Genomic DNA, 56831 nt, shown 5'->3' with positions numbered 1-56831 from the left:
GAACGATGACAGTCCAAGCGTCTGAATTTCGTCTTGCAACTGTGCATAGACCGAATCCTTCAGCGACGCCATGATTTCGCGACCGCACAAAATTCGCAGCGGTTCTTGCGCAGCTTGAATCAGAAGGGCTTTGGCGATACTGACGGATTTTGCCGCGCCACGCCCACCCCGAAGGCTGATGTATCGGACATCGCGACGAAAAAGAACTTTGGCAAACGGTGGAAATGTGACGGTCTTGGATTCCTGATTAGTGGTGTCGTGCGAAATCGGCATGAAGCTGTTCTCGTTGTATCTGTATCCAAGCCGTTGCTAGTTCTACAGCTTGGTCTTCACCGTATTTGGAAACGGACCAAGACCGTTGCCGAACGACACCCTTGCATTCGATGCGCGCGTGTACGTTGCGATTTTTTCGTGACTCAGAGGTACAGACTCCCTTCACAGGGACCGTCTTGTTTGAGTTCAGTCGGCGGTTGTGTTGATTCTCGGAAAGGGTTGCAATGCGGAGGTTTGACCGGCGATTGTTTAAGCGGTCGGTATCGATGTGATCGACCACGCGGCCATCGGGAACGTCAGTCATAAGGAACCGGTGCATATTGATCCGGCCAAACTTGCCGTTCTCTCGAAAGCCGCGAGTTGCATAGCCGGTTGATGAAACGGTCCATACGTGTTTCGACACCCGTTCGAAATCGGCCGTATCTATAAAGCAGTGGTAAATCGATCCGTCAACCTTCGTTATACTAAGTGTCGTGGTGCCGTCTTGTTGATGCTCGTATGTGTTCTGTACTTTCATGGTGCTTTTTTAGTTTTAGGGATTTTGATGGTGAGGCTTTCCGGTCTTGGTGCCGGATTAGCTGCCAAATGTTGGAATCAACTTCGGCGTCTCTGAAATATTTAGCGTGCTCGAATCGGGACCATCTGAACCGATGGTCTTCATCACCGGCTGTTCCGCGAAGCTGATGTGGATTCGTGGAAGTGCCGCACCTGTGATCGGGTCTTCTTCACCGGCAAGTCCAACGGCACGGTTCAAGACTGAATTGGCGGCTGTGATGCGGTCGCTGGTGCGTGCGTCTGGGTTCTCTGCGATGCCAACAAGAACTGCAAGCATGTTCATCGTCTGCGACATCGCTGCTTGCTTCAGTTCGGCACGTACTTCCGTTTCCTTGAGTACGCCAGCAGCCTTCTTTAGCTTGGTCGCAATCTCAGCTTGCGCTTGCTCTGCGGAACGCTGAATGTTGCCAAGCGACTTCGATTGAACGTTTCGCAATCGCAGGTCGAAGCGATCACCGTTAACGAATTCAAGTTTCATGTCGTTGTTCACGACATCAAGCAGCAAGCGGTGCATCGCAACGCGTTGACCATCGATGGTCGCACTGACGTAATTGTTGCCCTTCCCGTTAGCGACAGACCAAGATGAATCGACTACCTTGTTCAGTGAACCTTCGTCCAGCTTGATCGAACCGCCAGCACCGCCGTTCAGGACCATTTCAATGTATCCGTCACATCGAATTAGCTTGTTCTTTGCTGCCGGAAGGTCTGGACCGTTATCGATGTACTTCCCGGCCATCATTGCACCTGATCGAAGACGACCCGTTCACCGTTCGACAGCATAAGTTCACGTTGACCACCGGGAAGAACGGTCACGCCCGCAAAAATCGTCGGGTGTACGTGTTCTTCAACATCGGGGTGGAAGGCTGCAATGACGTACAGATTCCGCTCTTTGTAGATGGCGTGGCTTCGGTCTTCGATGTCACGATGAAGTGTGTTCAGATCGACCGGTTCGGGCGTAGCCGGTGCCGATGCCTTGCTGACCTTTTGGGGTCGAGCCTTTGTCGTTGCTTCTTTTTGTGTCTCACTCGCCATCGTTGTCCACCTTCGGAAATGCTGCTGCGATTCGTGCCGACTGAACGCGGGAAGTGAAGTGATGCTTCACCGATTCCAGTGCAGTCACATACGCCCATTGACGTTCACGTTCTTCCGCCGTTTGTGCGGCAATCCACGCATCAATTGCGCGTTGACGAAATTCAGCGAACAGGGGATTCAGGACTTCAAGTTGTTCTTCTGCAATGCGACCGTCTTCGAACGTTGCGCGATCCTTGGAAGTGGTCATTGCAGTTCAACGCTTTTGATGTTGACGCTGGTCAAGCGTGCGTAGACGCGCGATGCGCTGTCGTCCGTACTCAACTGAAGCGATGCGAGAAGCGGAATTCCATTCGGAAGGCTTTCCACGGAGAACAGCTTGTCGTCACGGAAGATTCGCGGTGCCGACAGGGAAGAACAACTGATGACCCATGCGCCTTCGTGCAGCGGATTGAAGCCGAACGCTTCGTTCGTTTCATCACCGTCCTTCACCGGGAAGATCGTCTGTGGGTCGAATACGTCAACATCGTTCGTTTCTGCGAACTCGATGATGGCGCGTCCGAAGTCGGTGTCTTGCCAGTGCTTGAAGCCTTGCTTCGGTACGGCAAGACTATTCGTGTACCTGCTTCGGCCATTGCGGAAGCGTGCGTTGATGATGTCACCGGCAGAGATGACAGCCGGAACACGAACGTAGTTTGTTGTGGTGGTGATTCGCATGTTCTTTTACTTGTGAGGGTTATTCAAACGGATAGTTGTTCATCGAAGCGATCAGGTCGTCCATCGATCCGGGCTGATACTCGGACGGGTCGAACAGTGATTCGTTGATGAATCGGATGCCAGCAATGGTGCTGTCTGCTTGATGGTCCAAGCGTTGAAGATCGGTCAAGTTCGCGCCGTCGAAAATCGTCGCGAGAAATTCACTGTATGCATCGAAGTCGTTCATGGTGTTTCCTTGTAAGTTGAAGTTTCTGTTGCTGTCTGAATATTTAGTATTCTTAGAAATTTGAGATTTCAGTCCACATAGCCAAGCCTTCGCTTCTCGTCTCGTTGCGCTTGAAGTTCTAGCTTTCTCACGACCCATCGGTCCTGATGTTTGATACGGGATTCGACGGCTTCCGCTTCCGTGCGCTGGTTGATGATGGATTCATGCGCCGCCTTCTGTTCATCGGCTGGAAGGTCGGAAACGACTCGTAACAGGGCCGCAGCAGCCTGTTCGAATGTCTCGAAACTGGATAAACAGAGCGTCACGGCAAGGCCGTCATGGTCACTGTTGGTCGTCACACAGACGTTGAACGGTTCACATGGTCCAACGTAGTTGGCGAACGCTTTCAAGACGGTTCTGCCGTCTTCGTCGGTGGTCTTTTTGATCTTGTGTGTGAGATTGGCAATCTCGATTCTTGGATTTTTCATTGATTTCTTTGACTTCGTGTTTACGCTGACCGTATACTTCTATTTATGGAGTCCTGATCAAAGTAGCCAGCGGTTCCAAAGCCTGAACGACCGTTCAGAGTGAATCAATCAAAATCGGGGGTAGAGATGGGAACAGCTTCTTTCTTGGTTATGTTCGCGGTGATGTGCGGCTTTGTCGCCTTGGTCCTTCAGAAAGCGAAGGGGAACAACGAACAGGTGTTTAAGCAAGCAGTGGAACGGACGGCCTTCATGGAAGCGGATCGTGACCGGCTGGTGATCGAGACGAATGCGAACCTGTTGGACCTACAGGAACAGTACAACCGTCATCTGGCAGCACTTCACCAAGAGAACCTTGCGTTGAAGGAAGTCATCAAGAAGCACGGTCTGACGGTCTGATACAGTCACAAGCGGCTCGTGGCCGGAAGGGGTTCATATGTTGAGATCGGAAGAATGGCAACGGCGTACCGTTACCGAAGGTGTTGTCCAGTGTCCAGCTTGTGATTCAGCCAATGTGACGATGGGTGCCTGTGCGATTGGTGCCCGGATGGTGTTCCAAGAGTTCGAATGCTGCGCCTGTCAGTACCAGTTCCAAGCGATGTTCGGATTGATCGGGTTTGCGCCCGGTCTGAACAACGAGCACGCGGGATGACGTGATCGATATTGAAGGGCGGTGCCGGGACACAGGCTGAACTGTCTGCGTCCCGTTTTCGTTCTTGGGTATTCAACTCGCCTGTAGTGCGGGCGATGTTGCGTAAAGAGACGGAAATGAAGGAGTGAATGGACAGCAAGGAAAAGATGTGGTTGAGGATAGACAAAAGTCTGAAGGTATGATATAATACTAAAATGGTGTGCCAGATGCTGTGGTCACTGTTTCTACTGTCTAATTACTAGTTGTTTTACTAGTCAAGAACAAAGCAGTTCTTGTGCGAAGCACATCCGCGCAGCGGACATTTAGTGACCGATTTTTCACTATTGGTCTTCATTGACAACTAGTTTGTCGCTTCGCGATGCGCTTTTGCGCGCAAATAGCTGTCTTGTTTTTACTTGTTAAACGACTTCCAAGGTCACTATTTAATAACAGCGGGGCTTCGTGAAGCACCTGACGGTCCAGCTTTACACTCACATTCGATGTATGATTAGCGTTTTTGTGCGCTAAGAGCGATATTTTAATGAACGACATCGCAAGGTTTCCCGGTGGGTCGCGGAAGCGAGTAAATGCCGCAGGCAACAACGTTCGCAACGACGCTGCGACCGGCGACGATCTTGGCGTCATTGAGGAATGGCGAGCAGGGCATCGTCATGTGCTGAACACTTTCCAAGCGGCGCTGCGGAAGCGCACAAGAGGCACGAATATCACGGTCGCGCAGCGTCATAAGCGAAAAAATACGATCTTCGGCAAGCTAAAGCGTCTGCAAGGGATGCAGTTAGGCCGGATGGACGATGTTGCGGGTTGCCGGGTGATTTTCCGGAGTCTCGATGAACTCCATGAGTTTCGCAGGGGCTTTCATGAGGCGAGATTCAATCACAAGCTGCGTAATGATCCAGACAAATATAACTACATTCATCATCCAAAGGCGACCGGTTATCGAGGCATACATGATGTTTATGAATACAACGTCGATTCACTGAAATACGGTCATCTTAGCGGTCTTTACATCGAGATTCAGTATCGAACGCTGGTGCAACATGCGTGGGCGACAGCGGTAGAGGTAATTGGGTTCGTGACGGAAAGTCAACCAAAATTTCAGCAGGGCGATAAGAGGTATGAACACGCTATGTGTCTTGCGAGCGAAATTTTAGCGCGCGCCCATGAAGGGCTAAAAGGACCGTTTCCAGAAAAGACTGATCGAGAAGTCGTAGAAGAATTCTTGACTCTTGATAAGGAAATTAGTCTACTTCAAATGCTTCGCGGTCTGCATCAGGCACATGGTGAGATTTCTGGTGATAAGAATTCGATTCTAATCTTTTCAGAATCGGGGTCGCTGGAAGTCAAGACTTTCCGGGATGCGACAGAAGCGTTGCGTGCCTTGTTTGACTTGGAAAAGCAAATGCCTGACCGTGACATTGTTCTTGTGCGCGCCGATTCAAGCGATGAAGTTAGGTTGGCATTTAAGAACTATTTCTCCGACACGCGAGATTTTATTAGACTAATCGAAGACGGTTGTCAAAGAATTAGTGTGCCGGAATATGAAGGGCCGCCACTTGTTATCGGACCGGTGGAGTCTACAGGTGGAGGCTTTTGAAAAAAAGGCCACATTCGCATGGAATGTGGCTTTTTTGTTTCGACTAATGAGACTAGTCCAGCTTTGCCAGTAGGTGGTCCATCGACAGGTGCGAATATCTCCGCAACATCGAAAGCGTCTTGTGTCCAGTAATTGATGCTACTTCCATAGTGTTCAATCCTTTCTCGAACAGTCGTGATGTCGCTTCATGCCGAAGATCATGAAATCGAAGATCACGCATTCCCGCTTTATCTCGCGCACGCATGAAGGCGTGCCGAATCACGGTTGCGTCAACCCAAGAGAACGGTCCTTCGGTACAGTGTTGGGTCCATGCGTAGAGACGGACGTTTCGCATAGCTTGTAGCGCAGCGCACGCACGATGGGTTAATGGAACAGCGCGTCCTTCGCCGTTCTTTGTTTCCGGTAGTCTGGCAACTCGTTTGTTGAAGTCAATGCGTTCCCACGTTAATCCAAGCATTTCACTTTGACGCATACCGGTTTCGATTGCGACGATTACTGCGTGCAACAGGTATGGTGCGCGTGCGGCTTGGCACTCGATTAGCAAGCGGCTTTCTTCGCCGGGATTCAAGCGTCGTTCACGCGATTTATTCTCCTTCGGCAGTCGTACTTTGCGCAGCGGATTTTCTGCAAGATAAACGCCCCAATCGCGGCACGCGTGGTCAACGACCAGCGCCATGATTTGCATTTCCTTTCGGGCTGTCGAACCGGAAACAGATTTAACGCGATGATCACGGTAAGCGGTGACGGCAGTTCGGGTCAGGTTTGCCAATGAGTATTGGCAGATTGGATGCTTCAAAAGCTGCTTGATACGGTAACTCTCCGTCGCAGCGCCCTTGTGAAGTGGAGTTACTTCTCTGAGATAACGGCGCAAAGCATCGCCAAGGATCAGTTCCCTAGCGTCACGCTGGTCGATGGTGTGTCCCTTGTCGTATTCAGCTTCAATCTTGCGCGCCCACGCTTCAGCGTCCGCCTTGGTAGCGAATGATTGTGTTTGTGAAGGGAATCCCTTCCGACGAATCTTGGCTTGCCAGCGTTTCGATTCAGCGTTCGTTGGTCGGTGCGTGATGGTCGGCATGTGTCAGTGTCCCGGTAGTGTCCCCGCGTTGTCCCCGAAGGGAAAAATGAGACATTGACTGGACTGCTCGCTAATACCCGCGCCGTGCTCAACGGTGTGCTCTGGGTCATGTACAGCGGCGCGTCGTGGTCCACGCTGCCGCGCAAATATCCGTCGTATCAGACGTGCCATCGGCGTTTCAAGGCGTGGCACGAATCGGGCGTCCTGCTGCGCGTCATGACGCAGTTGTTCGGGCCGGCCGGCGAATCGCTCTATGCGTTGATGACATCGCGCATGCGTGTGCCGGGGGAATTCAAGCCGGAAGAGCCGAACCTGCCCGCCGAAGCACAAGCGGAAGATGCGCAACATCGTCACGCCGCATGATTGCTCGAAGCGTGCTCGCGAGATGAGCAAAGCCGGTCGAAGATCGACGTCTTCGACCGGCTTTGTCTTTATATAAAGCTATTGCTGGCGCACCCAGGTTTGCGAGCGCCCCAGCAGCGAAACGCCGATATACCCGCGCACGACGAGCTTCTTGCCACCGTCTTCTAGTTTCATCTTGCACTTGTAGAGCTTGCCGCTGTCCGGGTCGAGAATCTGGCCGCCTTCCCACTCGTCGCCGTCCTGACGCATGCCGGTGATGATCGTCATGCCCTTGATCAACTGATCCTTGCGTTCGTCCGTGCAGGCCGTGCAGCGCCGTGCCGGATGATCGAATTCGCCGATGCCACGCACGACCTTGCCCGACAACTGCCCGTTGCCGTCGTCGGCGATCTGGATGATCGCTTTCGCTTTGCCGGTCTGATCGTCGATGGTCTGCCAGGTGCCGACGGGCGTCGCCTGCGCGAAAACGCTCGCGGCGAAAGTGGCGCACAGCGCGCCGAGCGTCACGCGTGCACCGCGCGAGCCGATGAAACGGGTCATGTCGTCTCCTTGTCGTGAACGGCCGAGCATACGAGAAAGCGACCGTTCCCGTCTGAGAAGAATCGTTCTAGACGCGCGCGGACCGAAAACTCAGACGGCGCGTTTAAGACCCGCTTCGAGCGTGGCGAACGTGCGCTCGTCGGTGCGATCGAAATGGAGCGGCGTGACCGACACGCTGCCTGCCGCCACCACCGCCGTTTCGCTATCGGGCGAATTCGGGCGCGGGCCACGCTGAAAGCGCAGCCAGTGATAGTCGATGCCGCGCGGATCGACGAGCGGCAACACGTCGATGCCTTCCACGAGCCCGATGCCTTGCCGCGTCACGGTGAGCGGACCCGCGGCAGACGCGTCGCAATCGGGGAAGTTGACGTTCAGGCACGTCGGCGCCTCGTGGGAAATCGAGAGCAATTGGCGGATCACGCCCGGCGCCAGCGCGCGCGCCGTGTCCCAGCGCACGTTCTCGCGGTCCGTGAAAGCCTGACTGAGCGCGATCGACGGCAAGCCGAGCAAGAGGCCCGTCATCGCCGCGCCGACGGTGCCGGAGAACATCGTTTCGACGCCGAGATTCGCCCCGCGGTTGATGCCGGACAGGACAAGTGTGGGCGGCGCGTCTTTCATGATGTGGCGCACGCCCATCACGACGCAGTCGCCTGGCGTGCCCTGTACGCCGAAGCGCCGTTCGCCCTGACGCGAGATGCGCAGCGGCGAATGCAGGCTGATGGAATGCGAAGTGCCGCTCTGATCGTGCTCGGGCGCGATGACCCAAACTTCGTGCGCGAGTTCGGCGGCGACCGCTTCGAGCACGGCGAGGCCGGGCGCGTCGATGCCGTCGTCGTTGGTGATGAGCACACGCTGCACGATGGGTGAGAGGGCGGACATCGCGAATCACTCCTTGGTCGGTGATGAAAAAGTATCGACCGATTATTACAGAGTTCGCGTTCCCGGGCGTCCGCGGCCCGTATCGAAATGAAGCCTTACTTGACGCCGAGCCCGCGCAGCACGGCGTTGCCGTCTTCGGTCAGGCGCACTTTCGGGGTGCCGGCGTCCGGCGACACGATCTCGACATAGCCGTATTCCTGCAGCGAGGCGACATCGGGCGTGGCGGCCATCACATCGATCGGCGCGTGCATCAGCAGGAGCAGCGTGGCGATTTCGTGATGGCTCAGAAGCTTTTTGATGGCTCGCACGGGTGCGGAAGCCGGACGGCGGAGGTTCATGAACGATGTCCTCAGGTTTGCATGACGATGTGCGGCGCTTTCGGCTTGACGCTTCGCGCGGACCTTGATGTCGATGGAGTGCGGGCAGGTTATCGGCCGACTCTTAGGCGAAACTTAAAACGCGCGCCGCGCGGTGCGACGAGTTGTTACACGGGATGTCACGAAGTCAGCGCGCGCTTCAAATCAGAAGGAAATCAGAAGCGATAGTCGGGATTTTTCGGGTCGAACGTCAGGTCGTCGAAGGGTTTCGTCTCGATGCGCTCGAACACGACGCTTTCGAAAATCTCGCCGTCGTTGTCGTACGACTCCAGCGTACGGAAAACCGGCCGTTCGAGGTCGAGTCCGAGCACTTCCTTTTTCGCATAGAAGGTGGGTTGGCCTTCGACCGTTTCATACGTAAGCGCGATCACGCGCAGTCCGTCGACGTTCTTCACTTCGATGTTCGTCGGTTTCGTGATGCCCGCTTCGGCGAACTTGCGCCCTTCGTCGATGAAGCGTTGCGTGATCGCGTCGATGCCGAGCTCGCGGATCGAATGATTCGACTGCGCGCGGGCGAGCGCGCCGTTCACCGATGCCCACATCGGCACGACGCCCAGAAAGCCGCCGAGATGACCGTAAAGCTGATCGGGACGCTTCGAATCGTCGTAGATGACTTCCTGGCCCGCGTGCCCGCCATCCGGCAGCCATTTCGCATAGATGCGCAGCGGCTCGCGCGTGACGCGCACGAGCATGTGATCCGCGCGCTTCGGCCATTTGCCTTTGATGCGCTCGCGGCGGCGCATCGTGAACTCGCACGAATCGAAATCGCGTAAGCCGTCTTGCAGATAGCGCGGCAGCGTGCGCGCGTCGAGCGAGCGGAAGAGGGCGACGAGTTGCGCATCGTCGAGACTGGCGAGCGCGCCGCTTCCCGCCGATCGCGACAGCCATTGCACCTGCTGCTCGACGCCGAGATCGCCGATGCGCGCAACGTCATCGGATGGATCGGCGCGTGCCGCGAAAGACGCGAGCGCGAGACACAACAGGCTCGCACAAGCGAACCGGAAGCCGGAAGCCGAGCGCGGCATGGGTATCTCCGTGAGGGCTAGCCCTGCGATGTGGATCCGGCGTCGCGCAGTTCGCGCCTGAGCACCTTGCCGATCGGCGTGAGCGGCAGCGCGTCGCGGAACTCGACATAAGCAGGCACCTTGTAGCCGGTCAGGTGTAAACGCGCGAACTTCAGCAGTTCTTCCACCGTGAGCGTGTCGTCGCGACGCACGACGAATGCCTTCACGCGCTCGCCCGTCACCGGATCGGGCACGCCGACGGCCGCGACCGCGCGCACTTTCGGATGCGCCGCGAGCACGTCCTCGATTTCGTTCGGATACACGTTGAAGCCCGACACGATCATCATGTCCTTCTTGCGGTCGATGAGCCGGATGATGCCGCGCGCATCCATCACGCCGATGTCCCCGGTCGCGAGCCAGCCGTTCGCGTCGATGGCTTTCGCCGTGTCTTCCGGACGGTTCCAGTAGCCCTTCATCACTTGCGGACCCTGGACGCAAAGCTCGCCCGGTTCGCCGACGTTCGCCCACGCGCCATCTTCGCGGCGCAGGCGCACGAGCGTGGACGGCACCGGCACGCCGATGGTTCCATCGAAAGCGCTGTCGCCGTGCGTATCGAGCGGCGTCGCGGCGACGAGCGGCGAACACTCGGTCAGGCCGTAACCTTCGACGAGCGTTTTGCCCGTCAGCGCCCTGAAGCGCTCGGCGATCACCCGCTGGGTCGCCATGCCGCCCGCCATCGCGAGCTTGAGCGACGAGAAGTCGCGCTGACGGAAGGCTTCGTTGTCCATCAGCGCGCTGTAAAGCGTGTTGAGCGCGGTGATCGCCGTGAAGTTCTCGTGACGCAGCGCGCGCACGAGGCTGCCGATATCGCGCGGATTGACGATCAGCACGTTGCGCGCGCCGATCGCAAGAAACGCGAGCGCATTCACCGTGAGCGAATAGATGTGATACAGCGGCAACGGCGTGACGACGGTCTCTTCGCCCTCGACGAGCCGCGCGCCCGCCCATGCAAGCGCCTGCATCAGATTGGCGATCACGTTGCGATGCGTGAGCATCGCGCCCTTGGCGATGCCTGTGGTGCCGCCGGTGTACTGAATGAACGCGATATCGCCGTGACCGACGCGCACCGGCTCGAACTTGCGCCGCGCGCCGAGCGCGAGCGCTTGCGGCAGGCGCACGGCATCGGGCAGCGCGTAGGCGGGCACCTGCTTTTTCACATAGCGCAGGATCAGATCGATCGCGCGGCCTTTCACGTTGAGACCGCCGCCGAGCAGATCGCCGAGCCCGGTCACGACGATGTTCCTTACGCGCGATCCCGGCCGCGCGTCCTGCACGGTCTTGGCGAAGTTCTCGAATACGACGATCGTCTGCGCGCCGCTGTCCTTCAACTGAAGGCCGAGCTCGCGCACCGTATAGAGCGGATTCACGTTGACGACGATCGCGCCCGCGAGCAGCGTGCCGAAGAGCGTCACCGGATAGACGAGCGTGTTCGGCATCATCAGCGCGACGCGATCGCCGGGCTTCACGCCGATGCCCTGCAGATACGCCGCGAACGTATGCGCCTTCTCGCCGAGCGTCGCGAACTTCAGTTCCGAGCCGAGGCTCACGAACGCGACATGATCGGCAAAACGCGCGACGCATTCGTCGAAGAAATGCGCGAGCGAGCGATAGCGCGAAGGATCGATCTCATGCGCGACATCCGGCGGATACGACGCATACCAGATGCCGTCTGTCGCGTGCGGCTCGGAAGTCCCGCGCGGCGCTGCCTGTCCCGGGCTCATGTGGTGTCTCCGTCGGCTTGTATTTTTTTGGCCGATATTTCCGGCTACCGCTCCAGTATCGCGACGACGCCTTGTCCGCCCGCCGCGCAGATCGAGATCAGTCCGCGCAACGGCTTGCCGTCGCTGCGCGCGGGCGCGTTCGCGAGCATCTTCGCCAGCGTGCCGATAATGCGCCCGCCCGTCGCCGCGAACGGATGCCCCGTCGCGAGCGAGCTGCCGTTCAGGTTCAGACGCGCGCGGTCGATCGAACCGGGCGGCGCGTCGAGTCCGAGCGCGGTGCGGCAGTATTCGTCGTCTTCCCACGCGGCGAGCGTGCACAGCACCTGCGCCGCGAATGCTTCGTGGATCTCGTAGAAATCGAAGTCCTGCAATGCGATTCCGGCGCGCGCGAGCATCGGCGGGACCGCGTAGACGGGCGCCATCAGGAGGCCTTCGCGCTTGTCGAAGAAATCGACGGCGGCGGTCGCGGAAAACGTCAAGAACGCCTGCACCGGCAAGCCACGCTCGGCGGCCCATTGCTCGGACGCGAGCAGCACCGCCGATGCGCCGTCGGTGAGCGGCGTCGAGTTGCCCGCGGTGAGCGTGCCCGCGTCGCGATCGAAGACGGGCTTGAGCGCCGACAACTGATCGAGCGATACGTCGGGCCGCAGCGTGTTGTCGCGCGCGAGGCCTTTGTACGGCGTCATCAGATCGTTGAAAAAGCCGCGCCCGTACGCCGCCGCGAGCTTGCGATGACTCTCCTGCGCGAGCGCATCCTGCGCCTCGCGCGAAATCTTCCAGCGCTTGGCCATCAGTTCGCAGTGCTCGCCCATCGAAAGGCCCGTGCGCGGTTCCGCATTGCGCGGCAGGAGCGGCCTGAAGAACATGCCGGGCCGCAGTTTAGCGAGCGCGCCCACGCGCTGTCCCGCCGAGCGCGAGCGATTCGCTTCGAGCAGGATTCTGCGCATGCGCTCGTTCACCGCGATGGGCGCGTCCGACGCCGTATCGACGCCGCCCGCGATGCCCACGTCGATCTGTCCGAGCGCGATCTTGTTCGCGACCAGAATCGCCGTTTCAAGGCCGGTGCCGCAGGCTTGCTGCACGTCGTAGGCGGGCGTTTCCTTCGCGAGCGTCGTCGACAATGCGGCTTCGCGCGTCAGATTGAAATCGCGCGAATGCTTGACGACCGCGCCCGCCGCCACTTCGCCGAGGCGCATGCCGTGCAGGTCGAAGCGATCGACGAGTCCTTGCAGCGTGAAGCTCAGCATGTCCTGATTCGACGCGCTCGCGTACGCCGTGTTCGAGCGCGCGAACGGAATGCGATTGCTGCCGATTACCGCGACACGACGCCCTTCGCTCATGGCAGCTCCCATTCGAAATGGCCACGCAGATGCGGCCGGTCGCCGGCGAGATCGCGCACTTCGAAATCGCGCGCGACGGGCGAGCGCGCGGCGGTCCAAAGCGTCGCATCGCCGGGAATGTATAGCGGCGTCTTGAAATCGCCGTGGGCGTAACCGGAAGCCAGCGCCTTGACCGGATGCAACGCGGCGAGCGTGCGCGCGAGCGTCCACATGCCATGCGCGATGGCGCGTGGAAAACCGAACGCTTTCGCGCTCAGCATGTGCAGATGGATCGGATTGAAGTCGCCCGACGCCTTCGCGTAGTCGCGTCCGAGTTGCGGCGGAAGCTGCCAGCGCGCTTCGCGCGCGAGCAGCGGCACGCGTACGTCGGCGGCATCGGCGATCTCGATCGACGGCGCCGCGCGCTCGCTGCGCGCGCCGCGCTTCAGATACACGCTGTCGCCGTCCCACACCGCCTCGCCGCGCCGATAGATGCGCGTATGCAGCGTGAACGCCTGGCCCTTCTGATGCGGCACGAGCGGCCCGCATTCCACTTCGATGCGCAACGCCTGACCGGCCGCGAGCGGACGCCGCAGCCGCACGCTGTTCGACAGATGCACGACGCCGAGCGCGGACCATGGAAACGACGGATCGGTGAGCATCATCAGATGCAAGGGAAAAGCGAGAACGTGCGGAAACGTGAGCGGCACGCCGTGCTCGGGAATGAAGCCGCACACGCGCGCGTATCGGCCGACCTGTTCGGCGTCGATCCTCACATTCGGGCGCACGAGCCGCAACGCGGGCAGCTCCGGCGCACGCGCGCGCCGGAAAAGCGCGGGCAGCGCGCGGCCGTAGAGCTTCGCGGGCGGCGGCAGCGTTTCGACGACGACGGTGCGGGCGCGCGGCATGGTCGGTGCGTGCATCGCGTTCTGCCTCCTCACGCGCCGATCAGGCTCTGGCCGCACACGCGCACCACGTTGCCCGTGATGCCCGCGCTGCCCGGACTCGCGAGCCACGCGACGGTCTCGGCGACATCGACGGGCAAGCCGCCTTGTCCCATCGAATTGAGGCGTCTGCCGGCCTCGCGCACGCCGAAGGGCATACGCGCGGTCATATGCGTTTCGATGAAGCCCGGCGCGACCGCGTTGATCGTGATGCCGCGCTCGCGCAGCAACGGCGCCATCGCGTGCACGCGGCCGATCACGCCGGCTTTCGACGTCGCGTAATTGGTCTGCCCGCGATTGCCCGTGATGCCGCTGATCGACGACACCGCGACGATGCGCCCGCCCGCGCGCAACACGTTCTGCGCGAGCAGCACGTCGTCGATGCGTTCCTGCGCGAGCAGATTGATGTCGATGACGCTGTCCCACATGTCGGCGGTCATGCGCGCGATGGTCTTGTCGCGCGTGATGCCCGCGTTATGCACGACGATATCGATGCCGCCCGACGCAGCCAGCGCCGCCGCGATTTCGGCGGGCGCTTCGGGCGCGGCGATATCCGCGACGAGCGCCGCGTGCGCGCCCGATGCCGGCGACGCGTCTTCGATCGCGAGCATGGTCTGATCGAGCGCATCGCGGGCGGCGTCGATATCGAGCCCGGTGACGATCGCGCCGTGCTCGGCCAGCACCGCCGCGATCGACGCGCCGATGCCGCGCGCCGCGCCCGTCACGAGCGCGCGTTTGCCGGCGAGCGGCTTGGCCCAGCTTGGCGGCGCGTCGGCGGGCGCATCGATGGTCACGACTTGGCCCGAGACATAAGCCGAGCGTGGCGAAAGGAAAAAGCGCAGCGCCGACTCGACATCCGCGCCATCGGCTGCGCGCAGCAGATTCGACGTAATGCCGTTGCGCGCTTCCTTGCCGAGCGAGCGGACCATGCCTTCGAGCGCATGCTGCGCGGTCGCGGCGCGGACGCTCGAGCGCGTGGCGGGCGGACGCCCGAGCACGACGATGCGCCCGTTCTTCGCGAGCGAACGCAGCGCATCGTGGAAGAACGCGTAGAGCGAATGGAGTTGCGCGCTTTCGCCGATGCCGGTCGCATCGAAAATCAGCGCCTCGACGCGGTCGGTCGCGGAAGCGTCGCGCGAGCGCGGCTCGAAGCGGCCGCTCATCGCGCCGTGCCGCGCGGCGACCGGCAGCCAGCCGGACGCGCTTTCGTGCGCGATGCCCGTCATGCCGATCGCCGACAGCACGGCCATCAGATCGTCGAAGAGCGCGGGCGACGGCCCCGCGCCGATGGCGGCCATGCCGCCGAATTCGGCCTGATCCGCGCGATGGCGGCGCAAAACCTCGGGACGCGGAAGGCCGAGCGAGCGTGCAATGCTCGTGCCGAAGGGCGAATTGACGAAGTCGAGATAGCGGTCTTTCATCGATTGTCGATCGGTCGTCGGGCGCGCGGGGCGGTGCCTTTGGTCCTGAATGCTTCAGGCAATGGCTTCGGGCAAGTGCCGCTCGAGCGCCGCGCTGCGCTTTTGCAATGCTTCGAGGATACCGAAGTCTGCGGAAAAATCATCGACTTTCACCGCTTCCTTCGCATGAGCGGCCCATTCGGCGAGCAGCGCGCGTTCGTTTTCGTCGATGAGACCGCGCGCCGCCGCCGTCTGCGACCAGGCTTCGATGTCGTGCGGGCTTTGCGGCAGCGGGGCGGCGGCGCCCGCCTTGACGGCGTCGCGCAGACGCGCCTCTAGCGCCGCGACGGCAGGCGTGAGCGCGAGCAGCTTTTCGCCGCGCGCGATCGGATCGTCTTCGAGCGCCGAAACGTGCGAGCCTGCGACGAGGCGCTCGCGCGCGTCGCCGGGTGCTTGCATCAGTATCGCGACGTCGTTGCCGAGCGCATCGACGCTAGGGGCGTGCGGCAAGCCGAACGGGAACGCGACGATGCGCAGAAACGCCGCCGCCGCGCGGTTCGGATAGTTCGCGAGCAAGCCCTCGAACGCGGCGCGCGCCTGATAAAGCGCGTCTTCGGCGCCCCAGCGCACGAGCGGCAGATCGCTTTCAGGGCGGCCATCGTCCTCGAAACGCTTGAGCGTCGCGGAGAGCAGATACAACTGCGAGAGGATGTCGCCGAGACGCGCCGAAAGACGTTCGCGGCGTTTCAGCTCGCCGCCGAGCGTGAGCATCGACACATCGGCGAACAACGCGAACGCGCTCGACAGACGCGTGGCCGCACGATAGTACGGCACGAGACGCGCATCGGCGCGCGCGGGCTTCGCGACGAACACGCCGCCGCCGCATGCGTACACGAAGGCGCGCATCGCGTTCGATGCCAGAAACGCCGCATGTCCGAAGAACGCGGCGTCGAACGCGCGCAGATCGTTGTCGCGCGTCGCTGCCATTTCCTTCAGCACGTAGGGGTGACACCGGATCGCGCCCTGTCCGAAGATGATGAGACAGCGCGTCAGGATATTCGCGCCTTCGACGGTGATCGAGATCGGCATCTGCTGATACGCCCGCGCCAGAAAATTCGACGGTCCCATGCAGATGCCCTTGCCCGCGACGACATCCATGCCGTCGTTGATGACCTTGCGCGCGCGTTCGGTGATGTGATACTTCGCGATCGCCGAGATGACGGACGGCTTCTCGCCGAGATCGACGGCCTGCGCGGAAAGACGCCGCGCCGCGTCCATCACGTAGAGATTGCCGCCCATGCGCCCGAGCGCTTCCTGTATGCCTTCGAAGCGGCCGATCGGCGTGCGGAACTGACGGCGCGCGGCGGCATACGCGCCGGTGCCGCGCACCGCGAGCTTCGCCATGCCGACGTTCGACGAAGGCAGCGAGATCGCGCGGCCGGCGGCGAGGCATTCCATCAGCATGCGCCAGCCGTTACCCACTTGCGCGCGTCCGCCGATGACCCAGTCCATCGGGATGAACACGTCCTTACCCCAGTTCGGGCCGTTCTGGAACACGGCGTTGAGCGGCCAGTGCCGCCGTCCGATGTTCACGCCGGGATGGTTCGTCGGAATGAGCGCGCAGGTGATGCCGGGCGCGTCGTCGTCGCCGAGCAGGTGATCGGGATCGAGCGCGCGAAAGGCGAGGCCGAGCACGGTCGCGATAGGACCGAGCGTGATGTAGCGCTTTTCCCACGTGACGCGAAATCCGAGCGTCTCGCGGCCCTCATGCACGCCGCGACACACGATGCCGATATCCGGGATCGCCGCGGCATCCGATCCGGCGTATGGGCTGGTCAGCGCGAAGCACGGAATTTCATCGCCGCGCGCGAGCCGCGGCAGATAGTGATCTTTTTGTTCCTCGGTGCCGTAGTGCAGAAGCAGCTCGGCGGGACCGAGCGAATTCGGCACCATCACCGATACGGCCGCCGCCGACGAATGCGTCGCGAGCTTCATGATGACCTGCGAGTGCGCGTACGCGGAGAAAGCCTTTCCGCCATAGCGCTTCGGAATGATCATGCCCAGAAAGCCCTGTTCCTTGAGGTAAGCCCACGCTTCTGGCGACAAGTCTTGCCAGATGGCGGTCGTATCCCAGTCGTTCGACAGGTCGCACAGACGCGCGCATTCGTTGTCGATGAAGCTTTGCTCTTCCTGCGTGAGCTTCGGCATGCCGTGTGCGAGCAGGCGGTCCCATCGCGGGCGGCCCGAGAAAAGCTCGGCGTCCCACCAGACCGTGCCGGCTTCGATGGCGTCACGCTCCGTCGACGACATCTCCGGCAGGATCTTGCGAAACACGGCGATTACACGGCGGCTGACGAGCGCGCGACGCATCGGTGTCAGCGTGAGCGCGAGCGCCGGAAGCACGAAGACGATCGCGAGCAGCGTCGCGCCGAGCGGGACCGTCAAACCGGTCAGCGCGCCGGCGGCGACCCAGACCGCGAACCCGGTGAGCCATGCGAGCGCCGGCGCCTGCAGGAAGGCGAGCGTGCCGGCGAGCAGGAGGAAAGCGATGACATACAGGGCAGGCATCACGAATCTCCGGTATTTCAACACTCGGAGCACACACCATGCCACAGAATAAACAAGAGCATAACGACCGATTAGAACTCTAATTCGGAAGTCTCATTCTTTAGGATGTGTCCACTTCAAGGATTCGAGATTCGGGCGTTATGCTTTTGTTTCGCATTAGCACCGACAAAATCGAATGATTAGTTCGATTTACTAAACAAAATTAAAGCGATTGGATTCTTGACACCCCGCAGTACGCGGGGCGTCAAAGGGGCTGTGGGTCGTTCTTCGCGGGATGCGCCACAGCAGGTCACATCGGAGGGCTTCTAGTGTGACCACCTGCCACGCGTACGGTGGCCATAGGAGCATATTTGGAAATGGAGACGAGAGATCACTTAGTCAGGCTAAGCATGGGCGCCGTTCCTGATGACATCGGTGTTTCTGACTGGATGCTGCTTACGGGGGATGTGCTGTATTTGCTGGCCCGTTGCAGTGGCGAGGTCAGTTATCTGCGTGTGCCGCTGGATCTGGAACTGCTCAATAACGTGCGGAAGTCGACCATGCGAAAGGGAGATGGCGTGTATCGGAATAGTCGAGGTGAGCCGACACTGCTTGCCACGTATCTGGCCTTCGTTTTTCTGCAGCGGGACGTGCCGATTCAGGCTATCAGGCGCGAACTCGGCCTGTCCGAAGCGATGATGAATCTATTGCTCGTTGTCTGGCATTTTGCCGTCGGCGTCATCGATTGCGGTAGCCGATTGCAACTGATTCCCCCGCTGCCGTTCGAGGGAAACGGAGATGTCTAGCTCGTGGGAACGTCGGCAGCGCCAATTCGGAAACATCTGGTGGGGATGGCCGTGAAACGAGCTAAAAATATCGAGAACTCGCACCGCGATTGCCCTGGTCGAGGGGTGCGAGCGAGTATCGGTCCTGACTCCGCTCAGGCGAAGCCAGGACGCGTAGGAATGCCGTGATCGGGTTTCCAGACCCGCGCACGACGATCGCAAACTACAGTCGTCTCCTGTAGGCAGCAATCACCTGCCGTTAACAATCGGCAACAGGAGAGTAAGTGTTCCTAAATAAATGTGTTTACCGAGTCGAGCTAAAAATAAACTCGCTGTACAGAGAGACCGCTCCGATCGATCGGAGCTACGTTTTCGACAGCAAGCTCTATCTCTTCAGCAACGGCACGGACGGCTATAGCTATCGGTCCATATCGCTGGACTGCTCGGCGCCCAGGAAATTGCGCAAGGAGTTTCGGGTCGTCGAGGCGTCGCCGGGCGGCGGCGTCCGAGGACGCGTCGACTTCAAGAGGAAATTCCAGGCGCTGGCATTGCTGCACGATGGCGCGCCGGTCGTCGAGGTTTCGCGCGAGGTCAACTTGTCGGTGACGACGGCTTATCGCTATCGCAGGGAACTGCACGGCCTCGTCGCATTGCGCCCGCAGAACACGAATTCGCTGCTGCGGATGCTTGCCTTTCGGGGCGACGAAGCGCGATAAGCGAGGCGCGTCGGACGCGAGCCGGGTGGCGGAGAAACGCAGTTGTCCGTCGCGTCGGCTTGCGCGCGGAGCGGGGCATCGATGCTGCTGCACTTGCGGCTGAAGAAAACCAGCGCCGCGGGGACTGGCGCGCCGCCGCGTCCGCACGAAGGTGAATCGGCGAACGCAGATTCGTTTCGATTTCAATTCGACATCCGCGGACCGAATCGGAAACGGAATTGCGAACGGAAAACGAAGGCGGAAAACAAAAACCCCGCGACGATGCGCGGGGTTTTTGCGTGCGATGCGCTCGAACGAGCGTCTCGCGAAAGAGGGACCTTGGTGCCCAAGAGAGGACTCGAACCTCCACGGTGTTGCCACCGCTAGGACCTGAACCTAGTGCGTCTACCAATTCCGCCACCTGGGCAAGGGTGCGTGTTACTTCAAATCTGCTGCGCTTTACTGATCGTTCGAATGAGTGTTAAGCAGCAGAGAACGCAATTATAGCGAGCCTGACGCATCTGTCAAGCGTTTCCATGCGATGCCTGTAACGAGCCGCGAAGCGCGCCGCGTCACGAGCCGCGAAGCGCGCCGCGTCGGCGTCTCGCGCCCGTGGCGCTTAAAAGACGGGTGTTAGAATGACCCGCAACGATGACCGCATTATTGGTTGCAAAGCACCGCAAAAGTCCCGTCCAACGAGAAAAAACACGACTACGCCCTTGAGCAAATATCCGTATCCGATTCCGAGCCGCGAAGAAATTCTCGGCGTGCTGCGCACGAGCGAGACACCGCATGCCGCGAACGACATCGCCGAAGCGTTGTCGATCAAGCGCCAGGAGCGCGAAGGATTTTTCAAGCGACTGGCGGCCATGGAACGCGACGGGCAAATCCGCCTCGACAAGCGCGGCCACTATCAACTCACGCATCCGTCGAATTTTGTTGCGGGGCGCGTGCAGGGGCATCGCGACGGCTTCGGCTTTCTGATCCGCGATGACGGCCAGGACGATCTCTTCCTCCCCAATGGCGAAATGCAGAAGGTCATGCACAACGATCGCGTGCTCGCGCGCATCGTCGGCTATGACCGGCGCGGACGGCCGGAAGGGCACATCGTCGAGGTCACGGATCGCGCCAACAAGCGCGTCATCGGGCGCCTCGTCAACGAGAACGGCGCGCTGATTCTCGTGCCCGAAGACAAGCGCATCGGGCATGACATCCTCATCACGCAAAATCCGAAGAAGGCGAAGGTCGGGCAGGTCGTGTCCGTCGATCTGACGGATTTCCCGAGCCGCCATTCGCAGCCGCTCGGACGCGTGGTCGAAGTGATCGGCGATATCGACGATCCCGGCATGGAAATCGAAATCGCGGTGCGCAAGTACGGCGTGCCGCACGAATTCAGCGACGCCGCGCTCGCCGCCGCCGCCAAGCTGCCCGACGAAGTGCGCGCGGCGGATATCCGTCATCGCGTCGATCTGCGCGACGTGCCGCTCGTCACCATCGACGGCGAAGATGCGCGCGATTTCGACGACGCCGTGTATTGCGAGCCGGTCGCCGTGGGACGTGGTCAGGGTTTTCGTCTGCTGGTCGCGATCGCGGACGTATCGCATTACGTGCGTCCGAACGAAGCGCTCGATATCGATGCGCTCGATCGCAGCACGTCGGTGTATTTCCCGCGCCGCGTGATTCCGATGCTGCCGGAGAAGCTGTCGAACGGCCTGTGCTCGCTAAACCCCGATGTCGATCGCTGCGTGCTCGTGTGCGACATGGTCATTACCGCGCGCGGCGAGATCAAGGCGTATCAGTTTTATCCCGGCGTGATGCACTCGGCGGCGCGCCTGACATACACCGAAGTCGCGGCCGTGCTCACCAACACGAAGGGTCCGGAAGCGGCGAAGCGCGCCGATATCCTGCCGCAGCTGCAGAACCTCTACGGCGTCTACAAGTCGCTGCATGCCGCGCGCCAGAAGCGCGGCGCCATCGACTTCGATACGACCGAGACGTATATCGTCGTGAACTCGCAGGGCAAGATCGAGCAGATCGTGCCGCGTCATCGCAACGACGCGCATCGGCTGATCGAGGAATGCATGCTGGCCGCGAACGTCTGCGCGGCCGACTTTCTGAAGCGCAACAAGCATCCCGGTTTGTATCGCGTGCACGCGGGGCCGACGGAAGAGAAGCTCGAAAACCTGCGCGCGTTCCTGCGCGGCGTCGGCTTGACGCTCACCGGCGGCGACAAGCCGCACGCGAGCGATTACGCCGCCCTCATCGCGCAGATTCGCGACCGGCCCGACGCGCAGATGCTGCAATCGATGGTGCTACGTTCGATGCAGCAGGCTGTCTATAGCCCGGACAACATCGGCCATTTCGGCCTGGCTTATGAGGCGTACGCGCACTTCACGAGTCCGATCCGGCGCTATCCCGACTTGCTCACGCATCGCGCGATCTACGCGATCTTGCAGGGCAAGAAGTATCTGCCGGACGTCGGTCACGATGTTTTCCTGAGCACGGGCCTCACGAAAGCCGCGCGCGAACTGCAGAAGGCCGACGACTCCGCGCGTGGCCGCGCTCGCAACAGCGTCGCGATCTGGGAAGAGCTCGGGCTGCATTGCTCGTCGAACGAGCGTCGCGCCGACGAAGCCTCGCGCGACGTCGAAGCGTGGCTCAAGTGCTACTTCATGCGCGACAAGCTCGGCGAGGAATACGGCGGCATGGTGAACGGCGTGACGTCGTTCGGCATTTTCGTGCAACTGGATTCGCTCTTCATCGAAGGACTCGTGCATGTGACCGAGCTCGGCTCGGACTATTTCCAGTACGACGAGATCAAGAACGAACTGCGCGGCGAGCGCACGGGCATTCGCTACCGGATGTCCGATCGCGTGCGCGTGCAGGTGAGCCGCGTCGATCTCGATGCGCGCAAGATCGATTTCCGGCTGGTTCGCGATACGCCGGTGAAGCCGCCGTCGCCGCGTCCGTCGACCGGTGCGAGCGATGCAGCGGCTGCCGGCATCGGCGCGGGACCGCGTATCCGTCCGTTCGGCGACGACGACGCCCCGAGCACGCGCGCGCGCGGCGGCACGAAGAAGGGCGCGTCGCTTGCGGCGAGTCCGCGCGGCGGCGCGGCGAAGAAGCGCGGAGCGGCGTCGAAGTCGGCATCGCAGGGACGGCCGGCGCGCAAGAAACGTTAGGGCGGCGCGTCAATACAGCCGCCATCGAATACGCGCGGTCCGATGCTTCGTGCTTCGGACCGCGTCGTGCTTTTCAAGTTTTCACCGAAGGTTCGAATCAGTCATGTCACGTCTCAAGGTTCTATACGGATTTCACGCAGTGACCGCACGTTTGCGCGCGGATGCATCGTCGATCGAGGAGGTGCTGTACGACCCCACGCGCAAGGATCGGCGCATGCAGGACTTTCTGCGGACCGCGAAGGAAGCGGGCGTGCGGCTGATCGCGGCCGATGAAGCGCGTCTCTGGGGGCTGTCGGGCAACGTCCAGCATCAGGGCGTGGTGGCGCGCGCGCACGATCTGCCGCTCGCGCAGAATCTGGCCGAACTGCTCGATGGCATTTCGGGCACGCCTTTGCTGCTGGTGCTCGACGGCGTCACCGATCCGCATAATCTCGGCGCGTGTCTGCGCGTCGCGGATGCGGCCGGCGCGCATGCGGTGATCGCGCCGCGCGATCGCTCGGCGGGCCTGAACGCGACGGCGGCGAAGGTGGCGAGCGGCGCGGCGGAGAGCGTGCCGTATATCACCGTGACGAATCTGGCGCGCGCGCTGCGCGAACTCAAGGAGGCGGGCGTCTGGGTGATCGGCACGGCGGGCGAGGCGACGGCATCGCTTTACGAGACCAAGCTGGATGGCCCGGTGGCGATCGTCGTCGGTGCGGAGGGCGAGGGCATGCGTCGCCTGACCCGCGAGACGTGCGACGAAATCATGAATATCCCGATGGCGGGGACGGTCGAGAGTTTGAATGTGTCGGTGGCGTCGGGGGTTTGTTTGTTTGAGGCGGTGAGGCAGCGGGCGGTGAAGAAGTAAGGGTCAGGGTCCAACGTCATTCATGGCTTTGAAGCGACTTAGTGATCCTTCGGCGGTTCATGCCGCGCTGGAAGAATTCGATCGGATCGGCCGATCCGCGTTTTTGGATAAATACGGTTTCAGGGAAGCGCGAGACTATTTTGTCGTCTTGAATGGGCGACGCTACGATTCGAAGGCCGTCGCTGGCGCGGCTTGCGGCTACCAGTTTCCCGCCGTCGGACCGTTGCGTGCGAAAGATTTCAGTGGCGGCGCGCTCACGGTCGCGCGCAGGCTCGAAAGCTTGGGATTCCAGGTTTCGAGCCCGGGAGCGAATCCGGGCGCTTCGCAGCGAGTAAGCAGTACGTTCGCGCAAGCGGAATGCGAAGCCCGGGCGCGGGCAGAATCGAGCGGCGCATTCGATCCATCGTGCATCGAAGACGCCCGCAAGAAGACACTCGTTTCCATCGTCGTAAGGCAAGGCCAACCCGCGTTTCGCAATGGACTGCTCAAAGCCTACGAGCGCCGTTGCGCGCTCACGGACTGCGCGGTCGAAGCGGTTCTCGAAGCCGCGCATATCTGCGGCTACATGGGCACTGAAACCAACGACGTTCGAAACGGCCTTTTACTTCGTGCGGACTTGCACACGCTTTACGACCGCATGCTGATTACGATTGACCCTGCGACCTATGAAGTGTCGATTTCGCCGGAACTGAAGGGCAGCGAGTACGCCGCGCTAGCCGGCAAAAGGCTTCGGCTTCCGAAAGATCCCAAAAGCCAGCCGAGCCGCGACGCGCTTCTCACCCACTGGATGCACGTGCATTCGCTTCGAGAAATGCAATCGTGACGAGCACCACACGCGCGATTCGTCTTGCCGCAGCAATCTCCGCATGCCTGCTCACCGCCTGCACCGCGATGCAAGACCGCACCACCTACATCGCCGACACGCAGTACCACGCGAAGAACGCCGATTCCCGCATTCGTTTCCTCGTGATGCACTACACGGAGATCGACGAAGCGGGATCGCTCGCCGTCCTGACCGGCGACGAAGTCAGCGTGCACTACGTCGTCCCCGACGCCCCGCGCATCGAGAAAGGCGAGCCGGTCGTCTATCAACTGGTGCCGGAAGACAAGCGCGCCTGGCACGCCGGCGTGAGCTCGTGGCAGGGCGCGACGGAGCTGAACGCGTCGTCTATCGGCATCGAGAACGTGAATCTCGGTCCGATCGGCCCGTTGAGCGATGGAAAATGGCAGCCGTATCCGCCCGCGCAAGTCGATGCGCTCATCAAGCTCTCCCGCGATATCGTCGCGCGCTACCACATCCCGCCGACGCGCGTCGTCGGCCATAGCGACATCGCGCCGCAACGCAAGATCGATCCGGGTCCGCTTTTCCCGTGGCATGCGCTATACGACGCCGGCGTGGGCGCATGGCCCGACGACGCGGCTGTTGCCACGCATCTCGCGGGCCGCGATCCGAAGGCGCCATCGGACGTGCGCGCGCTGCAGGAAAAGCTGAAGCGCTACGGCTACGAAGTCGCGACCGACGGCGTGCTCGACGCCAAAACCCGCCGCGTCTTCAGCGCGTTTCAGATGCACTTTCGCCCGTCGGATTACGCGGGCAACGCGGATGCAGAAAGCGACGCGATCGCCCAGGCCCTGCTCGATAAATACTTCCCACAATGAACGACTGGTTTCCGACACTGCGCGCGATCCACATGACATGCGCCGGCCTTTCCATCGCCGGATTCGTGCTGCGCTGGATCTGGATGCTGACGAATTCGCGCCTCCTCGCCGCGCGCGCGACGAAAATCCTGCCGCATATCGTCGATACGCTTTTGCTCGCGAGCGCCATCGCGCTGGTCGCGATCATCGGCTTTTCGGCGAACGCTGCGTGGCTCGGCGCGAAAATCGCGGGGCTCGTCGTCTATATCGTGCTCGGCACGTTCGCGCTCAAGCGCGGCCGCACGAAGGGCGCGCGCGCCGTTTATGGCGTGCTGGCGATCGTCGTGTTCGCGTTCATCGCGTCGGTGGCGCGCACGCACGATCCGCTCGGCTTCCTGCACGCGTTGGCATGATCCGCGAGGCCGTCGCCCGCGCTCCGATAAAATCTCAGTTTTCACCGATACAGCAGCACCGCTCCCATGACTCAAGACGAACTCAAGCAACTGGTCGGTCAGGCCGCCGCCGACTACGTGAACGCGAACGTGCCGGAAGGCGCGATCATCGGCGTCGGCACCGGATCGACGGCGAACTGCTTCATCGACGCCATCGCGAAGTCCAAGGCGCGTTATCGCGGCGCGGTGTCGAGTTCGCTCGCGACCACGGCGCGGCTCGAATCGTACGGTTTCAAGGTGTTCGATCTGAACGACATCGAGACGCTCTCCATTTACGTCGACGGCGCCGATGAAATCGACGCGAGCGGCGCGATGATCAAGGGCGGCGGCGGCGCGCTCACGCGCGAGAAAATCGTCGCGTCGGTGGCGGACGTGTTCGTGTGCATCGCCGACGCGAGCAAGCGCGTCCCGGTGATGGGCACGTTCCCGCTGCCCGTCGAAGTCGTGCCGATGGCGCGCACGGCGATCGGCCGCAAGCTCGCGGCGCTCGGCGGCGTGCCGATCGTGCGCGTGACGAAGGACGGCTCGCCGTTCATCACGGACAACGGCAACGAAATCCTCGACGTGAAGGGTCTGTCGATCACCGATCCGCGTGCGCTCGAAGCGCAGATCAACGCCTGGCCGGGCGTCGTGACGGTCGGTCTGTTCGCGGCGCGCGGCGCGAATATCTGTCTGCTCGGCACGGAGAACGGCGTCGAGCGCATCGACTACAAGTAAGTCACGCGCGCACCAAGCGAAAGGCCCGGCGATCCGAAAATCGCCGGGCCTTTCGCGTTTTTACGGCGATCAATACGCGTTGCGTCCGATGAATCCCTTGAACATCGTCATCGCGACGATCTTGATGTCGAACCAGAACGACCAGTTGTGAATGTAGAAGAGGTCGAACTTCACGCGGCTTTGCATCTTCTCGACCTTTTCCGTCGCGCCGCGATAGCCGTTCACCTGCGCCCAGCCGGTAATGCCGGGCTTGATGCGGTAGCGGAACATGTAGCCGTAGACGAGATCCTTGTACAGATCGTCGTGCTCGATCGCGTGCGGGCGCGGACCGACCACCGACATATGCCCGAACAGCACGTTCAGGAACTGCGGCAGCTCGTCGAGGCTCGTGCGCCGCAGGAACGCGCCGACCTTCGTCACGCGCGGATCGTTGCGCGTCGCCTGCGTCACTTGACCGTGCTCGCGATGCACGCCCATCGAACGGAACTTGTAGATGCGAAACGGCCGTCCGTCCGCGCCCTTGCGATGCTGCGTGAAGAACACCGGACCCTTCGAGGTCGTCTTCACGGCGATCGCGATCGCGATCATCAGCGGCGAAAGCGCGAGCAGCGCGGCCGCCGCGAACAGTCGGTCGAAGAGCATCTTCGGCCACATCTGCAGCGTGCTGATCGGAGACGTCGTCAGGTTGATGGTCGCGAGCCCGGCGACATCCGTCATCGAATGATTGAAGAGCGAAATGCTGCGCGTGTCCGGAATCAGCCGCAGATTCACGAAATCGTGCCGCAGCGCATGCACGAAGCGGTAGATCGTGTGCTCCTGCGACAGCGGCAGCGCGAGCCACACTTCGTTGATTTCCTCGGCGCGCACCTTCTCGACGAGTTCGTCGAAATCGTTCAGCACCGGCAAACGATTGCCGCCCATGCCGATCGCGGTCGTCGGCGTGGGCATGCCGCTGATGCCGCTCGCGTGCAGTTCCTCGTCGCCGGTCGTATCGAGAATGCACACCGGAGTAAAGCCCTGTTCGGGCGTGCTGCACAGGTGCGCGAGCAAGGTCCGCGAGAAACCCTGCGCGCCGACGATCGCCACGGTGCGCTGATTCAGGCCGCGGCCGCGCATCAGGCGCAAGGCCGAGTACACGACCAGCTTCGAAGCGATGATGAGCGCGCCGGAAATGAGCGTCGAATACGCGAACCAGAGTCGCGACACCGTATCCATGCGATGTAGCGTGAAGGCGAGCAGCAGGGCGCCCGCGACGACCGCCATCCACGCCAAAGTGACGCGCGCCAGCATCATGGCGAACGGCTTGCCGCGCCAGGTTTCATACACGCCGAAAGCAGGGAAGAGCAGGAGGGCGAGTGCGGAGTTGAACGCGATCAGAAGCCTTTCGATATCGCTGACGAAATCCAGCGACGAAAAGCGTACGTCATGCGCGATCAATCCGCCCGCGATGATGAGACAGACATCCAGAACACGCGCCAGCCATGAGAACAGATCGAGGTTTTTTTCTTGCATTAATCCTAGCCGTTAGACACTTGAGGCCGATATCGCCTCGGTTGCACGAAGACGCGGAAGTAGTCGGTCGAACTCCCGCTTGACGAGCCCGTAGCACTCGCATGCGCGTGCTTCCAGACCCTCGCGATCCACGACCTTGATGCAGCCGCGGCTGTGATGAATGAGACCCGCGTCGTGAAGCTTGCCCGCCGCTTCGGTCACGCCTTCGCGGCGCACGCCCAGCATGTCCGCGATCAGTTGCTGCGTGACCTGCAATTCGTTCGACGCCGTGCGATCGATTTCGATCAGCAGCCAGCGGCAAAGTTGCTTGTTCAGCGAGTGATGCCGGTTGCATGCCGCCGTCTGCGCGACCTGCGTGAGCAGCGCCTGCATATAGAGCAGCATCAGGCGGCGCAGGAAGTCCGAGCGGCCGAACTGCTCGCGCAACGCTTGCGCGCTCATGCGATACGCGAAGCCCGGGCATTGCACCTGCACGCGCGTCGGCATCGTTTCGCCGCCGGTCAGAACCGGCACGCCAGTCATGCCTTCGCGTCCCACCGCGGCAATCTCGACCGAACCGCCGTCTTCCATCGTATGCAGCAGCGAGATGATCGCCGTCGTCGGGAAGTAGACGTGGTGAATCCGTTGGCCGGAGTCGCACAGCAGTTGCTCGGTGCGCAATTGCACGAGTTCGAGATGCGGCGTGAGCGCCTGCCATTCGTGCGCAGGAAGCGCGCCAAGCAGATGATTGCCGTGCAGGTCGGACTGGAGGGTCAGCATGATTGTTCTCTCTCGTAACTTTCGCGCGTTGCGCTTCAATTTTTATTTACTGATGTGACCGTTTTCGAAGATTGCCGCTTGCGCCGGTTCCTCGAGGAAGGATGACATCAGCCCCGTAGCCGCCCGTTTCGTACTTGAATTGCTTTTGGTTGATCGCACTGGTCTGGGTTGCGTGCTTCTATTAGCGAGGACTGTGCCAATGCGGGCAATCGCAATGCTGGCGGGGCCTCATAACTCGTGCACTTTTTGTGATGCAGCGCAGCGCTGCGTTTTTGTTTCAGTCTTGAACATCGGTGGTCTTAGGAATACGTGCGTGCCCCGATGAGTTTCATCAGCGCATACCCCTCGAATGGCGGTTGAGGATTTTTTGACCACGGTGCGACAGGCCTCACGGGTCGACATCCCTTCGACATACCACCTTCTTTCGTAGGGACAATCGAAAATGATTCATCCGTGTTCCATCGGCTCCGTGGGCTGGCGAACGCGTGTTTATCCGAGTGCTGCTTGATTCCCCACGAAGCCTTGCCGGATAAGGCTTTGCCGGCATCGGGAAAAGTCTTCCGCGCGGCGTTGCGTGAAGCGGAAACGTTGCGCCCGTTGCACGAAGTGAAATCTGCGTGTGCGATTCCTCGCGCATAGGCGCCTCTGTAGCGCGGCTTTCGGCGAGGAGTAGCCCACATAGGCCTTGTAGCGGCCCTCTCGCGAGTTCGGCACGCGACTAGCCGCCGTGAAACGTTTGCGCGTCATTCATCGGATTCATGGTCGGGCGCAGCGCATTTCAGTCGTGCACGCGATGCCCTGAAATGTTTCATCGAGGACAATCTCATGCGGAACTCATTAACGCGGAGAAACCGGCGCGCAGAAATTCTCGCGGCGACATCACGAGGTCATAAAAACCCGTATAAGACGCGAACGTAAGCGAGTGAAAAAACCCTTGAAACAAGGGTTGAAATGTGTCTTTTTAAACAGTCGCTGCCGAGATGAAAGCGCGTGCGAATCGCGGTTTGACATCAACGTTCAGCACACGATGTCCGCAAGCGGAGGAATCACGCGTTCGTACGCATCCTCGATCACGTCGAACGATGTCTCGCACAGCTCTCGTCGTCCGCGCGAAAGGGCGCGCGCGAGGCGGCACTGCATCACCATGGTTTCGCTCGCGATCTTGCGCGCGCCCGCATACGTCTGCACGGGAATGTCGAAGCCTTGTTCGCGCATCCACTGCAGATAATGCGCGAGCAATTCGAAGTTCGCGCCGAGTTGCCTCATCACGTTGAAGGCGTAATGACGCGCATACGATTCGCCGCGCGCAATCATCGTATCGAGATGCTCGGGAAACGCCGCGCGCCAACGCGTGATCGGATTGTGCATCGGACGCCGCAACAGATGCGCGCACAGCAGATCCGCCGATACTTCCGCGAGCGGCGTGCCCGACAGCGGCTCGCGCACGCGCTTGACAAACTCGACGTGCGGAAAAAGCGCCGGCTCGGGCGTCGCATTCGAGCGCAGCACGCCGTCGTAGTCTTCGCCGTCGAGAAGGTGATAACCGGTGTGATGAAAGTAGCCGAGACGCCGCGCATCGCGATCGATCACATCGATGCCGATGGTCGTCTTCGCATGCTCGCGGCGATACGAAGCCGTGCGCGTGTCCGGCAGATAGAAGGCATCGACTTCGACGAGCACGATATTCGCGCGGCGCGTCTGCACGAGCGCGCGCTCTTCGAGCGAATCGAACACGGAAAGCTCCTGCACTTGCAGGCCGTAGAGTTTTTCGATGTCTTCGAACGGCAGCTTGCCGAGCGTGAACTGATCGGCTTCGAAGTCCTGAGCGACGGCGAACGCGAGCGCAGCGCGCGGTTCGAGCCCGTTGCCGTGCAGAATTTCGATCCACAGATCGACGGGCGCGACCGCTTCACGCCAGATGCGCTCGCCGCGATGCAGCGCGTGCGCGTGATGCCGCCGCGCACGCATGCGCAAGGGATCGAGTGACACGACGCGGGAACGACTTGCTCCTGAATCCGTCACACCGCTCGTATGGAACGCGCTCATGCCGTGACCTCGGGCCGGAAAGGCCGGCGTTCGATACCGCGTGCGCAATGGAGCGAATGTGCTTTTAATCGTGCGTCTCTATCGCGTTCGATGGCGGTATGCATTGTGATTTTCCCATGAAGGTGCCGTATTACGCGAGTGCTATCGACGCCATGCGACGCGCGCGCGGCAGCCCGCAACCCGGGCTGTAGCGCGGTCGCATTGATCGTCGGAAAGGCGTCTTTTTTCCCCGGGACGCCTTTGTGCGTGTGGTCGAGCTTATTTGAAAGGCGCGCGCGTCATGGGTCGGTGCGATGGCGCACTGAATTCAGGCGGGTCGGCACGTAACGTTCAATCGTCGCAACGCCGGTAATTGCCGGTAAAGCATGGAGATAATCGATGAACTGGAAAACGCTGGATTTCGAACAACTCACTGCGCGGGAGCTTTATCTGATTTTGCGCGCGCGCAGTGCGGTGTTCGTCGTCGAACAGTCGCATGTCCATCTCGACCCGGATGGTCGCGATGAAACCGGCACGCACGTATTCGCCGCCGAGGACATGAGCCGTTCGATGCCCGTGCTCGCCTATGCACGCATCAACGAGGGCGACGCGGATGATCCGGAAGTCGTGGTGGACAAGATCTTGACGAGCCCGCTGCGTCGCGGCGACGGCACCGCGCACGCCCTGATCGAACGCGTGCTCGCGGTGACCGCCGAGCGTTGGCCCGGCCGCCGCGTGCGGCTGACCGCGCCGGTGAGCCTGCGCGGTTTCTACGAGGCGTTCGGCTTTCGCAAGACCGAAGGGCCGTTTCTCGAGCACGGCATGCCGTACATCGGTCTGACGAGAAAGGGCCGGCAATCGCGCGAAGCATCGGGCGCGAGCAAGGCTCCGTTCGCCGCGAGCGACAACGCCACGACGTACGAGTTGCTGTAAGCGCCACCAGAGACGCGCAGCGTGCGCCGCAACCGCGCGCGCGGCGAAAGAACCAACGCGGCAGTCAGCAGCATCGAAGGCGTGGACCGTCCGGGCATCGAGGCAATAACAAAGCGATAACAACGCGATAACAACGCGATCGGCGCGGCGCAGGCCGCTTCGAGACGCGTCCTCGAAACAATAAGATCGACGCCGCCGGCATGGGCCGGCGAGCGCACAAACAGCCTATCTCATGCGAATAGTCCATCTCGCCAATCACGCGCAGACGATCGGCAACGGCACCGTCAACATGATGGTCGATCTCGCCTGCATGCAGGCGCGCATGGGGCAGGACGTCGTGGTCGCATCGTCGGGCGGCGGCTTCGAGCCGCTTTTGCGTCGCCACGGCATCACGCATGTTTCGCTGCAGCAGTCGCGGCAACCGTGGCGCGTGCCGTCGATGATCGCGGGATTCAATCGCCTCATCGATCGTTTCGATCCCGACATCGTGCACGCGCACATGATGACCGGCGCGCTCATTTCGCGTTTCGGCAGCATGCGGCGGCGCTTCGCGCTCGTCACCACGGTGCATCACGAACTGCAGAAAAGCGCGGCGCTGGTGCGCGCGGGCGATCGCATGGTGGCCGTGAGCCGCGCGCTGGCGCTCGATCTGGAGGCGCGCGGCATCGGGCCGGCGCGGTTGTCGACCGTGCTCAACGGCGCCGTCGGCGCGCCGCGGCTCATCACGCGGCCGCCCGCGAAGCCGGTGCGGCTCAAGCATCCGAATATCGTCTGCGTGGCGGGGATGTATCGCAGGAAAGGGATTGCGGATCTTCTGCAGGCGTTCGCGCAGGTGCGCGAGCAGTCCGCGAGCGAGCGCGAATTCATGGCGGAGCCGCATCTGTATCTCGTCGGCGAAGGCCCCGATCGCGGATCGATGGAAGCGCTGGCAGCCGAGCTCGGCATCGCGGAGAACGCGCACTTCACGGGTTTCGTCGCCGATACGCGGCCGTATTTCGCGAGCGCCGATGTATTCGCGCTGCTCTCGCGCCAGGACCCGAGTCCGCTCGTGATCGCGGAGGCGCGCGAGGCCGGCTGCGCGATCGTCGCGACGCGCGTGGGCGGTATCCCCGAAATGCTCGACGACGGCGCTGCGGGTCTGCTCGTGCCCGCCGGCGACATCGGGCAGGCAGCGGCAAAACTGCGCTGGCTTCTGCTCGACCGGCAGGCGCGTGGGCAACTGGCGGCGCGCGCGCGTCACGGCCTGCACCAGCTTTCCGTCGAAAGAGTCTGCGACGAGTACCTCGCGGTGTATCAGCAAGCGCTTACGGAGCGCGAAGCACTGAAGCGCCGGCAGATCGATCTCGACGCGCGCACACCCCGAACGACAGATGGCGCGATTTAAGCATAGGGCTGACAAATCGCCCCGCTTGCACCGCGCCACGGTACTTTCGTCCAAACCATCCGATCATACAAAAGGCAAAAGCGAGCCGGCTTCCGTTCGCGTTCGCACAGAAAGCCTACGAGATGCTTGCTCAAATGGGTGCATGATCGGTCCGATGGCAACAGCGGGCCGCGAAAGAACGCACACGCCGCGACGCGACGCAGCCATTCTTCAGTTTCCCTGATGAATGCCTGCGCGCGCGCGGCGCGAGCGCAAGAGATGCACGTGAAGCGGTAAGAAGTAAAAAACGAAACAGTGACGTCGAAGCCAGAGGGATTACCCTGTCAGGAAATTCCCAACTGGCATTCGAAGCAACGAAGACGCAACGTATCAAGCACGACGAATGGACCTGTCGGGAACCCGTCGTGCCTTTCGCAGCCCGGGAAGCGAAAGCGATGCGCTCATACACACGGCTACGGAACAGGCGAGAAGGGGAGAAGCGAGATGGATGACAACAAAGAGCGATCGCTGGTGGCGAAGGTCATGGACGGACTCGTCTCAGGGATCGTCGAGCAAAAATATGGCGCGATACTGCCACCGCAGGACATCCTCTCGAAGGAGTTCGACGTGAGCCGCACCGTCATGCGCGAGGCGCTCTCGATGCTGCTCGCGCGGCACATGCTGGATGTGCGGCCGAAAACCGGCACGCGCATTCGTCCGATGAGCGACTGGCGTCTCATCGACGAGGACGTGGTGAGCTGGCGTTTTCGCGCCAAGCCGGATCAGACGTTTTTACGCGATGTAATCGAATTCCGCATGCTGATCGAGCCGCGCGCCGCAGCGCTCGCCGCCGCGCGCGCGACGCCCGACGAAATCGCCGGGATTCGCGATGCATTCGACACGCTGTCGCGTCTGCAGGTCGGCGAGCCGGAATATCAGGCGGCTGACGAAGTGCTGCATACGCGCATCGTCGCGGCGAGCGGCAACCAGTTCTTTCGTCAGATGACGGCGATCGTGCGCGGCGCGCTGGTGACGGTCAATCCGATCGTCGACGGCATCGAGTCCGTGCGCGAAGCGACGCTCGCGGCGCAGAAGAGCGTCGTCGAGGCGATCGAGGCGAAAGATCCCGCCGCCGCCGAAGCCGCGACGCGCGCGCTCGTCGACCTGGCCGCGGAAGAAGTCGGGCGCGCGTTCTCGCTGGAGCGCGTGAACAGTCAGCCTGCGTCGCCGAACGTGAACGCGTCCGCGGGTGCGTAGCGCGTCCTCGAACGCATCGGACGATCGAATGTATCGAGCCGGGACATGTCCCGGCTTTTTGCCGTCTGAGCCCGCCGCGCGCAGTCGTCATGCGACGCAATCAGGCACAATGCGTCGCACGACGAATCTGGCGCACGGAGGCAGGCTTGAGCAATACGAATATCGATGAAAAGACGATCCGCTGGGGCATCGTCGGCGCGGGACGCATCGCGCGGCGCTTCGCCGACAGTCTCACGCACGTCGAAGGCGCGCGGCTCTCGGGCGTGTGGTCGCGCCGCGAAGAACCGGCGCGCGCATTGGCCGATGCATTCGATGCCCGCGCATTCACCGATTTCGACGCGCTGCTCGCCAACATCGACGCGCTCTACATCGCGACCTTGCAGGACAGCCATCCGGGGTACGCGTTGCGCGCGTTCGCGGCGGGCAAGCCCGTGCTGTGCGAAAAGCCCGCGGCCGTGAATGCGCGCGAGCTGCAACGCATGATCGACGCGGCGCGCGCGGCGAACGTGTTGTTCATGGAAGCGATGAAGCCGCCGTTCTATCCGCTGTATCGCCGCTTGCGCGAGCATTTGCAGAGCGATCCGATCGGTGAAATCGGTCTCGTTCGGGCCGGCTGCTCGATGGCGAACGTGCCGCTCGATCATCCGTCGTTCTCGCTGGACGCGGGCGGCGGCGCGCTGCTCGATATCGGCATTTACGAGGCGTTTCTCGCGGTCGACTGGCTCGGCGAGGCGCTCGACGTGCAGACCATCGGACGGCTCGGCGCGACCGGCGTCGACGTCTTCGCGAGCCTGAACGTGCGCCACGAACGCGGCATCGCGCAACTGTTCTGCGGACTCGATCTGCAAGGCCGCGGCGATGCGCTCATCGGCGGCACGCTCGGCACGGTGACGATCCACGAGAACTGGTGGAATCCATCGCGCGCGACGATCGCTTATACGGACGGAAGAAAGGCCGAACTCGACGAGCCGTTCTCGGGCGGCGGCCTCAACTACGAAACCGCGCATTTCTGCGAGCTGCTGCGCGCCGGCGAAACCGAGAGCCCGGTCATGCCGCACGCAACGTCGATGCGGATGATCGCGATCATCGACGCCGCGCGGCGCGATTTGAATCTCAGGTTTCCGTTCGAAACCGACTAATGCGAAAAAGCCGCTTTTCAGCGGCCTGTTTGCGATCAGTGCCGCCCCGGCAGCGCGAGACGCCGCTCGAAAATCCGCTGCACGAATTCGAGCACGCTGCAAAGAATCCAGTAGACGAACGCCGCCGCGAGATAAAGCGGCAACGGCTGATAGGTCGCCGCGATCACTTCCTGCGCGCTGCGCAACAGTTCGGTCACGGTGATGACCGACACGAGCGATGTGTCCTTGATCAGACTGATGAGACTGTTCGACAGGCTCGGCACCGCGATGCGCAGTGCCTGCGGCCCGATCACGTAACGCAGCGTCTGCGCGCGCGACAGTCCGAGGCTATAGGACGCGAGCCACTGCCCGGCGTGGATGCCGAGAATCGCGCCGCGCATGCTTTCCGACAGATACGCGGCCACGTTCGCCGACAGCGCGATCACGCCCGCGGGCGTCGGTTCGAGGGAGATGCCGAGGCTCGGCAGGCCGTAGTAGATGACGAAGATCTGCACGAGCAGCGGCGTGCCGCGCATCACGCTGACATAGCAGCGTCCGATCGCGACGAGCGCGCGGTTCTGGCTGATGCCCATCAACGCCAGTACGACGGCCGCGATGAGGCCGAAGAACATCGAGTAGAGCGCGAACTTGATCGTCAGCAGCGCGCCTTGCGCCAGCACGGGCGCCGATTGAACGAGCAGGGATGTCGTGGACATTTAAGAGACGCGTTGACTGAAACGGTGCTGAAGTGAAACAAACCGGCACATATTAAACCGAGCCGGCAAAAGAGAAGGGCGGCACCGTTACGATGCCGCCCTCGCGACGCCCGAAACGGCGCGTCTTATTTCGCCGGCTTCGTCACGTCGATGCCGAACCACTTGTCCGAAATCTTCGAGAACGTGCCATCGGCTTCGAGCTGGGTCATGGCGTCGTCGATCGCCTTGGCGAACTTCGGATTGCCCTTCTTGAACGGAATGCCGGACGGATTGCCCGCGCCGACATTCGCGCCGGTGCGCAGCGGCAATTGCGAATTCTTCAGCAAGTACGCGAGCATCAGGCGGTCGTTGAGCGCGGCGTCCAGACGCCCGGCGGCGAGATCACGCAGGTACTCGGGCGCGCCCGGATACGTCTTCACGTCGATGCCCGGCACCGACTTCGCCATGTCCATATAGTTCGTGCCGAGGCCGACGCCGAGCTTCTTGCCCTTCAGTTCTTCGAGCGACTTGAACTCGCGCTTGTCGTCGCTGCGCTGGATCAGTTGCGCGTTCGAGTACGTGTAGGCGGGCGAGAAATCGAGCGTCTGCTTGCGCGCATCGGTGATGCCGACCTGGTTGACGATCACGTCGAACTTGCCCGCCTGCAGGCCCGCGATGATGCCGCTCCATTCGGTCGTGACGAACTCGGGCTTCACGCCGAGCTTGGCCGCGACGGCCTTGGCGATATCGACGTCGAAGCCGACCAGTTCACCGTTCGGCGCTTTCGAGTTGAACGGCGGGAAGGTTCCTTCGAGACCGACGCGCAGCGTGCCGCGCTGCTTGACCTGATCGAGCAGATCTTCGGCGTGGGCGGCGGTCGTGACGGCCGTGAATGCCGCGCCGATCAGGCTGGCGGCGACGAGCTTCTTGAGCGTGGACAGTTTCATCGTGTTGTTTTCCTCTTGATGGGCACAGCGTCTTTTTTTCGATGCGGCGATCATAGTGAAAACGCAATCGCTGCGTAATATCGTTTGCTTATGTCTATATGCCGGATTGGGGCGTCACGCGAGCGCTTCGACGCACTCTTTCACGAGCGCGGGACCGCGATAGATCAGCCCCGTATAAATCTGCACCAGCGACGCGCCCGCCGCGAGCTTCGCGCGCGCGTCGTCGCCCGAGAAAATTCCGCCTACGCCGATGATCGGCACGTCGGTCCCGACCTCCGCGCGCAGCTTGCGGATGACCTCGTTCGACGCGTCGAAGACCGGACGCCCGGACAGGCCGCCCGCTTCGTCGCCGTGCTTCATGCCGGTCACGGCGGTGCGGGAAAGCGTGGTGTTGGTCGCGATCACGCCGTCGATCTTGTGAGCCAGCAACGTGCCCGCGATCGACTTGATCTGCTCGTCGTCGAGATCGGGTGCGATCTTCAGCGCGAGCGGCACGAGCTTGCCATGCAGATCGGACAGCCGCGCCTGCTTTTCCTTGAGCGCGCCGAGCAGCGAATCGAGTTCGCCCGCGCCCTGGAGCTGCCGCAGATTCTTCGTGTTCGGCGACGAAATGTTGATCGTCACATAGCTCGCGAACGGATAGACGCGCTCGAGGCAATACAGATAGTCCTCGGCGGCGCGTTCGATCGGCGTATCGGCGTTCTTGCCGATGTTCAGTCCCAGCACGCCGCGATAATGCGCGGCCTTGACGTTCGCGACGAACTGATCGACGCCGCGATTGTTGAAGCCCATCCGGTTGATGAGCGCGTTCGCCTCGGGCAGCCGGAAGATGCGCGGGCGCGGATTGCCCGGTTGCGCGCGCGGCGTCACGGTGCCCACTTCGATGAAGCCGAAGCCGAGCGCCGCGAGCCCGTCGATGCACGCGCCGTCTTTGTCGAGCCCCGCCGCGAGTCCGACCGGATTGCGGAACGTGATGCCCATGACGGTGCGGGGCGAATCGGGGCCGCGCTTGGCGAGCATGCCGGCGAGCCCGGTGCGGCCAGCCGCGCCGAGCATGCGCAGCGTCAGATGATGAGCGTCTTCCGCGTCCATCTTGAAGAGATGCGAACGCGCGATCGGATAGAGGGAACTGAACACGAAATGAAAGCCGGCGACGGCGAATTTTTTTAAGACCGCTATTTTAGCCGTTTCGGACGGCGTGCCGGTCCGGGCGTGCGGGACTTCGGCGGCTATTTCGGCTGGCTCGGGCCGTTGAAGCGCCCGGGCATCGGCAGCGCGCCCGCGGAGTGCGTGTTCGCGGGATCGAGCAGCGTCCAGCGGCCGTCGATCAGACCTTCCAGCGGCCGGAAATTGGCCTTGTACGCCATTTTTTCGCTTTCGCGGATCCAGTAGCCGAGGTAGACGTGCGGCAAGTCGAGACTCTTCGCCTGCTCGATCTGCCAGAGGATGTTGAAGGTGCCGTAGCTCGTCTTCGGCAGATCGGGTTCGAAGAACGTGTACACGGACGACAAGCCGTCGCCGAGTATGTCGATCATGCTGATCATGCGCAGTTCGCCGGGCTCGTCCGGATGTCCCGGATGCGCGGGTTCGCGAAACTCGACGAGCCGCGAATTGATCCGGCTTTGCAGCAGGAACTGCTCGTACTGATCGCGGCTGTCGCGGTCCATGCCGCCGCCCGCGTGACGCGCCGACTGATAGCGCATGTAAAGCGCGTAATGCTCTTCGTCGTAATGCAGCGGCGCGACGCTCGCGATCAGATTGCCGTGCAGCTTCCAGACGCGCCGCTGCGCCCGGTTCGGCACGAAGCGCGCGACCGGCACGCGCACCGGCACGCAGGCGCGGCAGCCGTCGCAATACGGTCGATACGTGAAGACGCCCGAGCGCCGGAAGCCGGCCTTGACGAGTTCGGTGTAGACGTCGGAGTTGATCAGATGGCTCGGCGTGGCCACCTGCGAGCGTGCAACACGCCCTTCCAGATAACTGCAAGGGTAGGGCGCTGTTGCATAGAATTGCAGCGCGGAAAGCGGTGACAGCGGCAGCTCGTTCGGATGTGTCACGTTGGCGGCTCTCGCAGGCGTCGTCTCGTCGTTGCCGGCCGGCGCGCGAGATCGTCTTCAGGCGCGCGGCGGCTGCATTGCATGTGTCGCTCGGGCATCACGCGTGTAGCGTTTAGCGTGCCAGCACGTCGAGAAGGACGGATTTGTCGAAGCGCCAGCCGATCGCCGGTTCCACCGTCGCCCGTCTCAGATGCGCGACGAACGCGCGGCGCGCGATCTCGCGGCCGCCCAGCGACGCCAGATGCGACGTGTTCTGCTGGCAGTCTATCATCTCAATTTGATTGCGGCGCAAGTGTCCGACGAGCGCCGCAAGCGCGATTTTCGACGCGTCGGTCTTGTGCGCGAACATCGACTCGCCGAAGAACATGCGCCCGAACGACACGCCGTAGAGTCCGCCCACGCGCACGCCGTCGAACCACGTCTCGACGCTGTGCGCGTTGCCTGCGCGATGCAAGGTCGTGTAGGCATCCACGATATCCGACGTGATCCACGTTCCGCGCTGGCCGTCGCGTGGCGTGTCGGCGCAGGCGCGCATCACGGCGGGAAAATCGTCGTCGACGCGGATCTCCCAGACCGGATCGCGCACCACGCGCTTCAAGGTCTTGCGCAGCGAATCCGACACCTTGAACTCGGCCGGAAACAGCACCATGCGCGGATCGGGACTCCACCACAGCACGGGCTGGCCGTCGGAATACCACGGGAAGATGCCGCGCCCGTAAGCATCGATGAGCCGCGACGGCAGAAGATCGGCGCTCGCGGCGAGCAGGCCCGGCGCGCCGCTCGCCGCGCCGAGCGCGCGCTCGACGGGCGGGAAGGGATCGTCGTCGGCGAGCCAGGGAACCATGTTCTCGGGAGGGCGGCGTTCAGTGAGATTCGTCGGACAGCGGCGGAATCAGCCGTCGCGCAGCGTGCGGAAGATGTCGCCCGTATGCAGCGTGAAGTTGCCGGCGGCGCGATCGGCGAAGAAGAATCGCAGCGTCTGTCCGACCGTCGGAAAGGCGATCTCGTCCCACGGAATCTCGCTTTCCTCGAAGAGCTTCACTTCCAGACTCTCCTCGCCGGGATCGACTTCGATATCGAGCAGCCGCGCCAGATAGAACAGATGCACCTGATGCACGTGCGGCACGTTGAGCAGCGTGAAGAGACTCTGAATCTCCACGCGCGCGCCCGCTTCCTCGAGCGTCTCGCGCGCGGCGCCTTCGCTCGTCGTTTCCTGCATTTCCATGAAGCCCGCGGGCAGCGTCCAGTAGCCGTAACGCGGCTCGATCGCGCGACGGCACAGCAGCACCTTGTCGTCCCACACCGGCACGGTGCCCACGACGTTGCGCGGATTCTGATAGTGAACGGTGCCGCAGTTGTTGCAGACGAAGCGCTCGCGGTTGTCGCCGGGCGGAATGGCGAGACCGACCTCGTGGCCGCAGAGGGAACAGAATTTCATGGAAATGGACGTGGGAAGTGTGCTGCGAGTGTATCACCGCACCGCCGCGGCTTTGAGGCGCGCGAATGGATTGCGGTATCGGTCGCGGCGCATGTCCGGCGTGCCCGAGGGCGAAGGTGCGACGCCTGCCTTCTCGCTACAATAGTTGACCGGAATTGCAATGTCCCTTTCACGATCAGGCCGCCGCGCGCGTCCCAACCGAACGCCATGTCATCCACGCCAGCCGCTTCAAGCCGTTCTCCGATGCTCGCCACCGCCGACGCGCTCGGCCGTCTGCTCGACGCCGCGCGTCAGGTCGACGCCCGCGAGCGCGTCGACACGCTCGATGCGCTGAACCGCGTGCTCGCCGCCGACGTGACCTCGCCGCTCGACGTCCCGCCGATGCACACCAGTTCGATGGATGGCTACGCGGTTCGCATCGCCGATCTCGCTGGCGCGAGCGAAGGCGCGCCGGTCACGTTGCGGGTGTCGCAGCGCATCCCGGCGGGGCACGCGGCCGGGCCGCTCGCGGCGGGTACGGCCGCGCGCATCTTCACCGGCGCGACGGTGCCCCCCGGCGCGGACGCCGTCGTCATGCAGGAAATGGCACAAGCGTCGGACGACGGGCGCGTTGCGTTCGGGCAGGCGCCCACGGCGGGCGAGTGGATCACGCAACAAGGCGCGGATATCCGGCGCGGCTCGGTGATCCTGCCCGCAGGCACGCGCCTGACGCCGCAGGCGCTCGGGCTCGCGGCGTCGGTCGGATGTGCGCAGCTCGAGGTCGTGCGGCGCGTGCGCGTCGCGATCTTCTTCACCGGCGACGAACTGCGCATGCCGGGCGAGCCGCTCGAACCCGGCGCGATCTACAACTCGAACCGCTTCACGCTGCGCGCGCTGCTCGCGAAGCTCGGCTGCGAGGTGACGGATCTCGGCATCGTGCCGGACCGGCTCGATGCGACGCGCGAAACCTTGCGGCGCGCGGCGGCGGACCACGATCTCATCCTGACGTGCGGCGGCGTGTCGGTCGGCGAGGAAGATCATGTGAAGCCGGCGGTCGAGGCCGAAGGACGCATTTCGATGTGGCAGATCGCGATGAAGCCGGGCAAGCCGCTCGCGTTCGGCGCGGTGCGGCGCGGCGGCGCGGTTCGCGATGAGGCGTTTTTCATCGGCTTGCCGGGCAATCCGGTTTCGAGTTTCTGCACGTTCCTGCTGTTCGTGCGGCCGTTTCTGCTGCGGCTCGCGGGCGTGACGAACGTCGCGCCGCGCGTCTATTCGATGCGCGCCGACTTCAGCCAGAAAAAAGGCGATCGCCGCAACGAATTCCTGCGCGCGCGCGTGAACGCGTCGGGCGGCCTCGATCTCTTCGAGAATCAGAGCTCGGCCGTGCTGACATCGACCGTCTGGGGCGATGGTCTCATCGACAATCCGCCGAATCATGCGATCGGCGCGGGCGAGATCGTGCGCTTCATCCCATTTTCAGAACTGACGCGGTAGAGAAATGAAGATCGATTTGAGATTTTTTGCGAGCGTGCGCGAGGCGCTGGGCGTCGCGAACGAGACGGTCAGCGTGCCGGACACGGTGGTCAATGTCGGCGACGTGCGCGCGTGGCTGCGCATGCGCGGCGGCGTGTGGGAAGAGACGCTCGCGGAAGGCCGTGCATTGCGCATGGCCTGCAATCACGTGATGACGAATCCGTCACAGCGCATCACCGAGGGTTGCGAAGTGGCGTTCTTTCCGCCTGTGACGGGTGGCTGAGATGAACACGCGTTCGAAAATCCGCGTGCAGGAAGCCGATTTCGACATCAGCGCGGAAGTGGCCGCGTTGCGCGCCGACAATCCGAAAGTGGGCGCGGTCGCGTGTTTCGTCGGCACGGTGCGCGATCTGAACGAAGGCAGCGCCGTCGAGACGATGGAACTCGAGCATTACCCCGGCATGACCGAAAAATCGCTCGAAACGATCGCCGATCAGGCGCGCGAGCGCTGGCGCGGCTCGGACGTGCTGATCGTGCATCGCGTGGGCAAACTCAAGCCGCTCGATCAGATCGTGCTCGTCGCGACGACGGCGATGCATCGCGCGGAGGCGTTCGAATCCTGCGCCTTCGTGATGGACTATCTCAAGACGCAGGCGCCGTTCTGGAAGAAGGAGAAGACCGAAGCGGGCGAACGCTGGGTCGACGCGCGCGAGTCCGACGATACGGCGCTCGCGCGCTGGCAGACCTGACCGGCGTCATTTTTCGTCGGCCGATTTGCCGATGAACTTCGCGGGAAACGGCTCGGCGTCGGGACGCTCGGGGAAGCGCGGCTCGGGCGCGCCGCCCGTGCGCTGCCGCTTCAGCGCCGCGAGGAGTTCCTGCTGCTCGACGGGAATCTCGTAGTCCCAGCCGAACTTGCTCAACTGCAAGCTCTGCGCGATGCGCAGCGCGGGTTCCATGAACTGCACGGCCGCAGCCGGCTCATAGCGCGACTCGACCGTGTTGAGAAACAGCGACAGCCAGCGCGCGAAGTGTTGCGGCTCGATATCGTCGATCGGGCGATGCGCTTCCTGCACGTTGCCGCGATATTGCTTCGATCCGAGCACGAGACTCGACCAGAAGGTGGTCATTTTGGCGAGATGCTCGTCCCAGCGGCCGGCGAGCGCGCGCGAAAAGATCGGCCCGAGGAGCGCATCGTCATCGACGCGCCGATAGAAGGCTTCGACCAGCGCGCGGACATTGGCTTCGCTGGGTGCGCGTTCGCGCGGGGCATCGGCGGAAAGGTGTTCGGTGTTCGTCATCTTTGAAACAGTGAAGGCGGATCAGATATTTTCCGGCGAAGAATGTAAAGATGCCGCAAAATGGCGCATCCATGCGGCCGACTCGTCGACGCGCGTCTCAAGCCGTACGAAAAGCACGCTTGTACGGATTCCGTGCATTTTGGTACGACGCGGGCGAGCGGTGCGCCGATGGTAAGTCAGCCACGTCCGCTCGTGTCATCGTCCCTCGTCTTGACGCGGACTCCTTGACGATACGCGCGTTTCGTCGAAATCCCGATGCGCTGTTGCATCCACTTTCTCCGCGCGAGATCATGCGACTCACCGATTACACCGATTATTCGCTGCGCGTCCTGCTCTATCTCTCGGTTCGACCTTCCGGCCTTTCGACGATTCAGGAAATCTCGGATGCATATGGCATTTCGAAGAACCATCTGATGAAAATCGTCCAGCAGCTTGGCGAACTCGGGTGGGTCGAGACCGTGCGCGGCCGCAACGGCGGACTGAGACTTTCATCGCGGACGAACGACCTCACGATCGGCGACATCGTGCGCAGAACCGAAAGCGATTTCGCGCTCGTGGGCTGCCTCGTGAATCAGCCGGCGGATCGGCAAGCCTCGTCGCACGCGCGCTGCGTCATTCAGCCGGCCTGCCGGTTGCGCGGCGTGCTGGCAGCCGCGCGCGACGCCTTTCTCGCCGAACTCGACAAGCACACGGTCGGCGAGCTCGCTCAACCCGCGAACGATCTGGCGGCTCTGCTCGGCATCGTCAGCATCGCGCCGATTGCGGTGGGTGCGCCCGGGGCGCTTCGCGCGCCTTCGTGATTCCAGCCGGCACGCGTTGAACGAAACCCGGACGCCGTAGGTCAATTCAGAGCCTGGGCGGTTGGCTGCCGCCATTGTCGAAGAGCAAAAAGAGCACTTTCCGGCCCAAACGATGCTTGAAAGTGACAAAAAGCGCCTCATTTTGGTCGTATTCAGAATCGGAGCTTTTAAAAAATGAGAATCGACAAACTCACCACCAAATTTCAGGAAGCGCTGTCCGACGCGCAGAGCCTCGCGGTCGGGCGCGACAACCAGTACATCGAACCGGTGCATTTGCTTGCCGCGCTCATCGCGCAGCAGGACGGCTCCGCGCGCTCGCTGCTGTCGCACGCGGGCGTGCAGGTGCAGGCGCTGCAAACGGCGCTCAACGAAGCGATCAACCGTCTGCCGCAAGTCCAGGGCACCGACGGCAATGTTCAAGTCAGCCGCGAACTCGCGGGCCTGCTCAACGCCGCCGACAAGGAAGCGCAGAAGCTCAACGACACGTACATCGCGAGCGAGATGTTCCTGATCGCCGTCGCGGATGACCGTGGCGAAGCCGGCCGTCTCGCGAAGCAGCACGGCCTGACGCGCCGTGCGCTCGAAGCCGCGATCAACGCCGTGCGCGGCGGCGCGCAGGTCAATAGCCAGGACGCGGAAAGCCAGCGCGAGGCGCTCAAGAAATACACCGTCGATCTGACCGAACGCGCCCGCGCGGGCAAGCTCGATCCGGTCATCGGCCGGGACGATGAAATTCGCCGCTCGATCCAGATTCTCCAGCGCCGCACGAAGAACAATCCGGTGCTGATCGGCGAGCCGGGCGTCGGCAAGACGGCGATCGTCGAAGGACTCGCGCAGCGCATCGTCAATGGCGAAGTGCCGGAAACGCTCAAGGGCAAGCGCGTGCTCTCGCTCGACATGGCCGCGCTGCTCGCGGGCGCGAAGTATCGCGGCGAGTTCGAGGAGCGCCTGAAGGCCGTGCTGCACGACATCGCGAAGGACGAAGGGCAAACCATCGTCTTCATCGACGAGATTCACACGATGGTCGGCGCGGGCAAGGCCGAAGGCGCGATGGACGCCGGCAACATGCTCAAGCCGGCGCTCTCGCGCGGCGAGCTGCATTGCATCGGCGCGACGACGCTCGACGAATACCGCAAGTACATCGAAAAGGACGCGGCGCTCGAGCGGCGTTTCCAGAAAGTGCTCGTCGATGAACCGTCGGTCGAGGCGACCATCGCGATTCTGCGCGGCTTGCAGGAAAAGTACGAACTGCATCACGGCGTCGAGATCACCGATCCGGCTATCGTCGCGGCGGCGGAGTTGTCGCATCGCTATATCACGGACCGTTTTTTGCCGGACAAGGCCATCGATCTGATCGACGAAGCCGCGTCGCGCATCAAGATGGAAATCGATTCGAAGCCCGAAGAGATGGACAAGCTGGATCGTCGTCTCATTCAGCTGAAAATCGAGCGCGAGGCCGTGAAGAAGGAGAAGGACGAGGCGTCGCAGAAGCGTCTGCAACTCATCGAAGAGGAAATCGACCGGCTCAATCGCGAGTATTCCGATCTCGAGGAAATCTGGACTGCCGAAAAAGCGGCGGTGCAGGGCAGCGCGCAACTGAAGGAAGAAATCGAGAAAGTGCGCGCGGATATCACGCGTCTGCAGCGCGAAGGCAAGCTGGAGAAGGTCGCCGAGTTGCAGTACGGCAAGCTGCCGGAACTCGAAGCGCGTCTGAAGCAGGTGACGCAGGCCGAATCGCAGGAGCAGAACAACCCGACGCGTCCGCGTCTTCTGCGCACGCAGGTCGGCGCCGAGGAAATCGCGGAAGTCGTGTCGCGTTCCACCGGCATTCCCGTTTCGCGGATGATGCAGGGCGAGCGCGAGAAGCTGCTGCAGATCGAAGCGAAGCTGCATGAGCGCGTGATCGGCCAGGACGAGGCGATCGGCGCGGTCGCTGACGCGATTCGCCGCTCGCGTGCGGGTCTGTCGGATCCGAATCGTCCGTATGGCTCGTTCCTGTTCCTCGGGCCGACGGGCGTCGGCAAGACGGAACTGTGCAAGGCGCTCGCGGCGTTCCTGTTCGATTCGGAAGATCATCTGATCCGCATCGACATGAGCGAGTTCATGGAGAAGCACAGCGTCGCGCGTCTGATCGGCGCGCCGCCGGGATACGTCGGTTATGAGGAAGGCGGCTATTTGACCGAGGCCGTGCGCCGCAAGCCGTACAGCGTGATTCTGCTCGATGAAATCGAGAAGGCGCATCCGGACGTGTTCAACGTGCTGCTGCAAGTGCTCGACGACGGGCGCATGACGGACGGTCAAGGCCGCACCGTGGACTTCAAGAACACGGTGATCGTGATGACGTCGAACCTCGGCTCGCAGGTCATTCAGGGCATGGTCGGCGAGCCGCAGGAAAGGGTGAAGGACGCCGTGTGGGAAGAAGTGAAGCTGCACTTCCGGCCGGAATTCCTGAACCGTATCGACGATGTCGTCGTGTTCCATGCGCTCGATCGCACGAACATCGAGTCCATCGCGAAGATTCAGCTGGCGCGTCTGCACGAGCGGCTCGCCAAGCTCGATATGGACCTCGATGTCTCGGATGCGGCGCTCGCGCAGATCGGCAAGGTCGGGTACGACCCGCTGTTCGGCGCGCGTCCGCTGAAGCGCGCGATCCAGCAGGAGATCGAGAATCCGGTCGCCAAGCTGATTCTCGCGGGACGGTTCGGGCCGAAGGACGTCATTCCCGTCGATGTGCGGGAAGGCCAGTTCGTGTTCGATCGCGTGGTGCATTGAGGGCGGTTCGGTCGTAGCGGTAGCGCGGCGGCCGTCGGGCGAAAAAGGCAACGGAGCGATTCGTTGCCTTTTTTGTTTCTATAATCTGTGCGATCGCACGGATTCCCGCGCGGAGCACGCGCGATGAATGAAAATCCATTCGATTGCATGGATTATCGTGCTCTCATACAATGATTCGGTTTTATCCCTGCGATCGCACGGATTCAAATTATGGAAATCGATATTCGAACGGCGAGCGAAATCGGCGTCGCGGTGCGTGCGGCGCGCAAAGCGCAACGGCTTCGCCAGGACGATGCGGCCGGCAGCATCGGCGTCAGCGAGAGCTTTCTCGGCAAGGTCGAGAAGGGCGCTGAGAGCGTGCATTGGGGCAAGCTGTTCCAAGTGCTCGAAGGCTTGGGCGTGCGCGTGACGGTCGATATCCCGGACGAAGCGGGTGAGCTTTTCGCGGGAGAGGCGGTCAAGCGTTACGCCCGCGTCGAGCGCGCCGAGAAACGTCGTCGCGCACGAGAGGACGCGGATGAGTCCTGAGACCATCGCGACGCTCGAAGGCCGCCGCAATCTGATCGCGAGCATCAACGACGTCGAAGTGGGTGTGCTCAACGCCGACGACGACATCTGGTCTTTCTCCTATCTGCCGGCGTGGCGCGACAGCGTGGACGGTTATCCGCTGAGTCCGGCGCTGCCGCTGCAACCGAACGCGTTGCGCGACGGCAGCACGCGCCGCTCGGTGCAGTGGTACTTCGACAACCTCCTTCCGGAAGAAGGCCAACGCACGCTGCTCGCGCGCGACGCGGCCATTCGCAACGAAGCCGATGCCTTCGCGCTGCTCGCGCACTACGGTGCCGAATCGGCGGGTTCGGTGACGCTGCGTCCACCCGGTGCAAGCGACGAGCAACCGCCCGCCGAGCGCTTGCTGCCCGACGAAGCGTTGCAGGCGCGGATCGACGCGTTGCCCCGCCTGCCGCTCACGCACGACGCACTCAAACGCATGTCGCTCGCCGGCGCGCAGCACAAGCTGGCGGTGGTGTTGCGCGACGACGCGTTGTTCGAGCCGGCAGGCCGCACACCGTCGACGCATATCCTCAAGCCGAATCATCAGGACACCGATGACTATCCGCACTCGGTCATCAACGAATGGTTCGTGATGAAGCTCGCCGACAAGCTGCGCCTCGGCGTTCCGGGCGTGCATCGGCGCTACGTGCCTTCTCCCGTGTATCTCGTGGATCGCTTCGACCGCGAGTCGCGGGCGGGACAATGGCGCCGGCTGCATAGCATCGACGCTTGCCAGTTGCTCGACCTCGCGCGTACGTTCAAGTACGAGCAGGGCAGCGTCGAGCAACTCGCCACACTGGCCGCGCGTTGCCGGAATCAGGCGTCCGCACGCACGCGGCTCTTTTCGTGGCTCGTGTTCAATGTGCTGGTGGGAAATTCGGACGCGCATCTGAAAAACCTGAGTTTCCTCGTCTCGCGCCAAGGTATTCAGCTTGCGCCGTTCTACGACCTGCTGAGCGTAGCCGCATACGCGACGCCGTCGTATCAAAAGGACGCATGGCCGAAGCGGGCATCGTTCGCGTGGGACATCCTCGGCGCGCGCTACTACGACGACTTCGATCGCGCGTTGATGCTGCGGGCGGGCGAAGTGCTCGGTATCGCCAGGACGACGGCCGAACGGCTGCTGGATGCGCTCGCAGGTTCGATCGTGCGCGCGGCCGCCGATCTGTACGCGCGCGTCGAAGAGAAAAACGCGGCGTTGCTCGCCGAGCGGCCGGGACTGGCTGCGACGCTCGGCGGCGAGCTGATGTGTCTGCGTGTGATCCGCTACACGATCATCGAGGACATGACACGCAAGCTTGCAGCCGCCTGAAACACAAAAGCCCCGCTCGGTTCAACGCCGGCGGGGCTTTCGATTCAATGCGTGAAAGCGCGTTCAGCCTTGCTTGGGCTCTTCGCTCTTGCCGAAAAGACCTGCGAGGCCGCCAAGCGAGCCCAGAACGCCGGTCAGATCGAGCTGGCCTTCGGGCGGCACCTCACCGTTCGGCGTTGCGCGATCGACGATATGCGGCAGCACCGCCGCGAGCATGCTGGACAGTTGGTCGCCGGAGACGCCTGCTTTCTGCGCGAGCGCGCCGACGTTGTCCTGCCCGAGCACGTTCGTGAGCGTGTCGGGGCTGATGGGCTTGTTCTCGCCCGTGCCGATCCACGACTGGACCACGTCGCCCGCGCCGTGTTGCTGGAAGCGCTGGATCAGGCCCATGAGGCCGCCGGGCTGGCTGTTGACGAAAGCGAGCGCCGCTGCGATCAGCGCGGCCTGGCCGGACTGAGCCGGTTGGCCGCCCGGTTGTTGCGACGAATTGCCGAGGGTGGAGGCGAGGATATCGAGTAGGCTCATGACGGTCTCACTACGAGAGGTTGCGGGGTGGGTTCGCCTGTGCCGCCGCATTCGGCTCGGAACCGGTCGCGGCGGCGCGGGCATCGGCCGCGAGCGGCCGTTCGACGATGGTCATACGAAGGCAAGTTTCCTTCGACAAGGTTCCCCGAAGAATCACTGACTGGCAGCCGCGGCGCTGGCGGCCTTATCTTTCTTGCTGCGTTTCGATTTTGCGGGCTTCGCTTCGCTCGCGGCGGAAGGGCTCGACGCACTCGCTGCTGCCGACGCTGCGCTGTCCTTTTTCGATTTTTTCGACGCCTTCGTTCCCGATGCAGGCGCGGCAGGCGTCGTGGCCGGCGTCTGCGCCGTCGTGGCTGCGGGCGAGGTCGCGCCGGTGGCCGCGGTCGACGATTTGACCGTCGAGTTCGGCGCGGCGCTGCCGCCTTGCGTCGACGGCGTCGCGGGCTTCGACGGTTTGCCTGTCGGCGGCAGCGACGAGCCGCCGATCGTCAGCCCATTCTGTTCCAGATTCGTCACGGATTTGGCGCCGAGACCCTTGACGCGAGTCGCGAGATCGTCGGCGTCCTTGAAGGGGCCGTTCTTCGTGCGCTCGTCGATGATCGCCTTCGACTTCACCGGCCCCAGACCCTTCACCGATTCCAGCGCGGCTTGATCGGCGGTATTGACATCGACCGCGGCGAACGCCGCTCCCATCGACAGCACGAACGCAAAGCACAGCATCAGCAGCTTTTTCAGCATGACGGCACTCCAGGCTTGAGAGAAAGGATGAATCGATAAGTTCGGGCCAATCGGGAAGATGCCGTTAAGGATAGGGCAAAAAACCGTCCCGAACGATGGCGCCCGCATTGTGCACGACCCCGTCGCGCGCACCGCGCCCGCGCACAATCTTTAACGTTGCAAAACGCTGCACGGATGACGTCGCTGTTTTAGCGGGCGTGCGCGCATCACTTCGATGTGCGCGCGGACGTCTTCGCGAAAGCGCCGCGGACCTCGAAGCCGACTTTATCGACGACTTCGCCTTTTGCATCGACCAGTTCGAGCACATGTCGGCCCGGCCACGGCAGCCATGCCGCTCGGGCGTCGTGACCGTAGGGTTTGCCGTCGAGCCGCCACGCGAGGCGCGCGCTGCCGTCCACGCGGGTGAACCACACGCGCTGACGCGCCGGCGGAATGTCAGGGTCGAGCGCGAAGATCGTGCCGTCCGTCGGTGCGCCGATGCGTGCGGCCCGCGCGTCGGCGTTCGCGCCGCGCGCCGCCTGCGCCGCGTTCGCCGTGAGGCCGATGGCGCTCATCTGCGTGCCGCGCACGAACCACTCGCTGCGCGCCGGTTCGATGTCGTTCTGATACGTGACGCGCGTCGTCACGACGCCCGATGGCGCTTGCGGCGCGCGGCTATCCGATCGCCGGTTCAGATAGTTGACGATCGCGTTCCACGCCGGCGCCGCGCCCGTCACGCCCGAAACGTCCCACATCGGCGCGCCGTCGGCATTGCCGACCCAGACGCCCACGGTGTAGCGCGATGTGAAACCGATCGCCCAGTTGTCGCGCATGTCCTTGCTGGTGCCGGTTTTAACGGCGCTGAAGGTGCGCGTGGCGAGCACGCTGTCGAAGCCGAACGTGCGCGTGCGTGCGTTGTTGTCCGCGAGGATGTCGGTGACGATGAAGCTCGCTTCCGGGCTGAAGACGCGCGTGCCCGCCTGCGCCGGCCGATGGTCCGCGAGATCGAAGAAGGGCTGTGCGACGCCGCCGTTCGCGAACGTGCGATACGCGTTGGCGAGCGTCGCCAGCGTCACGTCCGCGCTGCCGAGCGCGAGGGAAAAGCCATAGTAATCGCCAGCTTGCGACAAAGGCAGCCCGAGCGCGACGAGCGTCTTCGCGAAGCGATGCGGCGTGACCATCACGAGCGTACGCACCGCCGGCACGTTGAGCGACGAGCCGAGCGCGGTTCGCACGCTTACCCAGCCCTTGAAGTCGTGATCGTAGTTTTGCGGAATGTAGAGGCCGCCGCCGGTCGCGAGATCGAGCGGCGCGTCGTCGAGCAGCGTGGCGGCGGTGACGCGCTTTTCGTCGATCGCCTGCGCATACAGAAAGGGCTTGAGCGTCGAGCCGGCCTGACGTGCCGAGAGCACGGCGTCGACTTCCGGCGCGTTCGACAGGCCGCCCGCCGAGCCGACCCACGCGAGCACGTCGCCCGAACGATTGTCGATCACGATGGCCGCCGCGTCGTGCACATTGCGCGGATGCGGGCGCGCGTTCAGTTCGGCGAGCGTGCGGGCGAGCGTATCGCGGGCGAAGCGTTGCAGGCGCGCGTCGAGCGTGGAGCGCACGCGCGCGCCAGCCATCGGATGCACTTCGCCCGCGATGCGTCGCGCGAGATGCGGCGCGAGCGCGTCGTCGCCCTGAGCGAAGGCGGGCGCGGACGCGGTGCGGGTCAACGTGAGCTGCACGTAGCTGTCGAGATTGATGCACGGATCGACGCTCTGCGCGACGCCGTGCAGCGTCTGCATGTCGCGCAGAATCACGCACGCGCGCGCGGCGACCTTCGCAAAGGGCGCGTTCGGCGCGCGCACCAGCGCGGCGGCGAGCGCCGACTCGCGTTCGTCGAGACCGGAAGGGGCCTTGCCGAACAGCGTCTGCGATAGCGCCGACAACCCGACGATCTCGCCGCGAAACGGCACGAGATTCAGATACGCCTCGAGAATCTGATCCTTGCGCCAGGTGCGTTCGAGCCACAGCGCGCCGATTGTCTGCCCGGCCTTTTCGCCGATCGAACGGCGGCCGGCGCGCTTGCCGTCATCGTCGATGAGACCGGTGAGTTGCATCGTCACCGTCGATGCACCGCGCGTACGCGTGTTCCACAAATTGCCCCACGCGGCTGCCGCGGCGCCGCGCCAGTCGACGCCCGCGTGCTCGTAGAAACGCCTGTCCTCCGATACGACGATCGCTTCGCGCAAGGCGGGCGACACGTCGGACAGCGCGATCCAGTCGCCGCGCCGTGCGCTCTTGTCGACGCGCGTGCGCGCGAGCGGCTCGCCGTCGCGCGAGAGCAGCACCCAGTCGGAGCTGCGCCAGTTCGCGCGCACTTCGTCGAAGCCCGGCTGCGCCTGCGCCGGCATCGATAGCGCGCATGCGATCAGAAGGCAGGCGGCGCGTTTCATCGGATCACTTCGCGGCGAGCGGCTTGACGACCACCGGCGCATTCGGCAGCGCGCCGAACGCCGACGGCGCGTAGAGCGCTTCGACGCGCGTCGGCGGCAGGCCGAACGTGCCCGGATTGTTCAGGCGCATCGTGTATTCGACGCTCAGCTTGCCCTTCGGCAGATAGTCGTAATACGCGCGATAACCATCGAAGCCACGCTCGACGAACGCGGGCCACGCGCCGTCATCCCGCTTCTCGCCTTCGGTCGCCGCAGCGGAATCGCGTCCGAGACCGGAGCCGAGGATCGTCGCGCCCGCGGGAATCGGATCGTTGACGACGACCCACGTCATGTCGCTTTGCGCGTCGATGTCGAGATGCACGCGGACGATATCGCCGCGCGACAGCGCGCCTTTCACGGCGGGATCGATCGGCGTGACGGTTTTCGCGATGCGATAGCCCGCCGCGAACGGCGCCTTCAACGCGACAGCCGCGAGACTTTCGATCGTCGCCCACGGCTTGCCCGTGCCGTCCTGCGAGAGCGTGAGCGAACCGCTGCTCCACGGCAGCATCACGCTGCGCGCGTTCGCGTTCTTCGTCGCGGGCGTGGCCGAGGCGGGCGCGGGCGTGGACATGACAGCGGCGCTCCAATTCACGCTTTGCGCCGATGCGCCCAGCTGGATCGACGTGTGACCCGTCACCGGCGTGCTCTCGAAGAGTTGCGAGAATCGGCCGACGGCGAGCGCGCCCCACAGATTGGCGGTCGTCGTTTGCCACGCGCCGTGCTTCTGCAACGCGAGCAGGCCCGCGACGACGCGCGGCATCTCGTCCTTCCAGCCGGGCGCATCCGCAAAGATGAGCGCGGTGCGCGCGGCGTTGGTTTCCGTGCCGGTCATGAGCCACCAGAGATCGTCGTCGCGCTCGGTCGAGAACGTGAGTCGCGTGCCCTGATACGTCAGACGCGCGCGAATGATCTGCTCCGCCTGCGCACGCTTCTCGTCGCGATTCGGAATGCCGTCGACGCGCGACAGGATTGCGTAGTAGTCCAGCACCGCGGATGTCGGCCACTGATCCGGCGCGACCGTGATCGAGCCGAGCATGCGCGGCTGTGCAAGGCCATAGCGCGAGAGCGCTTCGATCGCGGCGAGCTTCCTATCGTCGAGATCGTTGCGCGGCGCCCAGAACTTGCGCTCGAGCTTGCCGTCGACGAAATTCGCGAGGCCCGCCGCCATCTGATTGCGCAAATCGTCGGGCAGCGCGAAACGGCGATCCTGCTTCGCGGCTTCATCGGTGACGGCGAGCAGATAGGCCGTGAGGGCGGGGCTGCCGGTCGGGCGCTCGTCGTCGGCGGGCGGGAAGTAGTTCGCGAGGCCGTCGCGATCGAGATACGACGGCATCCGCGCGAGCACGCCTTGCCAAAGCGCTGCGTCCATCAGGCCGAGCGCGCGCGAAGTCTGCTGTTCGAGGCAACTGTACGGATAGCGCTCGAACCAGCGACGCACGCCGGGCAGTCCTTCGGCGAGCTTCGATTGCAACGACACCGCGATGCCGCCGCGCACGGCGCCGTCGCTCGACTTGATTGCATCCGCGGGCGGCGCGACGGGCAGCGTGAGCGTGCCGTCGACTTGCGCGAGGGTCGCCTGCTGGACATTGACGGGAATCGCCGCGACGACTTTCTGCGTCAGTTTGACGGCATCGCTCGCCCTGGGTCCGGCCTGTTCGGACGCGGTCACGTTCCATTCCAACGCTGCGGATGAATTCGCGCCGAGCACATCGGGCGTCGTGACCTCCCACGCGACTTCCTGCGACGATTCCGGCGCAAGCTCGACCGTGCGCGCATCGAGCGCCAGCGCGCCGGCATGCGGCGTGATGAAGACGCGCATCGTCCGCGCGGTCGTGTTGCGCAGCGTGAACTGCGCGCGGAACGAATCGCCGACACGCACGAGCGGCGGCAATCCCGATATCAGTTGCAAGTCCTGCGTGCTCTGAATCGATGCGCTGCCGGTGCCGAACTGGCCCGCCCCGACCGCCGCCACCGCGACGATGCGAAAGCGCGTGAGCGCGTCGTTCAGCGGAACGTCGATGGTCGCTTCGCCTTTGGCATCGAGCGTGACGCGCGGATTCCACAGCAGCAGCGTGTCGAACAGTTCGCGCGTCGCGCTGTGTCCGCCGCCGCCGCCCGCAGGCACCGCCTTGCGCCCGAAGTGCCGCCGCCCGACGATCTCCATCTGCGCGGTCGCCGTCTGGACGCCGTACGCGCGCCGTTCGAGCATCGCGTCGAGCACGTCCCAGCTTCGATTCGGCATCAGTTCGAGCAAGGCTTCATCGACGGCCGCGACGGCGATCTGCGTGCCCGCGGGCGCGGGCTTGCCATCGGGCAGCGCGACTTTCACCTTGACGTGCGCCTTGCCTCGCACGGTGTACGACTTCGCATCCGGACTCACGCTGACCGCGAGCCTGTGCGCCGCCGTGCCGACCTTGATCGACGCCAGCCCGTAGCGGAACGCGGGCTTGCTCAAATCGACGAGCGGCGTCGGCGCCTGATACTGACGGCCTTCGTACCAGAACGCGCGCGCCCATTCGACCGGCGCCTTCCATCCCCAAGTGAAGAAGGAATACCACGGCACTTCGCGGATGCGTCCGCGCAACGCGAGCACCGACACGTACACGTTCGGCGCCCACGACGCTTCGATTTTCAGCTCGACGCTCGGATCGGTGCCGTTCAGTTCGACGACTCGCGTCTCGACGATGCCCTCGCGCTCGACGGCGACGAGCGCCGTCGCGGACCGGAACGGCATGCGGACCTGGAAGCGCGCGGTTTCGCCGGGCTCGTAACTCGTCTTTTCCGGCAGCACGTCGATGCGGTCGGTGTTCTCGCCGCCGAACCACAGCTCGTCCGCGCGCGTGACCCACACGGACGTACTCGCGTTGGCCGCGCGGCCGTCGCCGTCTTTCGCGATCGCGATGACATCGACGTTGCCGGCATCCTTCAGCTTCGCATCGCACGAGACGATGCCGTGATCGTCGCTCTTGCCGCTGCACAGCGTGCCGAGATCCTTGATTTCCGTGTGGTTGTCGTAAGCGTAGAAGCCGCCGACCATGCGCTTTCTCGAGCTCGACATCACGCGAGCGACGGCCTTGATCTCCACCGACACGCCCGCGCGCGGCTTGCCCTGCAGATCTAGCGCGATCGCCTGCACCGGCAGCGCGCCGCCGACCGATACCCAATGTCCCGCTTTCACGCCGACCGCGACGTCGGCGGGCCACAGCGTCGTGCCGCCGCTGATCGTCTGAATCTCGCCGTTCGGATCGGCGAAGCTCGCTTCGAGCGTGAGACGCTTCGGCGATTCGAGCGCCGGCAGCGGCTTGATCGTGACCTTGCCGGCGCCTTCGCGATCGAGCGTGACGCGCAGCTTGTCGGCGACGAGCTTCGTCGTCGCGTGGTCTTCCTGCTCGCTGTCTTCGTCTTCGGCGGGCGCGCTCGCGCCGTCGTCCGTCGGCTTGCGGTAAGGTGCGAAAGTGAACGCTTCGTATTGCGAAGCGAAGGGCGGCGCGGCATCGCGCACGAGCGCGGAAACCTGCACCGGCAGATTCGATGCCGGTCCGCCCTGCACGTATTCGAGCCGCACCGCGACCGGCGCTTCCTGCGCCGCGACGAGACCGGACGCTTTGGCCTCGCCGGCCGTGATCGAGCCTTTGAACACCGGCAGGCGGAATTCCTCCACGCGGAAGCTGCCGGCTCCGTACGACTGCGTCACCGGGTTGTCGTTGTCGTTGGCGTTGCCGCTATCGTCGTCGGATGAAGCCGTGCCGTTGTCGAGCGACACGCTGTATTCGCCGAGCTTCGCGGCGGCGGGCACGGCGAAGGTCGAATCGGCGCTGTGATCGGCGGCCCATTTGAGCGGCAAATGCCACGTCTGTCCGCTGCCGACGTGCCGGATCGTCACGCGCGTTGGATAGCTCTTCGGAAACGCGAAGCCGCCGAGCGTTTGCACGCGCAGCAGGTGCTTCATGGATACGGTTTCGCCCGCGCGCAGCAGCGTGCGGTCGAACACCGTATGCGCGCGCGTCGTGCGCGCCGCGCTCATGTCGGTCGGCACGTTGAAGCGCCACGATTCGATGCCGCGATCCCAGTCCGATGTCACGAACGCCATGTCCGGACCGCTCACGGGATCGTTCACGCGCGCGGACACGAAAAAGCCGCCCCACGCGAGACTGCGCTCGTTGCATCGGCGCACGGACGCGAGCGGCTTGCCGATTTTCGCGATGCCTTGCGCATCGGTTTTCGCGGTGGCGATTTCATCGCCGTTGCAGTCGGTGACGCGCACGTCGGCGTTCGCGACGGGCTTGCCCTTGTCGAGCGTCGTGACCCAGACGACGCTGTTCTCGCGTCCCTCTTTGAAATGCACGCCGAGATTGGTGACGAGCACCGACGTTCGCACGTACATCGCCTGATTCTTGTCGAGCAGCGATGCGCCGAGCGCCGGCGAACTCAGTTCGACGACATAGAAGCCCGGCTTTGTCAGCGGAATGCCGACGACTTCGAACGGACGCAGCGCTTTCGGATCGGCGGCGGGCAAGGCGAGGGTTTCGACGCCGCGCTGTTTCGCGAGCATCGACAGCGAACGAATGTCGATTTGCGGATCGTTCGACACCGAGCCGTCCCTGTTCGGGATGATGACCGGCTCGATACCGTTGTTCAGCATCGCGGGCATGAGCTTTTCGATGGACGAGCGCGACATCGAGACGTCGTCGAACATGTCGACGGCGCGCATCCACTCGCGGATGTCCGTGTCGGCGTCGAGCTTGAGCTTCGTGATCT

At 62.9% G+C, this 56831-nt stretch carries 53 protein-coding genes, 1 tRNA gene and 1 pseudogene (2 of these 55 cut by a window edge); 22 read left to right on the top strand and 33 right to left on the bottom strand.

The genetic code is table 11. From position 1 onward, the window contains the following. The 8 genes from NCS00_RS08475 to NCS00_RS08440 all read right to left on the bottom strand — a co-directional run. On the bottom strand, positions 1-273 hold the beginning of the coding sequence (locus tag NCS00_RS08475) for a PBSX family phage terminase large subunit (RefSeq protein ID WP_250439867.1). 1020 nt of this gene lie to the left of the window's left edge; the window shows 273 of its 1293 coding nt (coding positions 1-273); its start codon is at positions 271-273; its stop codon lies beyond the left edge, outside the window. Further along, positions 248-790, bottom strand: coding sequence for an HNH endonuclease (locus NCS00_RS08470; RefSeq protein ID WP_250439866.1), 543 nt, complete (start codon positions 788-790; stop codon positions 248-250). The genes NCS00_RS08475 and NCS00_RS08470 overlap by 26 nt, the downstream gene beginning before the upstream one ends. 57 nt (positions 791-847) lie before the next feature. Beyond that, on the bottom strand, positions 848-1564 hold the full coding sequence (locus NCS00_RS08465) for a hypothetical protein (protein WP_250439865.1): 717 nt from the start codon (positions 1562-1564) through the stop codon (positions 848-850). Next, the gene (locus tag NCS00_RS08460; RefSeq protein WP_250439864.1) at positions 1564-1860 is read right to left on the bottom strand and encodes a hypothetical protein; all 297 of its coding nucleotides are present in this window, start codon (positions 1858-1860) and stop codon (positions 1564-1566) included. Before NCS00_RS08460 ends, NCS00_RS08465 begins: the two co-directional genes overlap by 1 nt. After that, the gene (locus tag NCS00_RS08455) at positions 1850-2107 is read right to left on the bottom strand and encodes a hypothetical protein (RefSeq protein ID WP_250439863.1); all 258 of its coding nucleotides are present in this window, start codon (positions 2105-2107) and stop codon (positions 1850-1852) included. The genes NCS00_RS08460 and NCS00_RS08455 overlap by 11 nt, the downstream gene beginning before the upstream one ends. Next, the gene (locus tag NCS00_RS08450; protein WP_250439862.1) at positions 2104-2574 is read right to left on the bottom strand and encodes a hypothetical protein; all 471 of its coding nucleotides are present in this window, start codon (positions 2572-2574) and stop codon (positions 2104-2106) included. The genes NCS00_RS08455 and NCS00_RS08450 overlap by 4 nt, the downstream gene beginning before the upstream one ends. A gap of 19 nt (positions 2575-2593) precedes the next feature. Next, positions 2594-2800 carry a hypothetical protein gene (locus tag NCS00_RS08445; RefSeq protein WP_250439861.1) on the bottom strand — a complete coding sequence of 69 codons (207 nt, stop codon included), beginning with the start codon at positions 2798-2800 and terminating at the stop codon, positions 2594-2596. A 68-nt stretch (positions 2801-2868) separates the two neighbouring features. Continuing rightward, positions 2869-3267, bottom strand: a complete 399-nt coding sequence (locus tag NCS00_RS08440; protein ID WP_250439859.1) for a hypothetical protein — start codon at positions 3265-3267, stop codon at positions 2869-2871. 99 nt (positions 3268-3366) lie between these two features. Between NCS00_RS08440 and NCS00_RS08435 the strand changes: the two genes are divergently transcribed. Both NCS00_RS08435 and NCS00_RS08430 read left to right on the top strand, forming a co-directional pair. Then, entirely contained in the window at positions 3367-3663 is a 297-nt protein-coding gene (locus tag NCS00_RS08435; RefSeq protein ID WP_250439858.1) for a hypothetical protein, read from the top strand. A 773-nt stretch (positions 3664-4436) separates the two neighbouring features. Further along, positions 4437-5510 (top strand): RelA/SpoT domain-containing protein, encoded by a 1074-nt coding sequence (locus tag NCS00_RS08430; RefSeq protein ID WP_250439857.1) that lies wholly within the window; start codon positions 4437-4439, stop codon positions 5508-5510. Between the two features lie 52 nt (positions 5511-5562). On the opposite strand, the gene NCS00_RS08425 is transcribed toward NCS00_RS08430, so the two are convergent. After that, positions 5563-6585, bottom strand: coding sequence for a site-specific integrase (locus NCS00_RS08425; RefSeq protein ID WP_250439856.1), 1023 nt, complete (start codon positions 6583-6585; stop codon positions 5563-5565). Between the two features lie 54 nt (positions 6586-6639). Here NCS00_RS08425 and NCS00_RS08420 point away from each other — a divergent pair, with 54 nt between their 5' ends. Then, positions 6640-6948, top strand: a complete 309-nt coding sequence (locus tag NCS00_RS08420; RefSeq protein WP_250439855.1) for a transposase — start codon at positions 6640-6642, stop codon at positions 6946-6948. Positions 6949-7026: 78 nt separating this feature from the next. Here NCS00_RS08420 and NCS00_RS08415 read toward each other — a convergent pair whose 3' ends face one another. The 9 genes from NCS00_RS08415 to NCS00_RS08375 all read right to left on the bottom strand — a co-directional run bounded on the left by NCS00_RS08415 (position 7027) and on the right by NCS00_RS08375 (position 17760). Then, positions 7027-7488 (bottom strand): DUF2147 domain-containing protein, encoded by a 462-nt coding sequence (locus tag NCS00_RS08415; RefSeq protein ID WP_250439854.1) that lies wholly within the window; start codon positions 7486-7488, stop codon positions 7027-7029. A gap of 90 nt (positions 7489-7578) precedes the next feature. After that, positions 7579-8367 carry a 5'/3'-nucleotidase SurE gene (gene surE, locus NCS00_RS08410; RefSeq protein WP_250439853.1) on the bottom strand — a complete coding sequence of 263 codons (789 nt, stop codon included), beginning with the start codon at positions 8365-8367 and terminating at the stop codon, positions 7579-7581. 95 nt (positions 8368-8462) lie between these two features. Next, positions 8463-8705 carry a hypothetical protein gene (locus NCS00_RS08405; protein ID WP_008349248.1) on the bottom strand — a complete coding sequence of 81 codons (243 nt, stop codon included), beginning with the start codon at positions 8703-8705 and terminating at the stop codon, positions 8463-8465. A 194-nt stretch (positions 8706-8899) separates the two neighbouring features. Beyond that, complete coding sequence (locus NCS00_RS08400) at positions 8900-9769, bottom strand: DUF1571 domain-containing protein (RefSeq protein WP_250439852.1); 870 nt, start codon at positions 9767-9769, stop codon at positions 8900-8902. A 17-nt stretch (positions 9770-9786) separates the two neighbouring features. Next, on the bottom strand, positions 9787-11529 hold the full coding sequence (locus NCS00_RS08395) for an AMP-binding protein (RefSeq protein ID WP_250439851.1): 1743 nt from the start codon (positions 11527-11529) through the stop codon (positions 9787-9789). Positions 11530-11573: 44 nt separating this feature from the next. Further along, on the bottom strand, positions 11574-12869 hold the full coding sequence (locus NCS00_RS08390; protein WP_250439850.1) for an acetyl-CoA C-acetyltransferase: 1296 nt from the start codon (positions 12867-12869) through the stop codon (positions 11574-11576). Then, the gene (locus NCS00_RS08385; RefSeq protein ID WP_250439849.1) at positions 12866-13771 is read right to left on the bottom strand and encodes a MaoC/PaaZ C-terminal domain-containing protein; all 906 of its coding nucleotides are present in this window, start codon (positions 13769-13771) and stop codon (positions 12866-12868) included. The genes NCS00_RS08390 and NCS00_RS08385 overlap by 4 nt, the downstream gene beginning before the upstream one ends. A gap of 14 nt (positions 13772-13785) precedes the next feature. Continuing rightward, positions 13786-15213 carry a 3-oxoacyl-ACP reductase gene (locus tag NCS00_RS08380; RefSeq protein ID WP_250439848.1) on the bottom strand — a complete coding sequence of 476 codons (1428 nt, stop codon included), beginning with the start codon at positions 15211-15213 and terminating at the stop codon, positions 13786-13788. Positions 15214-15267: 54 nt separating this feature from the next. After that, positions 15268-17760, bottom strand: coding sequence for an acyl-CoA dehydrogenase (locus NCS00_RS08375; RefSeq protein WP_250439847.1), 2493 nt, complete (start codon positions 17758-17760; stop codon positions 15268-15270). Between the two features lie 356 nt (positions 17761-18116). On the opposite strand from NCS00_RS08375, the gene NCS00_RS08370 reads away from it, so the two are divergent. Continuing rightward, positions 18117-18545, top strand: a complete 429-nt coding sequence (locus tag NCS00_RS08370) for a hypothetical protein (protein ID WP_250434848.1) — start codon at positions 18117-18119, stop codon at positions 18543-18545. A 437-nt stretch (positions 18546-18982) separates the two neighbouring features. Continuing rightward, a complete protein-coding gene (locus tag NCS00_RS08365; RefSeq protein WP_008349260.1) occupies positions 18983-19240 on the top strand; it encodes a helix-turn-helix domain-containing protein in 258 nt (85 codons plus the stop codon). Positions 19241-19559: 319 nt separating this feature from the next. On the opposite strand, the gene NCS00_RS08360 is transcribed toward NCS00_RS08365, so the two are convergent. Then, positions 19560-19646: transfer RNA gene (locus NCS00_RS08360), tRNA-Leu, on the bottom strand. 292 nt (positions 19647-19938) lie between these two features. On the opposite strand from NCS00_RS08360, the gene rnr reads away from it, so the two are divergent. From rnr to rpiA, 6 genes are all read left to right on the top strand, one after another. Beyond that, positions 19939-22401, top strand: a complete 2463-nt coding sequence (gene rnr / locus NCS00_RS08355; RefSeq protein WP_008349262.1) for a ribonuclease R — start codon at positions 19939-19941, stop codon at positions 22399-22401. Positions 22402-22504: 103 nt separating this feature from the next. Continuing rightward, positions 22505-23248 carry a 23S rRNA (guanosine(2251)-2'-O)-methyltransferase RlmB gene (gene rlmB / locus NCS00_RS08350; RefSeq protein WP_008349264.1) on the top strand — a complete coding sequence of 248 codons (744 nt, stop codon included), beginning with the start codon at positions 22505-22507 and terminating at the stop codon, positions 23246-23248. 22 nt (positions 23249-23270) lie between these two features. After that, a complete protein-coding gene (locus NCS00_RS08345; RefSeq protein ID WP_241814145.1) occupies positions 23271-24071 on the top strand; it encodes an HNH endonuclease in 801 nt (266 codons plus the stop codon). A gap of 68 nt (positions 24072-24139) precedes the next feature. After that, complete coding sequence (locus tag NCS00_RS08340) at positions 24140-24907, top strand: N-acetylmuramoyl-L-alanine amidase (protein ID WP_250439920.1); 768 nt, start codon at positions 24140-24142, stop codon at positions 24905-24907. Further along, positions 24904-25299 (top strand): SirB2 family protein, encoded by a 396-nt coding sequence (locus tag NCS00_RS08335; protein WP_008349269.1) that lies wholly within the window; start codon positions 24904-24906, stop codon positions 25297-25299. The genes NCS00_RS08340 and NCS00_RS08335 overlap by 4 nt, the downstream gene beginning before the upstream one ends. A gap of 66 nt (positions 25300-25365) precedes the next feature. Further along, positions 25366-26055, top strand: a complete 690-nt coding sequence (rpiA, locus tag NCS00_RS08330) for a ribose-5-phosphate isomerase RpiA (protein ID WP_250439846.1) — start codon at positions 25366-25368, stop codon at positions 26053-26055. A 69-nt stretch (positions 26056-26124) separates the two neighbouring features. Here rpiA and NCS00_RS08325 read toward each other — a convergent pair whose 3' ends face one another. From NCS00_RS08325 to NCS00_RS08315, 3 genes are all read right to left on the bottom strand, one after another. Beyond that, complete coding sequence (locus NCS00_RS08325) at positions 26125-27546, bottom strand: undecaprenyl-phosphate glucose phosphotransferase (RefSeq protein ID WP_250439919.1); 1422 nt, start codon at positions 27544-27546, stop codon at positions 26125-26127. Between the two features lie 33 nt (positions 27547-27579). Continuing rightward, complete coding sequence (locus tag NCS00_RS08320; RefSeq protein ID WP_008349275.1) at positions 27580-28326, bottom strand: Crp/Fnr family transcriptional regulator; 747 nt, start codon at positions 28324-28326, stop codon at positions 27580-27582. Between the two features lie 1017 nt (positions 28327-29343). Next, entirely contained in the window at positions 29344-30372 is a 1029-nt protein-coding gene (locus tag NCS00_RS08315) for a DUF1839 family protein (protein ID WP_051079023.1), read from the bottom strand. 378 nt (positions 30373-30750) lie between these two features. Here NCS00_RS08315 and NCS00_RS08310 point away from each other — a divergent pair, with 378 nt between their 5' ends. The 4 genes from NCS00_RS08310 (at position 30751) to NCS00_RS08295 (ending at position 35043) form a co-directional block, all read left to right on the top strand. Then, entirely contained in the window at positions 30751-31284 is a 534-nt protein-coding gene (locus NCS00_RS08310; RefSeq protein ID WP_008349278.1) for a GNAT family N-acetyltransferase, read from the top strand. 232 nt (positions 31285-31516) lie between these two features. Then, complete coding sequence (locus NCS00_RS08305) at positions 31517-32668, top strand: glycosyltransferase family 4 protein (protein WP_008349279.1); 1152 nt, start codon at positions 31517-31519, stop codon at positions 32666-32668. A gap of 483 nt (positions 32669-33151) precedes the next feature. After that, the gene (locus tag NCS00_RS08300) at positions 33152-33904 is read left to right on the top strand and encodes a FadR/GntR family transcriptional regulator (RefSeq protein ID WP_008349281.1); all 753 of its coding nucleotides are present in this window, start codon (positions 33152-33154) and stop codon (positions 33902-33904) included. Between the two features lie 146 nt (positions 33905-34050). Further along, the gene (locus tag NCS00_RS08295) at positions 34051-35043 is read left to right on the top strand and encodes a Gfo/Idh/MocA family protein (protein ID WP_250439845.1); all 993 of its coding nucleotides are present in this window, start codon (positions 34051-34053) and stop codon (positions 35041-35043) included. Positions 35044-35078: 35 nt separating this feature from the next. On the opposite strand, the gene NCS00_RS08290 is transcribed toward NCS00_RS08295, so the two are convergent. From NCS00_RS08290 to NCS00_RS08265, 6 genes are all read right to left on the bottom strand, one after another. Beyond that, positions 35079-35738 carry an amino acid ABC transporter permease gene (locus NCS00_RS08290; RefSeq protein ID WP_034473185.1) on the bottom strand — a complete coding sequence of 220 codons (660 nt, stop codon included), beginning with the start codon at positions 35736-35738 and terminating at the stop codon, positions 35079-35081. 125 nt (positions 35739-35863) lie between these two features. Continuing rightward, positions 35864-36664 carry a cystine ABC transporter substrate-binding protein gene (locus NCS00_RS08285; RefSeq protein ID WP_008349288.1) on the bottom strand — a complete coding sequence of 267 codons (801 nt, stop codon included), beginning with the start codon at positions 36662-36664 and terminating at the stop codon, positions 35864-35866. Positions 36665-36778: 114 nt separating this feature from the next. Continuing rightward, complete coding sequence (locus tag NCS00_RS08280) at positions 36779-37801, bottom strand: quinone-dependent dihydroorotate dehydrogenase (protein WP_008349289.1); 1023 nt, start codon at positions 37799-37801, stop codon at positions 36779-36781. 92 nt (positions 37802-37893) lie between these two features. Next, positions 37894-38721, bottom strand: a complete 828-nt coding sequence (locus tag NCS00_RS08275; protein ID WP_250439844.1) for an arginyltransferase — start codon at positions 38719-38721, stop codon at positions 37894-37896. Positions 38722-38833: 112 nt separating this feature from the next. Continuing rightward, positions 38834-39565: a leucyl/phenylalanyl-tRNA--protein transferase gene (aat, locus tag NCS00_RS08270; protein WP_250439843.1), complete on the bottom strand. Its 732-nt coding sequence runs from the start codon at positions 39563-39565 to the stop codon at positions 38834-38836. A gap of 48 nt (positions 39566-39613) precedes the next feature. Continuing rightward, the gene (locus NCS00_RS08265) at positions 39614-40159 is read right to left on the bottom strand and encodes an NUDIX hydrolase (RefSeq protein ID WP_008349294.1); all 546 of its coding nucleotides are present in this window, start codon (positions 40157-40159) and stop codon (positions 39614-39616) included. 243 nt (positions 40160-40402) lie between these two features. Between NCS00_RS08265 and NCS00_RS08260 the strand changes: the two genes are divergently transcribed. Genes NCS00_RS08260 through moaE form a run of 3 tightly spaced genes read left to right on the top strand, consistent with a single transcriptional unit; the run spans position 40403 to position 42360 of the window. After that, positions 40403-41632: a molybdopterin molybdotransferase MoeA gene (locus NCS00_RS08260; RefSeq protein ID WP_350029356.1), complete on the top strand. Its 1230-nt coding sequence runs from the start codon at positions 40403-40405 to the stop codon at positions 41630-41632. 4 nt (positions 41633-41636) lie between these two features. Continuing rightward, entirely contained in the window at positions 41637-41894 is a 258-nt protein-coding gene (moaD, locus tag NCS00_RS08255; RefSeq protein ID WP_008349297.1) for a molybdopterin converting factor subunit 1, read from the top strand. 1 nt (position 41895) lies between these two features. After that, complete coding sequence (moaE, locus tag NCS00_RS08250) at positions 41896-42360, top strand: molybdopterin synthase catalytic subunit MoaE (RefSeq protein WP_008349299.1); 465 nt, start codon at positions 41896-41898, stop codon at positions 42358-42360. A 6-nt stretch (positions 42361-42366) separates the two neighbouring features. Here the strand turns inward: moaE and NCS00_RS08245 are convergent, their stop codons facing one another. Beyond that, entirely contained in the window at positions 42367-42912 is a 546-nt protein-coding gene (locus tag NCS00_RS08245; protein WP_034473178.1) for a group III truncated hemoglobin, read from the bottom strand. Between the two features lie 290 nt (positions 42913-43202). On the opposite strand from NCS00_RS08245, the gene NCS00_RS08240 reads away from it, so the two are divergent. The 4 genes from NCS00_RS08240 (at position 43203) to NCS00_RS08225 (ending at position 48348) form a co-directional block, all read left to right on the top strand. Beyond that, on the top strand, positions 43203-43712 hold the full coding sequence (locus NCS00_RS08240; RefSeq protein ID WP_250439840.1) for an Rrf2 family transcriptional regulator: 510 nt from the start codon (positions 43203-43205) through the stop codon (positions 43710-43712). A gap of 174 nt (positions 43713-43886) precedes the next feature. Beyond that, entirely contained in the window at positions 43887-46484 is a 2598-nt protein-coding gene (clpB, locus tag NCS00_RS08235; protein WP_008349306.1) for an ATP-dependent chaperone ClpB, read from the top strand. Positions 46485-46694: 210 nt separating this feature from the next. After that, positions 46695-47012 (top strand): helix-turn-helix domain-containing protein, encoded by a 318-nt coding sequence (locus NCS00_RS08230; RefSeq protein WP_175982273.1) that lies wholly within the window; start codon positions 46695-46697, stop codon positions 47010-47012. After that, positions 47002-48348 (top strand): HipA domain-containing protein, encoded by a 1347-nt coding sequence (locus tag NCS00_RS08225; RefSeq protein ID WP_008349309.1) that lies wholly within the window; start codon positions 47002-47004, stop codon positions 48346-48348. The genes NCS00_RS08230 and NCS00_RS08225 overlap by 11 nt, the downstream gene beginning before the upstream one ends. Before the next feature lie 63 nt (positions 48349-48411). On the opposite strand, the gene NCS00_RS08220 is transcribed toward NCS00_RS08225, so the two are convergent. From NCS00_RS08220 to NCS00_RS08205, 4 genes and pseudogenes are all read right to left on the bottom strand, one after another. Continuing rightward, a complete protein-coding gene (locus tag NCS00_RS08220; protein ID WP_250439838.1) occupies positions 48412-48873 on the bottom strand; it encodes a YidB family protein in 462 nt (153 codons plus the stop codon). A gap of 153 nt (positions 48874-49026) precedes the next feature. Next, the gene (locus NCS00_RS08215) at positions 49027-49611 is read right to left on the bottom strand and encodes a ComEA family DNA-binding protein (RefSeq protein ID WP_175982271.1); all 585 of its coding nucleotides are present in this window, start codon (positions 49609-49611) and stop codon (positions 49027-49029) included. A gap of 206 nt (positions 49612-49817) precedes the next feature. Beyond that, a complete protein-coding gene (pbpC, locus tag NCS00_RS08210) occupies positions 49818-52031 on the bottom strand; it encodes a penicillin-binding protein 1C (protein ID WP_250439837.1) in 2214 nt (737 codons plus the stop codon). A gap of 4 nt (positions 52032-52035) precedes the next feature. Then, positions 52036-56831 (bottom strand): annotated as a pseudogene (locus tag NCS00_RS08205) (alpha-2-macroglobulin family protein); it runs 1223 nt beyond the window's last position.

The organism is Caballeronia sp. AZ1_KS37, assembly GCF_023631165.1.
GTDB lineage: Bacteria > Pseudomonadota > Gammaproteobacteria > Burkholderiales > Burkholderiaceae > Caballeronia > Caballeronia zhejiangensis.
The sequence above is the reverse complement of the archived record's forward strand: the minus strand, read 5'-3'. Positions and strand labels throughout refer to the sequence as shown.

Excerpts from the sequence above, each read along its gene's own strand:
- NCS00_RS08385 (WP_250439849.1), bottom strand. The coding sequence starts at position 13,771 with ATGCACGCACCGACCATGCCGCGCGCCCGCACCGTCGTCGTCGAAACG.
- NCS00_RS08225 (WP_008349309.1), top strand. The coding sequence starts at position 47,002 with ATGAGTCCTGAGACCATCGCGACGCTCGAAGGCCGCCGCAATCTGATC.
- NCS00_RS08470 (WP_250439866.1), bottom strand. The coding sequence starts at position 790 with ATGAAAGTACAGAACACATACGAGCATCAACAAGACGGCACCACGACA.
- NCS00_RS08460 (WP_250439864.1), bottom strand. The coding sequence starts at position 1,860 with ATGGCGAGTGAGACACAAAAAGAAGCAACGACAAAGGCTCGACCCCAA.
- rpiA (WP_250439846.1), top strand. The coding sequence starts at position 25,366 with ATGACTCAAGACGAACTCAAGCAACTGGTCGGTCAGGCCGCCGCCGAC.
- moaD (WP_008349297.1), top strand. The coding sequence starts at position 41,637 with ATGAAGATCGATTTGAGATTTTTTGCGAGCGTGCGCGAGGCGCTGGGC.
- NCS00_RS08315 (WP_051079023.1), bottom strand. The coding sequence starts at position 30,372 with ATGAGCGCGTTCCATACGAGCGGTGTGACGGATTCAGGAGCAAGTCGT.
- pbpC (WP_250439837.1), bottom strand. The coding sequence starts at position 52,031 with ATGAAACGCGCCGCCTGCCTTCTGATCGCATGCGCGCTATCGATGCCG.
- NCS00_RS08290 (WP_034473185.1), bottom strand. The coding sequence starts at position 35,738 with ATGTCCACGACATCCCTGCTCGTTCAATCGGCGCCCGTGCTGGCGCAA.
- NCS00_RS08265 (WP_008349294.1), bottom strand. The coding sequence starts at position 40,159 with ATGAAATTCTGTTCCCTCTGCGGCCACGAGGTCGGTCTCGCCATTCCG.
- NCS00_RS08445 (WP_250439861.1), bottom strand. The coding sequence starts at position 2,800 with ATGAACGACTTCGATGCATACAGTGAATTTCTCGCGACGATTTTCGAC.
- NCS00_RS08380 (WP_250439848.1), bottom strand. The coding sequence starts at position 15,213 with ATGAAAGACCGCTATCTCGACTTCGTCAATTCGCCCTTCGGCACGAGC.
- NCS00_RS08400 (WP_250439852.1), bottom strand. The coding sequence starts at position 9,769 with ATGCCGCGCTCGGCTTCCGGCTTCCGGTTCGCTTGTGCGAGCCTGTTG.
- NCS00_RS08300 (WP_008349281.1), top strand. The coding sequence starts at position 33,152 with ATGGATGACAACAAAGAGCGATCGCTGGTGGCGAAGGTCATGGACGGA.
- surE (WP_250439853.1), bottom strand. The coding sequence starts at position 8,367 with ATGTCCGCCCTCTCACCCATCGTGCAGCGTGTGCTCATCACCAACGAC.
- NCS00_RS08390 (WP_250439850.1), bottom strand. The coding sequence starts at position 12,869 with ATGAGCGAAGGGCGTCGTGTCGCGGTAATCGGCAGCAATCGCATTCCG.
- NCS00_RS08320 (WP_008349275.1), bottom strand. The coding sequence starts at position 28,326 with ATGCTGACCCTCCAGTCCGACCTGCACGGCAATCATCTGCTTGGCGCG.
- NCS00_RS08395 (WP_250439851.1), bottom strand. The coding sequence starts at position 11,529 with ATGAGCCCGGGACAGGCAGCGCCGCGCGGGACTTCCGAGCCGCACGCG.
- NCS00_RS08455 (WP_250439863.1), bottom strand. The coding sequence starts at position 2,107 with ATGACCACTTCCAAGGATCGCGCAACGTTCGAAGACGGTCGCATTGCA.
- NCS00_RS08220 (WP_250439838.1), bottom strand. The coding sequence starts at position 48,873 with ATGAGCCTACTCGATATCCTCGCCTCCACCCTCGGCAATTCGTCGCAA.
- NCS00_RS08245 (WP_034473178.1), bottom strand. The coding sequence starts at position 42,912 with ATGACGAACACCGAACACCTTTCCGCCGATGCCCCGCGCGAACGCGCA.
- moaE (WP_008349299.1), top strand. The coding sequence starts at position 41,896 with ATGAACACGCGTTCGAAAATCCGCGTGCAGGAAGCCGATTTCGACATC.
- NCS00_RS08415 (WP_250439854.1), bottom strand. The coding sequence starts at position 7,488 with ATGACCCGTTTCATCGGCTCGCGCGGTGCACGCGTGACGCTCGGCGCG.
- NCS00_RS08465 (WP_250439865.1), bottom strand. The coding sequence starts at position 1,564 with ATGGCCGGGAAGTACATCGATAACGGTCCAGACCTTCCGGCAGCAAAG.
- NCS00_RS08430 (WP_250439857.1), top strand. The coding sequence starts at position 4,437 with ATGAACGACATCGCAAGGTTTCCCGGTGGGTCGCGGAAGCGAGTAAAT.
- NCS00_RS08340 (WP_250439920.1), top strand. The coding sequence starts at position 24,140 with ATGCAAGACCGCACCACCTACATCGCCGACACGCAGTACCACGCGAAG.
- NCS00_RS08305 (WP_008349279.1), top strand. The coding sequence starts at position 31,517 with ATGCGAATAGTCCATCTCGCCAATCACGCGCAGACGATCGGCAACGGC.
- NCS00_RS08230 (WP_175982273.1), top strand. The coding sequence starts at position 46,695 with ATGGAAATCGATATTCGAACGGCGAGCGAAATCGGCGTCGCGGTGCGT.
- NCS00_RS08425 (WP_250439856.1), bottom strand. The coding sequence starts at position 6,585 with ATGCCGACCATCACGCACCGACCAACGAACGCTGAATCGAAACGCTGG.
- NCS00_RS08450 (WP_250439862.1), bottom strand. The coding sequence starts at position 2,574 with ATGCGAATCACCACCACAACAAACTACGTTCGTGTTCCGGCTGTCATC.
- NCS00_RS08370 (WP_250434848.1), top strand. The coding sequence starts at position 18,117 with ATGGAGACGAGAGATCACTTAGTCAGGCTAAGCATGGGCGCCGTTCCT.
- NCS00_RS08215 (WP_175982271.1), bottom strand. The coding sequence starts at position 49,611 with ATGCTGAAAAAGCTGCTGATGCTGTGCTTTGCGTTCGTGCTGTCGATG.
- rlmB (WP_008349264.1), top strand. The coding sequence starts at position 22,505 with ATGTCACGTCTCAAGGTTCTATACGGATTTCACGCAGTGACCGCACGT.
- NCS00_RS08240 (WP_250439840.1), top strand. The coding sequence starts at position 43,203 with ATGCGACTCACCGATTACACCGATTATTCGCTGCGCGTCCTGCTCTAT.
- NCS00_RS08345 (WP_241814145.1), top strand. The coding sequence starts at position 23,271 with ATGGCTTTGAAGCGACTTAGTGATCCTTCGGCGGTTCATGCCGCGCTG.
- clpB (WP_008349306.1), top strand. The coding sequence starts at position 43,887 with ATGAGAATCGACAAACTCACCACCAAATTTCAGGAAGCGCTGTCCGAC.
- NCS00_RS08310 (WP_008349278.1), top strand. The coding sequence starts at position 30,751 with ATGAACTGGAAAACGCTGGATTTCGAACAACTCACTGCGCGGGAGCTT.
- aat (WP_250439843.1), bottom strand. The coding sequence starts at position 39,565 with ATGGTTCCCTGGCTCGCCGACGACGATCCCTTCCCGCCCGTCGAGCGC.
- NCS00_RS08375 (WP_250439847.1), bottom strand. The coding sequence starts at position 17,760 with ATGCCTGCCCTGTATGTCATCGCTTTCCTCCTGCTCGCCGGCACGCTC.
- NCS00_RS08405 (WP_008349248.1), bottom strand. The coding sequence starts at position 8,705 with ATGAACCTCCGCCGTCCGGCTTCCGCACCCGTGCGAGCCATCAAAAAG.
- NCS00_RS08440 (WP_250439859.1), bottom strand. The coding sequence starts at position 3,267 with ATGAAAAATCCAAGAATCGAGATTGCCAATCTCACACACAAGATCAAA.
- NCS00_RS08335 (WP_008349269.1), top strand. The coding sequence starts at position 24,904 with ATGAACGACTGGTTTCCGACACTGCGCGCGATCCACATGACATGCGCC.
- NCS00_RS08260 (WP_350029356.1), top strand. The coding sequence starts at position 40,403 with ATGCTCGCCACCGCCGACGCGCTCGGCCGTCTGCTCGACGCCGCGCGT.
- NCS00_RS08285 (WP_008349288.1), bottom strand. The coding sequence starts at position 36,664 with ATGAAACTGTCCACGCTCAAGAAGCTCGTCGCCGCCAGCCTGATCGGC.